Source organism: Paenibacillus wynnii (assembly GCF_030812855.1).
Lineage (GTDB): Bacteria > Bacillota > Bacilli > Paenibacillales > Paenibacillaceae > Paenibacillus_AQ > Paenibacillus_AQ wynnii_A.
This window is the reverse complement of the sequence record NZ_JAUSTK010000012.1, coordinates 1-57,671: the sequence shown is the minus strand read 5'-3', so window position 1 is coordinate 57,671 and position 57,671 is coordinate 1. Positions and strand designations below refer to the sequence as shown.

Here is a 57,671-nt window from a genome sequence, read left to right as displayed (position 1 = left end):
GTAAATTTCCATTGGGAGCGGCCAGTAATTTTTCCATTTCTTGTACGGTCAGCACCATTGGTGATTTCTTGACCGGCTTCATCGTTTCCATCTCCAGCGAAGGATCCTGATGAATGAGTCTTTCTTTTAGTAAATAATGAAAAAAAGTACGGATGGATACCGTGTTACGGTTCACCGTAGCCGCTGCCCGTCCAGCTTGACGGAGTCCGCCGAGATAGAGAGTCACATGGGTTTTCTTAATCTCCTCCGGTGCTTCAATACCCCGTTCCCCAACAAATTCCAGAAACTGCGAAATATCACGCCCGTAAGATTCCAACGTGTTCAAGGACAATCCTTTATCCCTGGACAGATAAAGCATAAAGGGTTCCAAATATGTCTTCATCAATTCACGCTCCTATCTTACGCCGCCGTTCTTAATGACTCAAGTACAGCACCTCAGAGTGGCCTTACTTTGAATTTCATTCGACATGCTTCTATCTTTTTCCTGCTTTTCGGACCTCTTCACTCTCCATACCAGTAATAAAAACGCAAGCGTTCTTGCAGATTCAAATCACTTTCTTTATGGAAATCCTCGTGAAATGCCTTAACGGCGGACCCTTCCGGTATACCGTAATCATTTATAGGATTAATCCAATCTTCAAGCAGGTTCATAACACAATAGAACAGATAGCTTATCGCTACAAACATAATCATAAAGTACAGACGCCGCACAGCTTTGGGAATAGAGATAATCATTTGGTTTCCTCCTAAAAGTTTTGCGAGAGCAAAACCTTTTAAACTGAACCATAGTCACTCACAAATGCTGAACGGTGATAATCGTAACTGCGGTGAATGTTTGGACTTCCGGCCGCTGTTGTATCCAGATTTCTTTGATTTAACCCGCCTTTAGCGGCTGAAATCTAGATACAAAGGCGGTCGCTATCGCTCCTACAGTTCCAAACTTCCCCTTCGTTACTTTTCACCTTATCAACTTTTGTGGTTTTCAATGGGTTCATCTTAAATGACTTCGTAAGCAAAACTGGCTTCGATTCGGGACAACCCGCTCGTACACCTTATGCTTATTAGGAGGTATTTATGTATGTCGCTCTGCCGGAGTAACGGATTAAACTGTTACCAAACTGTAAAAGCTCTCTCCGGCAATCTTACCGGAAAGAGCTTTTAGCATTACATCTTATCTATGATTACTCCGAACGATTCCCGTCCGGATTATTCTTGTCCTTGCAGCGATGGCAAATCCCGTGAAAGTCAAGTCTGTGATCGAGCACAGTGAAATTGTATTCAACCTCCAGTTTTTCTTCCAGAGGGCCTAACCAATCTTCGCGAATCTCGTCCATACTTCCGCATTGCACACAAATTAGATGGTGATGATGATGTTTCGCAGTATCCGTACGCAAGTCATATCTTGCAACACCGTCGCCGAAGTTAATCTTCTCCACAACATGCAATTCACTAAGTAATTCCAAAGTTCGATATACGGTAGCTAGACCGATTTCAGGAGCCTTCTCTTTGACGAGCATGAATACGTCCTCGGCGCTCAGATGATCCTCTTCATTCTCTAGTAGCACTCTTACGGTCGCTTCCCGTTGAGGTGTAAGCTTATATCCATGGGATTGTAGCTGCTGCTTAATTTTATCTATCCGGGCTTCCATTGTCTGCCTCCCCCTAGGAAAAGTACCGCTCCGGGCCTCAAACCACTTCTTTCATTATAGGGGGAGTCGGTTTGAGAAGTCAAACGCTTTTACTATCTCGTCAGGATTCCAACTCCCTAGATTTAATCAACTAAACCTTCATTATTCAGAATACTTCTTACGGTCTCCGTGAACTGACTGTTATCTATTACATCATGAATTATAATACTATCCTCCGCACCCATTTCTAACATAACCGGATAACCGTGTGCACGAGCGTACTCCTTGCATTGATATAATGAGGATTCATCATAGTAAAAATCTACATCGCAATATTCTCTTAATTTTCTAGCTATTAAAAGTGCCTCGCTCGGTTTTGATAGTTTGTTTTTTATGAGTAGAATTTTAGGATTTAGTAGTAGTTGATCTTCTATACATTTAAGCTTATCCATGACTAATACGATACGTTCCAACCCGATGGCTAGACCCACTGCTGGCTCATCTATACCCCCGATTGCTGAAACTAATGTATCGTACCTTCCACCACCTATAATAGCACCAATGCCTAAATCATTTGCTACACCTTCTAAGATAAATCCAGTATAATAATTTGCTCCTCTTGCTAGTGTCAGGTCGACTTTGATTTGCGATAACATATGGGCAGGAAGATAAGACATGATTTCTTCTAATTCAGCAATTCCCTTTTCAGCCAAATGATTTCCACTAAAATAACTTTTAATTATATTTAATTGTACGATTGGATCTGTCGTCTTCTCTGTTTCTAATATTAAATACCCTAAACTATCAATTAATTTTTGCGCGATTGTATCCGTAATCTTATTCTTGAGGAATCTTTGTTTTAAGCCATCTAATCTACCCTTAGTTACCTTGTCTATGTAATCCAATGCCTGTTGAAAAGCTAAATATTCTTCTTCAGTACTCATACCTGACTTTTGTGCCAACCCTTTAATAATTAATCTATGATTCACTCGAAGTGAGGTGTTAGTTATATTTAATTCAGAGAGTATTGAGTGAGCCATAATGGTAATCTCTGCTTCCGCTAATAAGCTATGAGTACCTATAATATCTGCATCACATTGGGTGAATTCCCGGAAATGGCTAGTACCTGGTTCATCATCTCGGAAAGAGGGGCCTATTTGATATCTTTTATAGGGTTTGGGCAGTTCAGGATTCATACATACAACTCTTGCTAAAGGAACGGTTAAATCATAACGGGGAATAAGCTCTCTGCCGAAAGTATCTTTTATATGAAAAAATAGCTTCTCACCTTCTCCATGATGACCCCGAAATGTATCCCAATATTCTAGTATAGGTGTTTGATGCGGATTGAAGCCGAATTTCTCGTAGTTATTCTTGATAACCTTTATGATAAATTCCCTAGCTCGCATATCCGCCCCGAGTATATCCTTAGTACCCGCCGGAATAGAAAGTTCTCTTTCTCTAACATTCAGTTGCACTATTGTATACCTCCTCTAATGAAGATTAACTGCTCTTCTTATAAGAATTCTCATACACATGGATAGTTGCAGAGGGTTTGCTTTGAAAATAGACTAAAAGTGCCAAGCTAATCAAAACAATAAGACCTCCTGTAAGTTGTATGATCATTACATGTTCATTCAGAAATAATATAGAAAAAATAGCGGTAAATACGGGTTCAATCATGCTGACAATAGATACATTCGTTGAACTTAATAACTCTAAAGAGCGAAACAAGGCCATCTCAGCTATTATTGTCGATACGAAAACAATACAGATAATATAAATCCATGCTTTTGGATTGAAATCAAAATGTATATTCTGATTCAACAATCCTGTAATTAGGGTACCGACAGCGGCAAACAGAGTCACAAATGCGCTTGTAACCGCAGCAGAAACATTACTTGCGGCTTTCTTACCCATAATCATAAAACAGGCATATACAATTGCTGCTCCAATAGCTAAGGCTACACCGTATAAATTCATGTCCTTTAAAGAAATCCCCAGCAAGAAAATCATTCCAACAAACGAGAATAATAAGAACACAAGCGTATTGCCCTGGGGACGCTCTTTATTAGCAAAAAAAGAGAACGTACACACAAAAATAGGAAAAGAAAATAAAAATAAAACAGCCATTGGAGCAGAAATGTATCTAATAGATTCAAAATGTAGCATCGATAAAAGAGTGAATAAGACCCCTCCCAAAAAGAACAACAATTGTAGATCCCTTTTTTGTATTTTGAGCTCGGTTTTCTTGAACCTAAAAAATAAGAAAAAAATAACAGAACTAAGTGAAAATCTAAGAAAAAGTAGAGTATTCACCGATAGTCCATTTTGATAAGATTTCACTGCAAATATGGGCATTATGCCAAATCCCAATGCTGATATAACAGCATAAATAACCCCTTTCATAAATTTTCCCATATTATCCCTCATATTCCTATTTTTTTGAACAATATAACATGATATGCCCTAAATGTAAACTTACAGGAGAATAATTTGCAATAAAATAAAAAAAATGCCACCGGAAAGATTACTCCTTCTCGATAACATTCTTAATGGAATAAATGAAAGTTTGATCACCTAAGCGAATCAGGATTTAAAAATCAAATAAGGCGTTACCCAGCGCATCATAGCCGGCGTTACCCAAGTTTCAAAAGAGGATACACCCAAAATCAGTAAGGCCATGGACAGGGACAACATCGTATACATGGCAAAAGGACGGGTAACCGAAGGTCGGCGCTGCCCCAATACCCGACTGCGTATCATAAGCAACGAGAAAGCGATGGCTGCAGCACTGCAAACCAGCAGTGCCGGAATAAGTACTAAATTGTGAGGGGCGACGGAAACAAGGGCAAACAGCATGCCGTGCCAGGAATATTGGGCAACCAAAGTACCGACTGTAAAGCCGATCAGTACTCCTTTTAAAAAGTCTAGAATCAGAATCCCTGGCAACCCAATTACGGAAAGCCCCAGAATCCAAATAAGGCCTATCCATTTCAAATGAAGGGCAGCGATGGCCCAGAACGATCCCGTGTCGGCAGGGAGCACCTGCTGATCTACTGTAACAAAGAAACTACCCAAGTACTCACCTAGGTCCTGCTGCTGATCCAACGTCAATGCGCTGACAATAAGAGCACCGAAAATAACCCCTACCAAGAATAAAACAGCAACAAAAATATACAGCGGTGTTTGTTCCTTAATCATCAGTCGGATATTTCGCATCTTGGGCGTTCTCCTTTACGGTCACATGTTACACCATATGAAGAAACGACCCGATCTATGACTTGTCCTTTTGTTGTTTCCCTTGCTGCACTACTTTGCCGTATGTTCCCCCGCCCCCTACCGACAGTTCAAGAACGCCGGAACGGGCAGCTATGATTTTGGAGGCTAAATCTTGGCCTGCTACAGAAGCGATCTCTTCTTCACGGGCCTTATGAATGATGTTCATTTCATTACCAAAAGCTTGTAAAAGAACATTCATCTTCGCTTTTCCTAGCCCCGGTATGAAATCTAACGGTACTTGATAATGATAAGGTGGGCGATGAGCAGGCACATTAGGTACCTCTCTGTCAGCGATATGGAGAATCCGGTCTAAAACCCCTTGTACCAGCTTAGGACTGCCGCAATAAGGACAACGATCCGAGGTGGCAAAATCCTCATCAATAATGCTGCCGCAGCCGCTGCAATAAGTCCGGTGATATTTCCCCAGTCGGGGATTAAGTCCGAAGTTGGCTGCTACTCTACGTCCAGCTTTACGTTCAAGCGCCAGCTGTAATTCATGGAAGGAGGGTTCCGCCAGCTCCATAACATTATACTCACGGCCAATTTTCCCCAATGAATGTGCATCTGAATTGGTCAGGAAGGTATAACCGTCAAGCTCACTGATATATCCGGCCATTTCCGAATCTGCACTTAACCCTAGCTCAACGGCTGCAATCCGCTTCAGATCAAATAGTTCAGCCATCTGTTCTGCAGCACAGCCATACAAGCCCTTATGCGGTGTAAAGATATGGGCCGGAATCAGAAGGCCTCCTCTTCCAGTGATCTCATCCTGCAATTCACGCGCTGGTGCGTACAAGCGTTGCGAGCTTAAATTTATATTCCGCATATGACGGCTCATCCAGCCGCTGAAATCCTTCATCGTATTCAGGTTCGGCATGAAAGCCAGCACATGGCATTCCTTACGTCCCGGTTCACGAATCTCAATCTCCGCTCCCAGCACAATCGTAGTTCCGCGGTAAGATATACCCCCGCCTTTAGCTTCCGTCATTTCTCCAGAATCCAGACTATCCAAGATATCTTGCTGAACCGGTGGAGAATGGCTGTCTATAATCCCAATGAGTTCGATCCCCTTGCGCTCTGCTGCCTCTTTGGCGATGCCCGCAAAGGTAAGATCTCGACTCCCGCTAATCTTGACCGACTGTCCGTTAGAGGCTTTGCCAATATGAACATGAAGATCACAATAGCAGCTCTTCAGTTCCTGTTCTAATGCCATTGTCCGGTCAACGTATAGAGATGCCAAGCGTATACCGCCATCATTGTTTTGGCGTCAGCGATCCGTCCGTTCTCGATATATTGATAAGCTTCTTCCAGCGTTAGCTCAGAAACCTCTAGAAACTCATCCTCATCCAGCGCCATTTCGCCAGGCTGTGCATTCTCTGTTACGTACAAATGAATAATTTCGTCAGCGAAACCTGGTGAAGTATAGAACGATTTCAGAAGAAACAACTCCCCGCTATGAAAACCAGTCTCTTCTTGAAGCTCTCGTTCGGCTGCATATTGAGGGTCTTCGCCCGGGTCCAGCTTGCCTGCCGGAATTTCAACTTCGGTACGGTTCATAGGTTGGCGATACTGCTCGACCACCAGCATTTTATTGTTGTTCAACGCGAGTACGGCTACAGCTCCAGGATGTTTTACTACCTCACGAGTAGCTGTGTTTCCGTCGGGTAGACGTACAGTATCCACCTGAAGTGTGATGATTTTCCCATTGAAAATAGGCTCTGTAGACAATGTTGTTTCGTCTAACGCAGGGTTGGATTTCATTTCTTGTTTATTCATATCTTTGGTCTCCTTTGGCTCAGTTCTGCATACGGTGTATTATAGCAAACTTAACTGGAAAGAAGGAATCGTCTATGAATGACCTCTTCAGCCGTACAAGCTCTTCCGCATTAATCATGGTAGGCAAACCAAATCAGATTAAAGCGGCGCTAGCCATGTGGATGCAACAATATGGCCGTGACATGCCTTTGGCTTATGTTTTGTCGTTACAAAGTACTCCATCTTCCCAAACAAAATATAAAGAGCTCTCCCCTGAGATCGACACCCCTGGGGATAGCTCTTCTATATGCACTTTATAAATTAACCTTTCACACTTTCTTTAACAATCGCTACAACCATTTCAGCCGCTTTAACAATATCCTGGGCTTTGATTCGTTCTTTGGTTGTATGAATATGCTCGTATCCAATCGCCAGATTCACAGTTGGAATCTTAAGACCATTGAACACGTTGGCATCACTGCCTCCGCCTGAATGAAACAGCCGTGGAGTCAGTCCTAAAGATTTAATGGCCCGATCTGCAAGCTGGACCACAGGGTCATGTTCGTTGAAGCTGAATGCCGGATAGATTACTTCACTGCGGAATTCACATTCTGCGCCATACTCGCGTACGGTTGTCTCTAGGGCCTCACGCATTTGCGCAACCTGTTGATCCACTTTTTCTTGAACAATACTACGCGCTTCGGCATCCAGTTGTACATGATCACAGACGATATTAGTGGGGCCTCCGCCAGCGAATTTGCCGATATTGGCCGTTGTTTCACTATCAATGCGTCCCAGCTTCATAGCCGCAATTGCCTTGCTCGCCACTTGAATCGCACTGATGCCATCCTCAGGATTAACACCTGCATGTGCGGACTTGCCAAAGATCTGCATGGTAACCTTTGCTTGCGTAGGTGCTGCTACAGCGATCGCACCAATCTCACCGTTAGAATCCAGTGCATAACCCATGTCGGCATCCAGATACTTCGGATCCATCGCTCTTGCCCCTAACAATCCCGACTCTTCTCCTGCTGTAATCACGAATTGAATTTGTCCATGCGGAAGCTTATGCTCCTGAATCACCCGGATAGCTTCGAACAAGGCAGCTAATCCTGCTTTATCATCTGCTCCAAGGATCGTACTACCGTCACTGGTAATCCAACCGTCTTCCCCCAGAGTCGGCTTTATCCCCTGTCCAGGAACAACCGTATCCATATGGCAGGTAAACAGAAGTTTCTGTGTATCCCCACCATTCTCCGCAGGCCAAGTGATGAACAAGTTCCCAGCACCGTGGCCCGTTCTTTCCTGGGAATCATCTTCAATGACTTCCAGTCCAAGGGCATTGAATTTCTTCGTCAGAACATCCGCAATTTCTCGTTCATTTCTTGTCTCGCTATCAATACGGACAAGCTCCATAAATTCCTGAATCAATCGGTCTTCTATTATCAATGGACTTCCCTCTCTTTCATGGATACGTTACAATAGTTGTACTGCGTTAACAAATGCTTATGTCCATAACTTAAACTAATTCCAAAGGAGTCACTCATGCAACGTAAAAAATGGTTTCGCATACTCATTTACGTGATGCTGATCGCCATGATCGCTTCTACCCTGCTTATTGTGATCGAGCCGTTCCTTGTAGGTTAAAGCTACAAGCTAATAATAGCAGCCCGGATGATCCAGGCTGCTATTTGTTATGTTAAGAATCCCCGAGTATTTCCTCATAAGCAAATCGACTCAGAAAATATGGGATCAGCTCACGGGCAATCTTTTCGATATCCAGGCTTTTTCCTGTACACTCCTCAAGTGAAGTTACACCAAACTGGGCAATACCGCAGGGAATAATGCCTTGAAAACCTTTTTCAGATATGCCTGCGCTGATATTAAAGGCAAAACCGTGACTGGTAACAAATCCCTTGCGAAATCGGCTTTTGTTAAACTTGATTCCGATCGCACATATCTTTTTATCACCAACCCAAACGCCTGTGTATTCCGGCTTGCGATCACCTTCGATACCGTAGGATGCCAGATAATCTATAATAACCTGTTCAAGGTCACGCAGATATCCGTGCAGATTCACCTTTCCATCTTCCCCAATCCGCAATAGTGGATAGCCCACCAGCTGACCCGGTCCATGATATGTAATATCTCCTCCGCGATCAATTTCAAACAACGCAATACCTTGTTCTTTGAGCTGCTCGCTATTTAGGAGGAGATGCTCGGGATGGTTCTGTGAACCAATCGTATACGTAGGCGGATGCTGCAAAAGGATGAGACTCTCCGGTTCGTCACCCGAATCAATAGCCTGTACAGCTTTTTTTTGGAGCTCCCAGGCCTTGCCGTATTCCATCAAAGGGGTATACGAAATGGCCAGCTTACGTGCGTTCGTGATGCTCATGCCTACACATCCCCTTTTCCCGAGTATCTTACCTTGCTTCCAGATCATTTAGTACAGCTTAGTATCTGGTGTATAACCTTCTACATTTTCCTTAACTCTTTGCAGGAATCGTCCGCTTATAACCCCATCCAGAATTCGGTGATCCAGAGACAGACAGATATTCGCCATGGAACGCACAGCGATCATATCGTTAATAACTACAGGCTTCTTCACAATAGACTCGAAGGTAACAATCGCCGCTTGCGGATAGTTAATGATTGGATAAGAAAGAATGGAACCAAAGGATCCTGTATTATTGACAGTAAATGTTCCGCCCTGCATATCATCTAGACGCAGCTTACCCTCACGAGTCTTAAATGCAAGCTCATCAATCTCACGTGCTAACCCAGCTACATTCTTCTGATCAGCATTCTTAATGACAGGAGTCATTACCGAGTCCTCGGTACCTACTGCAAGGGATATATTAATATCACGTTTGACGATAATTTTATCAACAGCCCAGACAGAGTTCATAATTGGATAGTCTTTAATGGCACTCACAACAGCCTTCATTAAAAAGGCAAGATAAGTAAGATTAATGCCCTCTTTGCGCTTGAACTCATCCTTAAGCTTGTTCCGAAGCATAACAAGATTCGTGACATCCACTTCAATCATAGTCCAAGCATGTGGAATTTCGGTGACACTTTGACGCATCCGTGATGCGATGGTGTTGCGAATCGGCGTTACATCAATTAAATACTCTGAGCTGCTGCCTCGGCCGCCTTCCACCTCAATGGTCGGGATGCGCGGGGACTCACTGAAATGAAGGCCGGAATTCCGCACAGGTTGAATATCCTCTTCTATCTCAGGCAGTGTTGCCCGAACGATCGGCTCCTGCTTAAGCGCTGGTTCCGATTTCTGCATAGGAACGCTCGAAGCGGATCCGCCGGCAGCAAGATAGGCCAGCACATCTTTGCGAGTGATACGACCTCCGTTGCCGGTACCGGATACAGCCTTTAGATCAATTTGATGTTCCGCAGCCAACGTCTGTACAGCGGGTGAATACCGGGAACGCATTGGAGCATCGGCATCTGCAGCTTGACCCGCTGCGCTCACTCCCGAAGCCTGCGGTACAGCTTGGCCGTTGATTGCAGTAGCAGGACTTGATGTAGCTTTTTGTACCGCAGGATCGACTGTATTCGAAGGGGCTGCAGGTACAACGATTTGACAGATCACTTCACCTACATTAACCGTCTGGCCTTCCTCGGCCAAAAGCTCTCCCATAATCCCATCGATTGTGGAAGGAAGCTCTGCATTTACTTTATCTGTAATGACCTCACACAACGGCTCATATTGTTCCACCGGGTCACCCGGTTTTTTCAGCCATTTGCCGATCGTTGCCGATACCAGAGACTCTGCCAGTTGAGGCATGGTCACATCGATCAACTTTTGGTTGTCAGACATAATTTCACTCCTTAAAGGTTTACGAGAATATCCTAGTATTGGGCCAGCCGAAGCATTTCCGCCTTTACCTTATCTTTGCTAAGCATAAAGAACTTCTCCATCGGCGGACTGATCGGCATCGCCGGCACATCAGGACCACAGAGACGGAAGATCGGTGCGTCCAATTCGAACAGGCAATGTTCGGCAATAATCGCTGCTACTTCCCCGCCTATGCCCCCTGTCTTGTTATCCTCATGCACTATAAGGACCTTCCCGGTCTGGCGAGCGGCAGCAATTATAGCTTCACGGTCAAGCGGTTGCAGTGTACGAAGATCAAGAATGTGAGCGGTAATGCCTTCCTCACGCTCCAGCTCTTCTGCAGCCTGCATGGCAAAATGCAGCGGCAGACTGTAGCCGATAACCGTAATGTCGCTTCCTTCACGAAGCAGGTTTGCTTCACCGATAGGTACCGTATATTCTCCTTCGGGCACATCTTCCTTGATTAATTTGTAACATTTCTTGTTCTCGAAGAACAAGACCGGATCAGGATCGCGTACAGCCGATTTCAGGAGACCTTTGGCATCAGCTGCCGAATAAGGAGCTACAATCTTGAGACCCGGCGTACCAAAGAATATGGATTCCGGACATTGGGAGTGATAAAGCCCCCCAAAAATACCTCCGCCAATCGGTGCCCGGATAACAATAGGACAACTCCAGTCGTTATTGGAGCGGTAGCGGATTTTGGCCGCTTCACTGATAATTTGATTGGTTGCCGGGAGCATGAAATCAGAATACTGCATTTCAGCAATAGGCTTCATTCCGTACATGGCAGCACCAATAGCTACGCCGGCAATAGCCGATTCTGCCAAAGGTGTATCCAGTACACGCTCTGCGCCGAACTGATCCTGAAGTCCCTTGGTGGTTGTGAACACACCGCCTTTAACCCCGACATCTTCTCCAAGAATAAATACGGATTCATCCCGTTCCATTTCTTCCTTCATCGCCAACCGAATCGCATCAATATATTCCATAATAGCCATACTTTACGCTCCTCCCTTGGACTCGCTGTACACATGCAGCAGCGTATCTTCCGGTTTCGGGAACGGCGCATTGTCGGCGTATTCAATAGCCTCTTTCAGTTCGAGATTGCACTCGGCAATCATATCGCGTTCCTGTTCATCACTCCAGAGTCCCAAGTTGATCAGGTAGTTGCGGAAGCCTGCCACACCGTCTTTTTTCCAATTCTCATCTATTTCTTCCTGAGTGCGGTAAGCCAAATCATTATCGGAAGTAGAGTGTGGGGACAGACGGTACATCATCGCCTCAATCAGTGTTGGGCCTTCACCGGCCAATGCACGCTCACGTGCTTCTTTTACAACACGGTAGACCTCCAGCGGATCATTTCCATCCACACGTATTCCCGGAAACCCGTAGCCGAGTGCTCGGTCGCTAATCTTGCCGCCAAGCTGACGATGGGCAGGAATAGAGATCGCGTATTGATTATTCTGACACATGATAATCACGGGGAGCTTGTTCACACCGGCGAAATTGCAGGCTTCGTGAAAATCCCCTTGGTTACTGGAACCTTCGCCAAAGGTAACAAAGGAAACAAACTTTTTCTTCTGCATTTTGGCCGCCAGCGCAAACCCTACGGCATGCGGAACTTGCGTAGTCACCGGACTGGATCCGGTCACAATACGCAGTCTCTTGCTACCAAAATGGCCCGGCATTTGCCGTCCGCCGCTGTTAGGGTCCTCTGCTTTGGCAAATACCGACAGCATCAACTCCCGTGTAGTCATACCAACGGATAATACGAACGCATAATCACGGTAATAAGGTAAAAAATAATCATTCTGGCGGTCCAGCGCAAATGCTGCTGCAACCTGCCCAGCCTCCTGGCCAATACCGGAGACATGGAAATTAATTTTGCCAGCCCGCTGAAGCAGCAGACTACGCTCGTCGTATTTACGGGCGAGCAGCATATATCTGTACATGTCTATGACCTGACCGTCGCTAAGTCCAAGCTGTGTGTGTCTGTTAATGGTTTCTACAGTACCTTGTGATTCCATAGAGAGGTACCTCCTTATTCATAAAGCCTCAAGCCTTGTTCCAGCAGAGAAATCCAACGAATGCGGACTTGATCTTAAAACCTGGTACTAAGACTTGGCTTGAGTTTATTATAATCCCTTTACAAGCAAAAAGAAATGCTCTTTAGCTCACATGCCGATAGCTTTTCCATCCACAGCCAGCATCGCCTCACCGATAATCTCGGATAGCGTTGGATGGGCATGAATAGCCTCGCCGACTTCCCAAGGAGTTGCATCCAAGATCTGAGCTAACGCCGCTTCACCGATAAGATCGGTAACATGCGGGCCAATCATCTGTACACCGAGAATATCACCTGTGCTGCGATCTGCTACTACTTTCACAAAACCATCTTTCATACCGTATACAATCGCTTTGCCGATAGCGGAGAAAGGGAACTTGCCTGTTACTACATCATGCCCCAGTGCCTTTGCCTCTTTCTCAGGATAACCCACACTGGCAACCTCCGGTCGAGAATAGACACAGCGAGGGACCAGATGGGTATGATACGGATGAAGTTGTTCGCCCGCCAAATGGTTCACCGCTCTTATCCCCTCATGACTGGCTGCATGCGCCAGTTGAAGGCCTCCTATACAATCGCCGATAGCATAGATATGAGGCTCATTCGTCTGCATATTATCATTCACAGATATAATGCCCTTCTCAAACCGAATGTCTGTATTTTCCAGACCGATATTTTCGATATTAGCTTGTCTTCCTACAGAAACCAACAACTTCTCTGCTGATAGCGTTTGGCTTTGTTCCCCTTTTTGAGCCTCCAGAGTAACTCCATCCTCGGTTACGTTACAGCTGTTAGTATCAACCCTCGTACCTGTCAGCACTTTAACACCGCGCTTTTTCAAAAGTCGAAGAAGCTCTTTAGCCACCTCTGCATCCTCGAACGGGAGCAATTGTTCTTCGGCTTCAACAACGGTAACCTCGACACCAAAATCTGCCAGCATCGACGCCCATTCCACACCGATGACTCCGCCGCCAAGAATAATCATGGAGGAGGGCAGTTCTTCCATCTTCAAAGCTTCTTCACTGCTGAAGATCGCTTTTCCATCCGGTTTAAGTCCGGGAATAACACGCGGACGTGAGCCTGTAGCAATGATTAAATGGCTGGAAACAACGGTCTCCATCTCTCCATCCTCCAGCTCAACAGCTACTGCACCGCTTCGCGGCGAGAAGATGGAAGGACCAATAACACGGCCTTTCCCTTTTACTACTTGAATCTTATTTTTCCGCATCAAGTATTGCACGCCTTGATGAAGCTGCTCAACAACCGCTTCCTTGCGCTGCTGCACTTTCGGGAAAACCAGCTTTACGCCGGAAGTCTCAATTCCATAGCTCTCACTCTCATTAATTTCAGCAAATACCTCTGCACTGCGCAGAAGGGATTTGCTCGGAATGCATCCTCGATGCAGACATGTCCCGCCTAATTTATCCATTTCTATTATGACGACTGACTTCCCCAGCTGTGCGGCACGAATCGCTGCCACATATCCACCTGTTCCTCCGCCTAGTATCGCCACATCACATGAAATTGTCATGATAGGTATCCCTCCAATAATTACACATAAGTTCAACTTAACGTACCCTATTGTACTCTCTTTTTCCCACATTACAAAACCTATAAATGTCATAGCCAAATGGACAATTGAGGGCTTAAGCGTTATCATTAATTGAAATGAAAAGGGCTCAGGAGGGTAGAATTCTTATGAAACTGCTAATTACACGCTTTATTGCCATTCTAATTCTCGTTATTCCCGGCCTGTTTGCCATGAAGGGCTTTATCATGATGAAGGACGATGTTTATAATTATATATCCATGCACGGAGATGATACGGCAACCCCAGTATTTGCCTGGCTTCATTTCGGAGGAGGACTGCTCCTCTTCGCAGCTGGAATGGCTTTTCTTGGCGGTTGGATTCTTACCCGTGACCGCAAGCGCAACTATGTCGGTCCTCGGTTTAAGGAGAAAAAGAAACCTACACAAACTCAGCCGCCTAAGACAACCTCATAAATCCTGACAAACAGCCTCCCTTAAGGGAAGGCTGTTCTTTTTTTATTTTGCGCCGCCTGCTACCAATTCACTATATAACCCGCCCTGACGAAGAAGTTCCGCGTGGGATCCCTGCTGAAGTAAGTGACCCCCTTGAAGAACGAGAATACGGTCAGCCGATCGGATGGTATTTAATCGATGGGCAATCACAAAGCTGGTACGGCCCTTCATAAGCGCTTGCAAACCTTCCTGAATCTTGATCTCCGTAACCGTATCGATACTGCTGGTTGCTTCATCAAGAATCAGCATGGCCGGGTCAGCCAGAATGGCTCGGGCAATCGCTAACAGTTGTTTTTGACCTTGGCTAATGCCGCTTCCGTCTGTCGCCAGCATACGTTCATAACCATCCGGCATCCGCATGATGAAAGAATGGGCATTGGCCAGCTTGGCAGCCTCCTCGACCTCTTCGTCCGTAGCATCCAATCTTCCGTAACGGATGTTATCGCGAATACTACCCTTAAATAAGAAAGTATCCTGCAGTACAAATGCCATATGTCCTCGGAGACTTTCGCGGCGAATAGAGGTAATATCATGTCCATCAATGGTAATCTGCCCCTTATGCGGGTTATAGAAGCGGGATAACAACCCGATTACTGTAGTTTTCCCGGCTCCGGTAGGACCCACCAAAGCAATCATCTCCCCAGGCTTAGCCATAAAACTAATGTCTTGGAGCGTATCTCCTGCTTCGTCATAGGAAAAGGATACTCCGGAGAATTCCACTTCTCCTTCCACGGTCTCCAGTGTTTTGGCCGCCCCCTCATCCTTCGCTTCGGTTTCTTCATCCAGAACCTCGAACACCCGCTCAGCACCGGCAATCGCTGACAGCAGACTGTTCCACTGATTCGCCAAATCATTTAGCGGACGGGTGAACTGACGCGTGTATTCCACAAATACGATAATTACTCCAACCGTAATGGAGCCGTTAATCGCCAAGATTCCCCCTACCCCAGCGACAATCGCAAAGCTTAAATTGTTCAGTCCATTCATCAGCTTCGGAATAAAACCGGAGATCGCCTGCGCCCAGTAGCCTGACAGCATAATCCGTTCGTTCCGTTCACGAAAACCCGTTATCACACGTTCTTCCTGCGAAAAGGCTTTAATAATACGCTGCCCAGATAAAGTTTCTTCAATATAGCCGTTAAGTTCCCCCATATTCTTCTGCCGTTCCTTGAATAGCGGACCCGTCCGCCGGGTAATCCAGCGCATGCCAAAAGCCATCAAAGGGACGACAATAAACGTAAGCAAGGTTAATATAGGGCTAAGCCACAGCATTACGGAAACTGTACCTACAAGCGTCAAAATACTCGAAAAAATCTGGATAGCGGAGCTATTAAACGTAGAGCTTATATTTTCAATGTCATTGGTAAGCCGGCTCATAATCTCACCCTGCTGGCGGCGGTTGAAGAATGAGATAGGCAATTTAATCAAATGGGAGAACAACTCCGTACGCATTCGGTATACGGTCTCCTGAGCGATCTCGATCATCCAGATATTTTGCAGCCAGGAAGTCAGTGAATTGAAGATATATACCAGGGACAGTCCAATTAAAAAGACACCCCACAACTTTCCTCCCGTCCCCTCCAAGAAATCATCCACGGCTACACCGACCAGATAAGGGCCGAGCAATGAGAGCAGTGAACTTAGCACAACCATGAACAGAACAAGAGCCAATTTCACCTTTCGCTTAGCAAGGTAATTCCATATTCTCTTCAGTGTACCCGACCAATCTTTAGCCTTAGATTTCGGTTTGCGTCCCGTTGCAAGCCCTATCTTGCCTTCTGCAAGTGTAATTACCGGTCGAGGGTGACGAAAGGGTTCAAGTAATGCTTTAAACATGCTGAACCTCCTCCCCCAATTGTGATTTGTAGATGGTTCGATACAGTTCAGAGCTTACCATCAGTTCCTTATGATTGCCGCTTCCAATTAATCGTCCCTCATCCAGCAAAAGAATTAAATCCGCCGATGCTGTAGAACTGATCTTCTGGGTAATCAAAAACGTGGTACAGGACATTTCCTTCAGAGCCTCCAACAAAGCACCTTCAGTTACTGCATCCAATGCACTGGTACTGTCATCAAGAATGAGTATGGACGGATTTCTCACAAGAGCCCTGGCTATGGTTAGACGCTGTTTTTGACCGCCCGACAGGTTAACACCCCTCTGTCCAAGCTTTGTCTCGTATCCATCAGGTAATCCTTGTATGGTCTCATGAATTTGTGCCGCTACAGCAGCCTTCTGGATCTGTTCCAGGGTCGCATTCTCATCCCCCCACGCAATGTTCTCCCTTACCGTTCCTGTAAAGAGCAGCACTTCCTGTGGAACATAGCCAATGGCATGGCGCAGCCTTGAAATATCCATTTCGCGGGTATCTATTTCGTCAATTCGTATAGCCCCTGAGTTTTCTTCGTACAAACGTGGAATAAGTCCAACAAGCGAGGATTTCCCAGAGCCGGTGGAACCCATAATAGCAACCCGCTCCCCCGGGGAAACTGTAAAGGAGATATTCTCAAGAACAGAAATATCACTGCCAGGATAGCAAAAGCCAACCTTCACAAATTCAACCCTGCCCTGAATCGGTTTACTGTGAATTAATGATGTCTTCTCAGAACTACTACTTGTGTCAGGTATAGACGTTCCCTCGGCGAATACATCTTCAATACGCTGCAAGGAAGCCCGGGCTCTGGAAAAGGTAACTACGATCCAGGATAGGGCCGACAATGCACCAATGGTGCGCAGAGAGTAGTTGATTACCGCAATCGTTTCACCCAGGGTAGCGTCACCCGTAGAAATCTCCAGTCGGCCAAACCAAAGCACAGCTAATATCCCTGCATTCACGATTAGCAAAATAAAGGGCATCGTTGTTTCTGTTAACCTTAGTGCAGAGATTGTCGTTCTCATCAGGTTTTCGCTAAAGCCAGCAAAACGGCCAATTTCATGACTCATACGCACAAACACACGGATTAACCGTATCCCTGTCAAATTTTCCTGAATGACCCCGTTGACACCATCCAGACGGGCTTGAACATTTCGGAACAATAAGGATGCTCGTTTCATCACCCAATATAGAAATACGGCCAAGACAGGAACCGTCAACGTGAGGATTAATCCAAGCTTTACATGCACAACCAGCGCCATGATCACACTGCCCATAACTACAAGCGGTACACGCGTCATAAAACGCAAACTCATAAATATCGTATCCTGCAATTGGGAAACATCACTGGTGAGCCGTGTAATTAGAGAAGAAGCAGCAAAACGGTTGAATATTTCATAAGTAAAAGATTGCACTCTCTCATACAGCTTGTCCCTTAGATCAAAAGCGAAGCCCTGACTGGTATGCGATGCAAAAAAGGAACTTAAGATCCCGGCGATAAATGCAATTAAAGCGCTTCCTATTAAAACGCCGCCCCACATCCACACCACAGAAGGGTCCCTGCCCTTAATACCTTCATCAATAATTTTGGAGATCAAAAGAGGTTGTGACAGCTCCACAGCCAGTTCAATTAGCATCATAACTAGTGCGGCGACTGCTGCCACACGGTATTTTTTCAAGTAAGCAGAAATCAAGCTCATACCTTACCTCCGACCGGACAACCAACTCTCCGTAATTTGTTATATATTAATACCCAATACCATTACTCTTGCAGCGCATCCCGCAAACGGCTCGACATCATTGAGGACTGCGCAGACTTCACAGCGGCTCTTCGGAGTGCTTTGTTACTACGGGCTACTTCTGTTAAATCAGTCATCATATCCGTAAGTAACGCCTGCACCTCCGGGGATAACTTTTCATCTTCTATTAAAGAATCGATGCGTTTTTTGTATTGACTCACCTTATCTACCACCGTAATTACTCCCTTTCTTACCATTCATTGAGCTTTATTATACCATCTCCAGGAAAGAAGTTTTTAAGTTGCCTCATATAACATGTTTTTGCTGGCTTACGGTGTCAGGAATATGATACTGTAATAAGGTCGCCTTTTGGAGATAGCTATTATTTTGTCATTTGGAAAGGACCGATGGACAGTGGCACAGTTGTTTTTTAGATACGGAGCAATGAACAGCGGCAAATCTATAGAAATTCTAAAGGTAGCCCATAATTATGAGGAACAAGGCAAATCTGTTCTTATTTTCACCTCTTCTCTGGATGACAGAGATGAAATTGGTTATGTCTCTTCCCGAATAGGACTACGCAAACAAGCTAGAGCCATAGACGAAAAGACGGACATATACAGCATTGTCAGCAACCACCAACCAAAACCTCATTGTGTACTGATTGATGAATGCCAATTCTTGAATCGCGACAGCATTCTTCAGTTGGTCCGTATCGTAGATGAGCTAAATATTCCAGTAATGGCCTTCGGACTCAAAAATGATTTTCAGAACAACCTTTTTGAGGGAAGCAAATATATGTTGATTTACGCAGATAAAATCGAAGAAATGAAGACTATATGCTGGTTCTGCGAACGCAAAGCCACTATGGCCCTGCGTGTGGAGAACGGTAAGCCGGTTTACAGCGGTAAGCAAATTCAAATCGGCGGAAATGAAGCCTATTATCCCGTCTGCCGTAAATGCCACAAGAACCCGCCTCTATAATGACAAAAGAAAGCATTCCGCAGCCGAATCAATCGGGGGAATGCTTTTTTTATTTTATAATATTGTGCCTGGTCAAACGTTGTGAACAGCAAGGTTCTTTCTGCCGGTACAAAGAAGCGAAATATACCTTTTAATAAGCGCATATGCTACACCTCCCTATTCAAATACCGCTCATGAATCACGTTCAAATGATGAATCACATGACCAATCAGTACACATATCAATGCTCTCACAGAAATCAATGAGTCATTAGCGGTTCCCGTCCGGATCCCGGCCTCCTGAGGCAGACTTTCCAGCAATACCAGTGTCGATTCACGAACCAATTTATAATGATCAACCATCTGTTTCAGAGTGAACCTGTCAAAGCAACCGGAATCCACATAGTCATTTTCCTCATACCCAGCAAGCGGAGTCTTATCTCCTCGGGCAATTCTTAACAGACGGTAAGAAATAATGCGGTCATTATCTATCAGATGTCCAATGATCTGCTTGATATTCCATTTCTCTGATGCATAGCGGTATTCCCCCTGCACTTCACTTAATTCTCCCAAAAAAGCAAATATCGCTTGTGACTGCTCTCTAAAAATAGTAACCAATTCACCGTTCTCTGGCACTAACGAGATATAATCAGCATAAAAGTCTCCATATTCATTACGATTTGGCCGCTGTTCCATGGTCGAAATCCCCTCCATTTACAAATTTTAAGAAATATTTGGTGAAAAGTGGCATTTCCTGTTGTTGAATTTTATATCATTAGGTATAATATTCGCAAGATTAAGAATAAATTAATCGGTTCATCGGGAGTGTATGCATTGTTGGATTTTTTGCTCTTCATGTTATTTTCCGTGTTGGAAAGTTGTGCTTTATTTTTTCTAGCCTTCAAGATTTTTAAGATTGATCTGTATGAAAAAGAAATTATATTTGCCAGTATGATCATGGGGGGATTCTCTTACGTCCTCCGCAATAATTATAATTCACCCGATGTTGATGTCTTATTACAGTACATACTAGTCTTTTGTTTTTTTTGGCTTTTGTTTAGAATCCAAGTATTCTATGCAACAATAATGACGGCCATGGCTTATCAGGCTTTTTTGTTAATTCAATCCGTTCTTTATTTATTGATGAAAATGTCAGGTATCTATGAACTTCAGTATCCTATATTATCTTTTGGAACATATCTTTTACAGTTCATTTCCTCGATAATAACTTTATATATTGGTTATTATATAGGAAAAAAGAGGAAGGGATTTGATTTTGTCCCAGACAAGCCTGATGGGAGCATTAACATCAGCAGCCGCGACAAAATTATGTTTATTTTAACTTTGCCTTCCCCATTTTTTACATTGTTTATGTTATTTTCTGCCAAGCATTTATTTGAATTTTTCTCATTGATACCTATATTTTATGCAGTTCTATTGTTTGGATATTTATATCTCTCCAATAAAAAGGACCATGATAAACATGATTATTAATCATCTCGCAAATAAAATATCAGTTTCAATTAAACGAGCAAATCCGGAAGAAACCAGTTCCATTGAAATCATGCAATACTCCTTGAATATAATTTTAAATACATTGCTAATATTGTCAGGATCTGCACTTATAGGCTTGCTGCTTGATAACTTAGTGGATACTATGTTATTTTTTGTGAGTCTATCCATATTGCGCATATGTTCTGGAGGTTTTCATCTAAAAACTGCGTCTGCTTGTAATGTGGTTACCATTTTACTGTGTACTCTAACTCCATATTTCCTCAACTTTAGAGGAGGGATAGTTTTAGTAATAAATACTATCAGCTTCATAATTATGTTGCTCTTTGCACCCAATCCAGATAAAAATGCTCAAATTCCTCTCAGATTTTTCCCCCACCTAAAACTAGCTTCAATTCTATTAGTTAGTTTTAATTTTATTATAAATTCGTCTGTCATCGGACTGGCATTTTTTGTCCAGTCTTTAACAGTAATCCCATGGAAAAGGAGGGGGAAATAATGAAGAAATCTGTTGCAAAACACGCTTCTGCTGCTCTTTCAGCATCTGCTCGTTTTTTTGTATCTATTATGAAGTTCGCGTTTCATAGCCCAGAAGCACCAAAAGAATTACAGAAGTAATTGAACAAGGATGGGGAAAACATGCGTGTTCTACATCACGACGGCTCTTCCTGGGATATCCAGGAAGAGGAAATATTGTACTTCTCTAATTATAAAAATACAATATTCGTCCACACGAAAGAAGGCGAATTTGTTCTCCCCACCACTCTTTCTGATATTTTTTGTGCTTATGGGAGTAAAGGATTCGAACGTCTTGATCGAAGTAACGTAGTCAATATCCATAATATTGATGATTATGATTCTGTACGAAAGATTGTTTCTTTTAATAATGGTTCGCAATTTACAACAGTCTCGGAATCAAATGACTTACGTATAAAAAAATACTTAACGGCAAGAAAAAAAAGCCCGGCTAATTAAAAGTCGTGCTTTTTTTTAGGCTCTATCTCGAAATCAGTGCTTGACTTTCCGTTTTCATCACTATGCCTGGAACGATTTCGTTCTAACCTCGCCTGATGTTTCACCGGGTTTGTGGCAACTACGCCATACAGGTAGCCGAATCCGGGTTGCGGACCAGTCCTTCGTCGAATTAGAGAGGAAAATGCCCGCTATTACCGACCGAAATGCCATGAATTTGAGTTTAAGGGGAAATATCCCTATAATCTTACCCATACCGCCCCAAAGAGGTAGCGTCAAGAAGTTTGTGCATGAGAATAGAAGTATCTCCCCAGGTATCCCCGACAAATACGGCAAATCGTCTATCTACATGGGTTTCAATATATATAGTTGCACAACGTACACTTATATTTCTCCCTTAGCACACTTTTGGATGTTTAATTGCACTTTATACACTTATTTTTGGGTATTCCGGGGTTTAACCGGCATATTCGTGTTTTTAGTTGCACAACGTACATCTATCCATACATCCGAGCGCCAAAAGCTAGAAATAAGTGTATAAAATACATCTATTACTCTGACTACCTCCGAGTTTTCGGTAGGATCAAGAAGTTTGTGTATGAGAGTAGATACTAGTTTCTCGGGTGTGGTTTGTAGGTGTGGTTGTAGTTTGGGGCGGAGGAATCCCTCCCCTAACTACAAGGGGAATAGGTTGTTTCTTCCTGCACCGGGTATCGCGCTTCAAACATCTCGTTTAGTTTGTTCTTTACCTCTAAATCACCGAAGCCGCGAATCACCCGTTCGCCAAAACGTTCTATTGGGCGTAACGGATTCCTGTCCTTCTCATCACCTGTCAAGCACTGATTTTAGTGTTGAGCCTTTTTTTATGGAAATTAATCATTGTCCCATGTTATCCATCATTTGTAAAGAAAAATTCAGAAGATGAATGATAGGAGACAGAGCGCCTCATAAATGGTACCATTTGGAAAGGATGTATATTAAAATTACATAATAGCATATGGAGGGAACTAATGAATTATCAATTCCATCCTTCGCCTCGCCCCTCTTCTCTTGAATTGTTAACCGACGAGCAACTATTGAACATTTTTGAATTGGCGGTGCAGGCTAAGGCTTCCCCAGATTTTATTCAGATTATTGAAAGTGTTTTGGCAGGAAGAAATATCCCATTTCTTAAAGAACAACTCGAAGATCTCAACAAAGAAGTGAAAGAATAGAATTGTGTTAGACTACAGCTTGTTACAACCTATAGCGTAATTTATTAGTCCTCTATGGAATTTGGTGCGGACTGTTCAATTGTATATAATATCCATACACTCCAGGGGGCAGATCATTGATCTGTCTTTTTTAATTTGAATTTAGGGAGAAAAGTCTCAAATTTGCGCAACTTGGGCACAGTCCGCTGTAGCGGTCATTGTAGACAAAGGCATAATCGCCGGCCGTACGACGGAACCTTCGCTCCCAAGGCCACAGCTACCCGTGCAGAGGCGGTTAAAGTCATCTCTCTCCTGCTCACGGCCTCTATAAAGTGAACCTAAGAACTCATTAATCGCATACAATTATTTAAAAAGGAAGAGCAGCTCGCTGCTCTTCCTTTTTTCTCGTAATCTGACCTATGTATTATCCGTGTATTATATTGCTTCTGCATTACGATCAGGATGAATGTTCTGTAACTTTCCTTCATTCTGTGTTGCAGCATTTCCAAATCCAAAACGAATTTTCTTACGTAAAGGTTCCTCGTAGTACTTAAAAATGATCGAGCTCAACACAAGGGCAATTATAAAAGATAAGGTGTGACTCAGCCATAAGCTAAAATGCATATAATCTACATAACTCAACGCTAGTGCATGAATCATATAAAAGGAAAAACTAATCTCACCTAGATATACTAAGTATTTATTAGACAATATTCTTGAAAAGACACCCTTCTGGAAAGCAAATGTATATATTAACAGCCCCCATGCAGGCACAAAAAACAAACCTCTCATATTGGGAAGTTCCAGCACCCCAGACAGCATAATAAATGTAGAAATTAGTATCAGGCATCCTAACTCCTTAAGATTAGACGACAGTTCCTTTCCCGGTTTACTCTGATCAGACCTTTTAATAAATATCAGTCCTAAAACAACTCCCACCATAAATTCAAAAGCTCTTGTTGCTGGAAATATATTTAGAGCCCAGACAAATATTTTATTTTCTTGCGTCAGAATCAAGTTTAAGATGAATAAACCCGCCCACACTAAGGTCAGTAGAGACAGGATTACTTTTGTATTTTTAAATATATTAAATCTTTTTAACCCATAAAGAAGAAATGGAAAAATCAAATAAAAAAAGGCCTCCACCGATAATGTCCAAGAGACGCTGTTAAAATTAAAGTACACGCTGGAAATCGGTATGTAGCTCTGAACTAGAAATAAGTTAATACCCGACATAATAGCCAATTTGATCGCATACAGCCCTTCAGGATCAAAATAAATTAACACTAACGGTGTTGCTAATAAAAAGGTCAATAGATGAACCGGATAAATTTTTGCAAATCTAGCTAAATAGAAACGTCGTATATTTTCTTTATTCAAAACATTTAATTTTGTTTGGTAGGTGTAAGCGAGTATAAATCCAGAAAGAACAAAAAAGAATTGAACACCAGCAGAACCCAATCCATAAACCACGAATATTCCTCCAGTATGAAAGAGAAATACCAATAAAGCAGCTAAAAATCTAAATGAAGTTAGTGGTCTTAACAATTTTCACCCTCCTTGGTTCTTTATTGAGAACAGTATACAATATAATCCAATGGCACGATGTGGATAAATTCACAGGCATGATCGATTTTATTAGTCTATACAAAAAAAGCCTAGAGGATTCTCATAGGCTCATCAAAATGTTTAATTATTGGTACTTTTAATTTTAAAGTTATGTACTCTCATCCATTTATTTAGAACAAACTCATCGATCATGCCCGTCGCTGGCCTAACACGAAATTTATGTTCAGAGCCTTTCTCAAATCCCAACGCATCGTAGATTAGATCATCATGCATTTGTTTAACAAAATAAACCTTCTTTAATCCCAATCTATCCAATAATTCAAGCTTAACATTCTCTATAAATTGATCTGAATAAACCCTAGCCATGCCTACAGCACCGTCCCACTTAGTTATGTCAATACATGTTCAACAACAAACAAAACAATATTACCAAGTATAACATGACTCCATAATTAAGATACGTCTACAGCGAATGGTTTGTTTTGAGCAACTTCTTTTTTCTTTCTGTATTTAATTAATTTACGCATCGGTTCTTCATAGAATTTGAATGCTAATGAGCTAAGAACTAATGTAATTATCAGTGAAACAATGTAACTGGGTACAGGACCTGTAGTAACGTTCCTCATATACAACAAGACTAAGAGATGGATCATATAAAATGAAAAACTAATTTGACCTAAATACACAAAATACTTGTGGGAAATTATCTTTGAAATGACTCCTTTATTATAAGCAAAAACAAAAATAATCAGGGTCCAAATTGGAGTGAAATAAAGTCCCTTCAAATTAGGAAGCGGCAAGGATTTGGATATAAATAATAAGACAGCCAATACAGCCAAGCATCCTATTTCCAAAATGTTAGCTACTTTAAACGTGAAAATTGAATTTTTCTTTGATAATTTAAGAAACAGTAAACCTAATACTATTCCTATAATAAATTCAAATGATCTCATTGCTGGAAATATGTTAAGCAGCCATACAAAGAGTGTATTTTCCTTTTCTTGTGGAAGTAATAATTGCAGAGAAAATAATAATATCCAACTAAAAATTAGTATTGCCGATGTTTTTTTCATATTTTTTATAATTTTATTTCCAAACAGATACAAAATAAATGGGAAGATGGCGTAAAAGAAAACCTCTGCGGATAATGTCCACGATACATTATTAAAACTAAAATACACATCAGAAATTGGAACATAACTTTGCAGCAGTAACAAATCCATCCCTGCGATAAATATATATAAACCATCTGGGTTCAAGTTCATTAATACCCATGGTATAGCTAACAAAAATGTAAGAAAGTGCATAGGATAAATCTTTGCAAACCTTGCTTTATAAAAATGTTTAACATCTGACTTGTTGAGCCGGTCAAACTTTCCGTAGTATGTATAAGTAAGTATGAATCCTGATAATATGAAGAAGAATTGTACACCTGCTGAGCCAAGTCCATAAGGACCATAAATTCCACCGCTATGAAAAAGAAAAACCGCTAATGCTGCAAAAAATCTGAAAGAAGTTAAAGTATTTATCATTAAAATCCTCCTCTATCGTTCTCTATTAAGAACTATACAATATGGAAGATCAAATTCCTATACATTTTTTACGAAAAAGGATATATATTGGATTATGAGGAAACCGATATATATCCTTTAAATATAACGATCATTAGAATAGACCCATTGTTCACTTGTATCATTTTGAGGAGTCTAACATGATTTATCGCATCAAAAAAGCCACTCCAACGTATGAAGTGACTTGAAATGGCTTACTATGGTAGTATGCGAGGAACAAACGGGCTCATGTCAACACTTATTGCTGCTTCATCTACCAAGCGTTGTGTTGCAACTTGTATATCAAGAAGTTGTGTCTCGATTTTAAGCACATCTGGGAAAATAAGAAAAATGCCTTTTCTATGTAATCCCAAGACTTTTTTTCCTTTTGAATTTAGTTCCTTTTTTAATTTTTCATTGATTGTCACAGGGGCTTTAGTAACAGAGTCTATGTATTCATTAAAAATGTAGTTTTGTGTTACTGGAAACATATTTTGAATTAGAAATGCTTTTTTATTGCCCATAACAAAACCAAATACAATAGTATCAACTACTTTACCAGCTAGGATTTTTTTATTATAAATACCTTGAAACTTTTTAACCTGAGAAGATATAGGAATGAACCAATTAATTCCCGTTTTAACATCAACAAAGGAATAGAAGCAGGGTCTATTATGCTCAACTCCAGCTATTGTCTCTTTATTTGACATCAACTTATTATCAGGAAAGTCTATAAAATACTTATCATGGACAAAATAAAAGTTCCCATCAACTATTGTTTCCATATGTATAGCTGCCACCTTCATAATTAAAGCCCTATCCCGTTAAAGATAGAGCTTTAATAAACATTTGAGCACCGACCTTTTATGGTTCGCATATCGGTTAGCGAGAACATTTGAGCACCGACCTTTTATGGTTCGCATATCGGTTAGCGAGAACATTTGACTATTTGACTATTTGACTATTTGACTACCTTGTCTTGCAAATAAAATGTACCATGAAAACCCATTTAACACAAGTGAATAATTGAAAAAATTTAAAAGTTAAGCCTTGACTTACCCCCAAAAAAAGGGTGTAAAAAACCCTTAACTCCGATTTTTTCATGAATTAATACTTATTTGGCTACGTTTTTCTAATAATTAACAAAAGAATCAGCATTACAATTAAATGCTGACCGTTTCGGTAATTATTTGTAATTTATTTTCATACTCCTGTTTTAATCATTTAAGATTTTCTTCTGCGTTTGCTCAAATTTTATCAATTACTGAATCTAATTTGGCGCTTGCTTAATTTAGTCGATCTCTTATTGTCTTCTCCTTTTTCCAATTCAAAGTCCGTCATAATAAAAATACCGCTTTTTCTTGGATTTTTTCAAACCCAATAAATAGCGGTATTAGTTGGTATGTTATATAGAAGTTTATCGGCTTGGCAACGCTAATTTTAGATATTTACCGCCATAATTGTTCTGGCTGTAAACACCTTCCAAAACCCCACACCCCTTACACTTCAATCCTCCTTACCCTTTCAAGACACCTTATGCTCAATCCGCAGCTTGTCGGCTACCATGGCAATAAATTCCGAGTTAGTTGGCTTGGATTTGGAGATATTAATGGTGTAGCCGAACAGGTGGGAGATGCTGTCGATGTTGCCGCGAGTCCAGGCCACTTCAATGGCGTGGCGAATTGCACGTTCTACACGCGAAGGAGTGGTTTTAAATTTCTCGGCGATCGCTGGGTACAACGTTTTGGTTATTGCTCCAAGAATTTCGATATTGTTGTAAACTATGGTAATGGCTTCACGCAGATATTGATATCCTTTGATATGCGCCGGAACGCCGATCTCATGGATTATAGACGTAATGTTAGCGTCGAGGTTCTTTCCTTTGGAGAGAGGTACGACGTTTGATCTTGAAGAGGAAAAGTTATTCATATTGGAGGAAGAACTAAGACTTCCTTGGGTGCCGACCAGCTGTCTTACGCGGTTAGCCAATACCTCCATATCGAACGGCTTAAGGATATAATAAGATGCTCCAAGTTGTACAGCTCTTTGGGTGATGTTCTCCTGCCCGAAGGCGGTCAGCATGATGATCTTAGGCGCTGGATTCAAATCCATATCACGCAGTCGTTCTAGAACGCCAAGTCCATCCAGATGAGGCATGATGATATCGAGGATCAGGACATCGGGTACTTTACGGGCTGTGCTCAGCATGTGAAGAACTTCTTCTCCGTTATATGCAATACCCGTCACGGTCATATCTTCCTGTTCCGTAATATATTCGGCAAGCAAATTCGTAAACTCCCTGTTATCATCGGCCAACAACACTTCAATATTCTGCACTGGCTTAATCCTCCTTATAATCTCTGCGATAACGAAAATAATATTAACATTATTTTACTCTCCCTTAGGGATTCGACATGCAAATCTAATTTCCTTCTGTCGAATATTATTTTTCTTTATTTTTTTTCAAGGTTGATTTATAATTAAATATTTTTTTCATTATTCGATTCCGTTCGTTCTCCTTCGACAAAAAAATCTTAAGGCTAAACCGCCTTAAGATGTGGGGAAATTATATTTTGCTGCAGAACTCCTGAATCATTAAGCATCCATTCGATAAAACAGCCATAACCTGATTTCGGATCATTCACAAAGACATGAGTGACAGCCCCGATTAGCTTGCCATTTTGTACAATTGGACTTCCACTCATCCCCTGAACAATGCCACCTGTTTTATCAATAAGACGAGTATCTGTAATGCGCAATACCATTCCTTTTGTTGCAGGCTCAGGCTGACGGGCAACATGAATGATCTCTACATTAAACCGTTCCACCTGTTGACCGTCTACAACCGTTAGAATTTGGGCCGGACCCTCTTTCACTTCGCTGCCCATGGCAACAGGGATAGGCTCCTGATAAAGACTGTGGTCAGGATTCCGGGTCATTTTACCAAAGATTCCAAACTGTGTATTACTTTCTACATTCCCGAGAACCTGGCTTTCTTTTAGAAAAGTGGCCCTTTTCTCACCTGGATCTCCATCCTGGCTTTTGGATATAGAGGTTACACTGGACTGAATAATATGTCCACTGCCAACAACAATCGGAGTGCCGGTATTCATATCTGTAATCACATGCCCAAGAGCGCCATAGACGTTTTGGTTCGGATCATAAAAGGTAAGAGTTCCCACCCCTGCTGCTGAATCCCGTATATACAACCCTAGCCGCCATACCTTATCATTGCGGTCATATGCAGGCTTCAGTTTGGCGACCCGCTCCTTGCCTCCACGTTTATAAGTAATGGAGAGAAAAGCATCCGTTTTGCCCGCATGTTCCACAATTTTCGCCACCCTTGAGACCTCGTCCAGCTTCACTCCATCAATGGAGATCATTAAATCCCCAGGCTGTAATCCACAAACTTCACCCGGGGAGGTCTTGGTCTGCTGGGACACTTCTACAAGATGGTGTCCAACAATAAGCACACCTGCTGACTTGACTTTTACGCCAATGGTCTGGCCTCCCGGTATAACTTTGATCTTCCGGTCTATGTCACCCCGAAGACCCTTTTGATTCACTTCTCCAGCAACTTCCTTTGCCGCATTATGGTTCATATTCAGCGGCGAGGCAGAGCTTCGGACCGTTCCCGTTACGCCTGATAAACTAAGAAAGAAGGCAAGTAAAAGGCCGGGCATTAACTTCCTGAGGTTCGGCTTCAATGGCTGTCACGCTCCCTTTAGCTTCTTTCGCTTGACGAAAAAGGTGGTCGCCAATTGCGTACCTATAAGATAACCTTGCCCCCAGGCTTTTATTACTGTCAATCATTGTCCCGACTAGCTTGCAGCACCCTTGCTGGCCTCCGCTAAATTGAGCATTTCCTGTGCATGGTGCAACGTTTTTTCGGTAATTTCAACGCCTCCAAGCATTCGGGCCAGCTCCACTACCCGGCCGTGGGTGGACAAGGATTCCACCTCAGTCATGGTTCTTCCGTCTTCAACCTTCTTACGTATCAAATACTGATGATCAGCCATACAGGCCACCTGAGGTAAATGAGTAATGGAAAACACCTGGCAGGTTGAAGACAGCTTGTACAGCTTATCTGCGATGGACTGGGCAGCACGTCCGCTGACACCCGTATCCACTTCATCAAAGATCAGGACCGGTATCGCATCATGTCTGGCGAAAATACTCTTCATTGCCAACATCATCCGTGACAGCTCTCCGCCTGAGGCAATTTTGCTCAAAGGTCTTAAAGGTTCGCCCGGATTAGGGGAGATCATAAACTCAGCACTGTCAATGCCTTGCCGTGTTAGACGAATTCGTCGATTCTGATATTCAATGCCTCTAGGGTCCTCCAGTGTTTCCAAATTGACCTTAAGGGAAGTTCGCTCCATCTGCAGATCTTTAAGCTCACTCTCCACTTGTCCCGCCAAATCAAGGGCACACTGGCGCCGAGCCTCACTGAGCTTATTCGCTGCTTCCATTAGAACACCGAGCAGTCCGTCACGCTTCGCCGTTAATTTTTCCAGATATTCATCTTTGTTCTCTAATAAATCCGTTTCCCGATGAATTTGATCATAATATTCCAAAATTTGCTCAATGCTATCTCCGTATTTTCGGCGCAGTCCCGAAATTAGATCCAGACGATTCTCAATCTCCTCTAGTCGTTCCGGATTGAATTCTATTTCATCACGGTAATCACGAAGCTGAAAAGCGGCATCCTCCAGCTGATAATAGGAAGACTGCAGTTGCTCCAATATAGGCTTCAATCCCTTTTCATCATATCGGACTGCATCCTCAAGCTTGGATATCACATTTCCTATAGATTCAATTCCTTGCTTATCGTAGAGAAGTTCGTAAGACCCTGATACGGAATCCATCATTTTCTCGCTGTGAGATAGTTTGACCCTTTCTTCCGAAAGTAATGCATCTTCTCCCGTTTTTAATGAGGCCGCAGATATTTCCTCTAATTGAAAACGATATAAGTCAAGCATCTGATAGCCCTTTTGGCTAGATTCCTGCAGCTCACGCAACTCTTTTTCCACTTTAGCGAATTCAGAATACTTCTCCTGATAGGCTGCTTTAAGGGGTCCGATCAACGCTTCCCCAAAGGTATCCAGCAGACTTAAATGCCGCTCCGCCTTTAAAAGGTTCTGATGCTCATGCTGACCGTGAATATTGACAAGCTGTTCACCAATTTCACGGAGCATACTTAAATTTACCATTTGGCCATTTACACGAGAGGTACTTTTCCCCTGTGCTGTTAGCTCGCGGCGAATAATTAAATGCTCTTCCTTCTGCGCACGAATACCAAGGCGTTCCAGCGTCTCCCATACAGGATGACTCTCAGGGAGACTGAAAAGCGCTTCCATCTCAGCCTTCTCACAGCCATAACGAATAGAATCAGCAGAGCCGCGGCCGCCGGCAATAAGTCCAAGAGCATCAATGACGATGGACTTACCCGCACCCGTCTCCCCTGTAAGAACGTGAAATCCAGGATAAAATAAAACATCTACTGCTTCGACTACAGCAAGATTACGGATTGATAACGTCTCTAACACGAATAAGGCACCTCCGAAAAGATGATAATCAGCATATATGAAATTAGGATATGTAGCCCATAATTTGCGCAATAACATTCTTGCTGTCTTCCGGCTGACGGCAAATGATCAGAATCGTATCGTCACCGGAGATTGTACCCATGATTTGCGGCCAAGCAATATTATCAATAAGCGCAGCAACCGAATTTGCAGTTCCCGGCAGACATTTCATAACTACCAGATTGGCTGAAAAATCGATTTGCACGAAATTGTCCACCAATACCCGCTTCAATTTCTGTGTTGGGTTATAACGTTGATCAGTCGGAAGTGAATATTTATATCTTCCGTCGTCCATAGGGACTTTTATTAGTAGCAGTTCTTTGATATCCCGAGACACCGTTGCCTGCGTCACCTGAAAACCGGAATTTCGCAATTCTTCAACCAGCTCGTCCTGAGTTTCTATATCGTGGTGAGTTATGATCTCACGTATTTTGATGTGCCTTTGTCCCTTCATTAGTTGCCTCCCGTATTTAAATATTGCTTAGTCTGATTCACCATCGTCTTTACCGAGCTTAATCACACTAACTTTAGTTGAAGAAAGGTTCACGAATAATACTCCACCACATTCCGGATAAAGCAAAAGATAGGGAAGCAAAAAATCCCTAATACCGCTTCCTGTCCATTCCAATTGCTTCCGAGGTCTCTCAAGCATAACTAGATATAAGGTTCCATCATTTGCAGAAGCGACGTAATCAATATATAACCGACTGTATAGTATCGAACCGTCAGCGGTAAAGGACAGCGGAATTCGGAGCTTACCGCCGACAACTTCATAGCCAGCTGCCTCAAGCATGTCCAAAGCGGGGTGAGGTATAATTTCTTTATTGATAGGAATAGTGTCCTTCATGAAAGAACGAGGAGAACTCTGCAGCCATATATAAACCCGGTACAAAACCCAAATCGACAACGCTACACCAATCAGCACCATTACTGCCCTGTCCGAGTTACCCGACATAACAATCACCTCGGTGATTTATTCGCGCTAATCCCTTCAATTCCTTCTTCCTTTAGCAAAAGAAACTCATCGACCCGATGAGTTTCCATGAACAGAATTGACTTTGAAAGTAGTTGAGGCTTCTTTTACAACAGCCTCAGAGAGCGCAGAAATCTCTTGAAGGGCCGTTTCTGTCAGCGGTGCCACCAACTGTTGATCTCCGCTTTGATTCGGATCTTCCAACGTCTCGAGTCTCCAGTGGACGAGAAATTCAATGTTACCCTCTCCGCCGGTTATAGGTGAGAAAGTTAACCCTTTAAGCTGGTATCCTAGCTCAGCAGCCATAGTTAATACGTTCATCAAGACTTCCTTATGAACCGCTGAATCACGTATCACTCCGGATTTACCGACCTTTTCACGGCCCGCTTCGAACTGAGGTTTAATTAAGGCTGCGATATCAGCAGGTCGTTGCAGCAAAGCCTTCAGCGGAGGCAAAATAATCTTAAGGGAAATAAATGATACATCAATACTAGCGAAGTCCGGAGCCGGACCGTCGATATCAGGAGGGGTCATGTAACGGAAGTTGGTGCGTTCCATCACACGTACACGCTCATGATTGCGTAGTGACCAGTCCAGTTGATTGTAGCCAACATCAATAGCATAAACGTAATTCGCGCCATTTTGGAGTGCACAATCCGTAAAACCGCCGGTCGATGCTCCGATATCCAGCATATTCCGTCCTTGCAGATCTATCCCGAAATGCCGAAGCGCTTTCTCTAGCTTCAGTCCTCCACGGCTAACATAAGGGTGCACAGAGCCCTTTACCTTCAAGGTCGAGCTCCGCAACACTTTCATTCCGGCCTTCTCGATCCGCTCTTCATTCGCCAATACAAGTCCAGCCATAATCGCTGCTTTGGCCTTTTCCCGACTTTCATAAAATCCCTGCTCTACAAGCAGGACATCAATCCGTTCCTTAGGGTGTTCCATGGTCATCTCCTGAATGTTGAACTTTTAAACAAAACGGTTCCTTCTATAGACTTACGAGGAAGTTGTCGTTTTGCCGTAGGGGAAGGCACTTAATGCCTTCATAGACTTAATACGTCCGCACAACACTTCAACGCTCAGTCCTGTCAGCTGCCGCTGCTCTTTAATGGAACCATGCTCAACAAAAATGTCCGGCACACCCATAATATGAACATGAGTTTCATACACCTCATGCTCAGCAAAAAATTCCAGAACAGCGCTTCCCAGACTTCCCGCTTGACTAGCCTCTTCGATAACGATCATATGGGTACCGGCATGTGCCAGATCCAGCAGCATGGTGTCGTCGAGGGGTTTCAGGAAGCGGGCATTCACCACACCAACCTGAATTCCTTCACGCTTTAGGAGCTCCGCAGCTTCCTCAGCCAATTGAACCATTGGACCGCAAGCTAATACTACTACCTCATCTCCTGAACGAAGCCGCTCCCAGGAGCCGATAGGAATACTATGCATTTCTTTATCCAGAGTTACACCTGTTCCATTGATACGGGGGTAACGGTAAGCAATCGGTCCGTCATTATAATCAATTGCGGTCTTCATCATATGGCGCAGTTCATTCTCATCTTTTGGCATCATCATAACCATGTTCGGAATATGCCGCATGAAAGCTATATCATACACACCCTGATGCGTCTCTCCATCAGCGCCTACAAAGCCAGCACGATCAATAGCGAACATTACGTTAGCATTATGACGGCAAATATCATGTACGATCTGATCATAGGCGCGTTGCATGAAGGTGGAGTAAACCGCGAATACAGGCTTCATCCCTTCCATTGCCAGCGCAGCGCAAAGTGTCGCCGCATGCTGTTCCGCAATACCTACATCTATCATCCGGTCTGGGAATTCCTTGGCGAACGGAAATAAGCCCGAACCGCCAGGCATAGCAGGTGTAACCGCGACAAGTCGTTTGTCTTCTCGTCCAAGCTCGATAAGGGTCTGACCAAAAACATCCGTATACATTGGATTGCCTACCGCTTTTAGTACTTGACCCGATTCAATCTTGTAAGGTGTAATTCCATGCCATTTATAGGAATCCGCTTCCGCAGGTTGATAGCCCTTACCTTTTGTCGTGAGCACATGCACAAGAACAGGACCCGCTACATTATCCGCCTGATGGAAAGTATCGATCATCTTCTCCAGATCATGACCATCCACCGGACCTAGGTATGTAAAGCCAAGCTCTTCAAAAAGCACACCTGGTACCATCATATATTTAAGACTGTCCTTCATTCGTTCAGCGGTTTTGGCTAAACGACCCCCGATTGCCGGGATTTTTTTGAGCAGTCCCTCAACTTCATCTTTAGCACGCAAATAGTGGCGGTCTGAACGAATTTTACTCAAATAATTGTGCATCGCTCCTACGTTAGGCGCAATGGACATCTCATTATCGTTCAAAATAACCATCAGTTTACGCTTCTCATGCCCGATATGGTTTAAGGCTTCAAAGGCCATACCGCCTGTAAGTGCACCGTCACCAATGACGGCAATAACCTTATTGTCCTCACCCTTCAAATCCCTGGCAACTGCCATACCCATGGCAGCAGAAAGTGAAGTACTGCTGTGTCCTGCTTCCCAGACATCATGCTTGCTCTCCGAACGTTTAACAAACCCGCATAACCCGTCCTGCTTACGCAGGGAGTCAAAACGGTCCATCCGGCCAGTCAATATTTTGTGAACGTACGCCTGATGGCCTACGTCATATATCATTTTGTCCCGTGGACTCTCATAACAGTAATGCAGGGCCAGCGTGAGCTCCACTACTCCTAGGTTAGATGCCAGATGGCCTCCGGTCACAGATAGCTTCTCGATCAAAAACCGGCGGATCTCATCCGCAAGAGTAGTCAGTTCTTCGACCGACAGTGATTTCAGTTGCTCAGGATCTTTTATTTGTGGAAGCAGCACGTGTTTTCCCCGCTTTCCTTGATGTTGTAAAATATAGGTCTCATTATAGCACAAACGAAACGGCTGTCGAAATGCAGCCGCTTCTGAAATTTTCTATTATTCTCTGTCGCAGGGGTCAATGGTCCCGTTTCATCAAGTATCCGGCAATTTCCAGCAATCGGGTACTGTCTGTAAACCCTCCCTCCAATACAGCTAACTTGGCTGTTTCCGTTAGACGTTCAACCTCTTGTTGTGAAGCCTCAAGGCCGATGAAATAGGGATAAGTAACCTTTTCTTGTTTAAGATCGCTACCCGTCTTTTTGCCAAGTTTGCCTTCATCCCCGATCAGGTCAAGAATGTCATCCTGAACTTGAAACGCAAGACCAATATGAGTACCGAAGCTCCGTAAGGCCTCAAGCTGCTGTTCAGTGGCTCCACCAATTCTTCCACCTGCTAGTAAGGAAAAGACGATAAGATCTCCCGTTTTGTGCAAATGAATATATTGCAGCTGTTCAAGCTCGGTAAGACCCTGCTCACCTTCCATATCGGCAATCTGTCCTCCGACCATCCCCCGAGGACCCGCCATCTCTGCTAAGTCCTCTACAATAGAAAGCACACACTCAGCAGGCACACTATAACTGCGAGAAGCTTGTACAATACTGTAAAAGGCATGCGTCAATAATGCGTCCCCGGCAAGGATTGCCGTGGCTTCTCCGAATACTTTATGGTTTGTTAACTTACCCCTGCGGTAGTCATCATTATCCATAGCAGGCAGGTCATCATGAATCAGTGAGTAGGTATGAACCATCTCAATGGCTGTTGCGACAGGCAAGGCTGCCTCTCGCCGCCCTCCAAGTGCTTCACAAGCCGCAATGACAAGCAAGGGGCGAAGGCGCTTTCCTCCAGCCATAAGCGAATACTTCATGGCTTCCCTCAAATTCTGTGGCACTTCCCAATGTTCCGGGAACAGCCTCTCTATTTCGGTGGTGACAAGCTCAATTACCGCTGCAATATAATCCTCAAGTGGCTCTCGAAAGGATTCTTTGGATCCACTTTGAAGTTCATGATTATAGCGATTCATCATTGTCCCCTTCCAGCCGGGCACCGAACGGCTTTTTGCGCAGTTCTCCGTCCTCTAAGGCAATCAATTCAATTTTATGCTCTACTTCCGTAAGCTTGCTGCCGCATAGCTGCGACAGCTTCATGCCCTGCTGAAAAAGATCTATGGCTTTCTCCAGGGGAACGTCGCCGTGCTCAAGCTCACGCACGATTTCTTCCAGCCGGTCCATTGCTCCCTCAAAATCCAGTTCCGGTTTCTTCGTCATCGCCTTTGGCCTCCTCCTTCATCCCCCGAACTTGGCAGTCAAGTTGTCCATCGTTCAACTTGATCACTACAAGATCACCAATTTGTACCTCAGTCATTGATTTAATGAGATGCTGTTCACCTTCGTCATAGACAAGGCTGTAACCTCTCGACATTACTTTGAGTGGACTAAGCGCATCCAAGTGACGCATTTCCGCCACATAACGGGATCGCTTCTCTTGCAACCGTGCCTGCATGGCGCTCACCAGCTCGCGACGCAGACTTTCAGTGCGCCTCCGGGCAGCGATGACCCCCTCACGCGGCGTAAACCTCTGCAGGCTATGCTGCAAAACGGTTTGACGCTCTCGTGCGCGGCTAACTCGCGTTGCCAAGGCGACGGCAAGACGCCGCTGAAGCATGTCCAGCCGCTGTGTATGCTGAAGCAGGTATCGGCGCGGGTTCACCAGCACCGGGGAACGCTGTAGAGAAGAGAGCCTCTCCCGGTCACGCTGAGCGCGCCGGAGCAAGCTCTGGCGCAGGCGTCGCTGCGTCTGCACCAGTTGAGCCGCCAGCTCGCCTGCATGTGGTACAGCCAACTCTGCGGCGGCTGTTGGTGTTGCAGCCCGGAGGTCGGCAACAAAGTCGGCGATCGTGAAGTCAGTCTCATGGCCTACGGCCGAGATCACTGGGATCTCCGACGCAGCAATCGCCCGGGCGACTCCCTCTTCGTTGAACGCCCACAGCTCCTCTAACGACCCACCGCCACGGCCGACAATAAGTACATCGGCTTCCCCCATGGCATTCAATTCTTGAATCGCCTTAACTACGGAAGGACCGGCACCTTTTCCCTGTACCAGCACGGGATATAATACAACTGATGCTTGCGGAAAACGCCGCTTAAGCGTAATCATGATATCTCGTACCGCCGCACCTGTTGGAGAAGTGATTACCCCGATACAGCGCGGAAATCGCGGCAAGGGACGCTTACGATCCGCTGAGAACAACCCCTCAAGTTCGAGCTTGCTCTTCAATTGCTCATAAGCGAGATATAGACTACCTATGCCGTCAGGTTGCATATGTGTCGCATAGAATTGGTATTGCCCATCCCGTTCATATACAGTCACATTCCCTCGGGCAATTACCCTTGCGCCTTCCTTAGGAACAAAAGGCAATCTCTGGTTATGAGATGAGAACATAATAGCTTTGATACGGCTGCTCTCATCCTTTAACGTAAAGTACATATGTCCACTGCCATGATGGGTGAAATTCGAAATTTCTCCGCGAATCCATACGTCAGATAGTAAGGAATCCGAATCCAGTTTCATTCGGATATAGCGGTTAAGTTCTTTTATCGAATAGACCTGACGTTCGGCTGCCATAAGCGTACCCTATTCCAGACCACGGCGGCGTTTTGCCGCAATCAGTGTATTGCTCATAAGCATAGTTATAGTCATAGGGCCCACTCCACCTGGAACAGGTGTAATATAACCGGCTACTTCTTTAGCACTTTCATACTCAACATCACCTGCAAGCTTACCGTTATCCAGTCGGTTCATCCCTACATCGATGACGACAGCTCCCGGCTTTACATAGGATGCATCGATAAAGTTAGCCCGGCCAATGGCTACTACCAGAATGTCCGCCTGAAGGCATAACTCAGCCATATTTGCTGTACGGGAATGGCACATGGTTACGGTAGCATTTTCTCGCTGAAGCAATAAGGAGACTGGCTTACCTACGATGTTGCTGCGGCCAATGACCACTGCGTGTTTGCCTGCTAAACCTGTTCCAGTCCGTTTGATCAATTCTATAACTCCTGCTGGAGTACATGGGAGCAGACTGTCATCACCAATCACAAGATTTCCTACATTGACAGGATGAAATCCATCCACGTCCTTCTCCACTGCAATCGCATTGATAACTGCTTTCTCATCAATATGCTTCGGTAGTGGGAGCTGCACAAGAATTCCGTCAATCTCATTTCGGCTGTTCAAATCATCTATCATAGCCAGCAGTTCTTCCTGCGAAGTGGAAGCAGACAGTCTGTGAACTTCGGAATAGAACCCTAAGCTGACACAAGACTTCTCCTTATTCCGCACATATACTTGTGAAGCCGGATCTTCCCCTACCAATACTACAGCAAGACCTGGTTGTGCACCTCGTTCTGAGAGTAGTGCAACCTCCCGGGCAATGTCGATACGAATTTCATCCGATACTTGTTTACCACTGATGATTGCTGCTGTCATGACAGACTTCTCCCCTTTTGTGTATAAGTGAATTAAGAATTGCTTTCTTTAATCGTATCAAGCTCCTGAATCATTTTCCCCAATACACCATTAACGAATTTACCCGAATCATCGGTGCCAAAATGTTTAGCCAAATCAATGGCTTCGTTGACAGCTACCTTCGCCGGCACATCATTGGCAAAGATCATTTCAAAGGTGGCCAAACGCAGAATCTGCCGATCAACTCGGGACAGACGGCTCATTTGCCAGCCCTTCAAATAATGCTCAAGAATATCATCAATGGCAACCTTATGCTCCCAGATTCCATCAACATGTTCAACTACATAATGCTTCAGTTGAATCTCATCCGTAATCACTACATCCGATTCATTATCATCTGAAGCTTCTTGGAGCAATATCTCTACTGCTTCAGCACTTTCCACTTCGTTCATTTCCATCTGATACAGGCTTTGCACAATAATTTCTCTAGCTATACGTCTTTTCATGTATTTCCTCCTACAATTTATAGATCCATTATTTCAACCAATTAGTCTAATATGCTTAGCTTGTCCTACAGTGATGTTTTCCACTAAGAGTCTTAATTAAAAAAACCGCGTTGTCCTTCTTCTTGGGCAAACAAAATATAAGCAACAAATCCTGCCCCGGAAGAAAGATATCGCGGTTCACTTGAAGGGACGCCAACGGCCAGACAGCCACTGAACAAATTCCTGCCACTGAAACAGCGGAGCTTGCGCATGGTCTTTTCTTTTGCCGAGCGTATACCCTATGAACACAACCAGTGCAAAGAACAACATATCCCAAAAACCACTTATTAAATAAATCAACCCGAGAAAGATACCGAAGGTCACTCCGGCAATTCTACCCCCGTGACTTCCCCATACTTCTTTCCAAGACATAAGGGAAACTCACCTCTATTCCACTCGACTTTTGAAGCTTGGAGATTGAGTAAGATTAGCAATATACACAGATACATCAGCTACAGGAATCCCTGTTGTCTCCTGCACAAAATCATGCACATTACGCTGAACTTCGGTTGTAAGCAGCGGCAGGGAATGCTCCCCATCCACTACAGCACGAATCATAATCTCAAGGCCGGCCTGGGAGACACGAATACGCGATTTCAGGTCTCGAATTCCCTTGACTTTACCGGCAGCCTTCAAACTGAGATTCTCAATTGTTTCCATGGAAATTTGGATATCTCCATATTCCGTTCGCTGATCCACAGAAGGCATGGAAGCCCGGTCACGGCGAAGAGAGATGTAAAAGAATCGAATGCTGAGCAAGAAGAGAACAACAGCTGCAGTTATCGCAGCAATATACATAGTTGGTCCATCCTTGATCTTCAGATTCTCAGGAATGACGCCGCTTAAAAGGAGGATGGCAATTACAGATAATATTCCGATACTTAAGCTGTATATAAACAGCAGAAGTCTGTCCAAAATTTTCGCCAAGAGTCTCTGGGCCTCCTTAAATTAGAGTAAACCCTCGACTTTTCTGTCGGGGGTTTATTTTGAAGAGTGGGGACCTGTTATTTCACACGTAGATATGCGTCAGTCTCTTCAATTTTGTCAGCGTTTCTGAACTGAACGTCATGAATATGGACGTTCACTTCCACAACGGTCAAGCCTGTCATGGTCTCGATAGAACGCTTAACGTTACGTTGAATCTCCGCAGCTACCTCGGGAAGACGGTTGCCGTATTCAATAATAACAGATACATCCACAGCAGCCTCACGTTGGCCAACCTCAACCTTTACACCCTTAGAAAGGTTCTTACGTCCGAGAAGCTCAACAATTCCTCCAGCGAAGCCTCCGCTCATTCCGGCAACGCCTTTAACTTCTACAGTCGCAAGACCTGCAATAATCTCAATCACTTCTGGTGCGATTTGGATCTCACCGATTTCCGTCCGTTCGTATTCTGTCGGCAATGTACTCATCTTAGACTCCACACCCTTCAACAAAAAGTTGTTCATGATTTCAAGCAGTGAAAGCACGTCTCTTATTAAACATACTATATCATTTGGAGAACTTTATGACAAACAATGTGAAATCGGCTTAAACTTCATATTCCTCAAGGAATTTAATGTCAAAGTTTCCGTCCAAAAATACAGGATGTTCCAATAATTTCTGATGGAATGGAATCGTTGTATGTATTCCCTCCACGGCGAATTCACCTAAAGCTCTTTTCATCTTCGCAATGGCTTCCTGACGTGTTGGAGCCCAGACAATCAGCTTCGCAATCATTGAATCGTAGAACGGAGAGATTGTATAGCCGGGATAAGCAGCGCTGTCAACTCGGACACCAAGACCGCCCGGTGGCAGATAAAAGCCTATTTTGCCCGGTGAAGGCATAAAATTACGGTCAGGGTCTTCCGCATTAATACGGCATTCCATAGACCAGCCATTAATCACAATATCCTCTTGAGTGAAAGAAAGCGGATTACCCTCTGCTACAGAGATCATTTCCTTAATCAAATCTACACCGGTTACCATTTCGGTTACCGGATGCTCCACTTGAATACGGGTATTCATCTCCATGAAATAAAACTGTCCATCGGACCCCAGCAAAAACTCCAAGGTGCCTGCACCAGAATAGTTCACTGCTAAAGCTGCACGTACGGCTGCTTTACCCATGGCTTCCCGGATTTCAGATGTCAAAACGGAGCAAGGTGCTTCTTCAACAAGCTTCTGGCGGCGGCGTTGTACAGAGCAATCACGTTCGCCCAAATGCACAACATTACCATGGTTGTCGGCAATAATCTGAATCTCTACGTGCTTCATTCCCGTAAGGAATTTCTCCAGATATACGCCAGCGTTGCCGAAGGCTTTCTGCGCTTCCTGCTGAGCGGCAGTAATTTGTTTCACCAAGGATTCTTCATCCTCGGCAATACGGATACCCTTACCTCCGCCGCCCGCTGTAGCCTTGACGATAATAGGATAACCGATATCCCGGCCCAGCATTATAGCTTCTTCCACATCCTCAACAATTCCGTCAGAGCCTGGAATAATCGGAACACCAGCCAATTTCATTGTTTCCTTAGCTACGGCTTTATCTCCCATACGGGTAATGGCTTCCGGTGAAGGACCAATAAAGATAATATTACAGGATTCGCAGATCTCTGCGAAATCGGCATTCTCAGCCAAAAAACCATAGCCGGGATGAATAGCATCACATTCCGTCAAGGTGGCTACACTCATAATATTTGTAAAGTTCAGATAACTGTCCTTGGACGAAGTCGGACCGATACAGTAAGCTTCATCTGCCAGCCGGACATGCAGGGAGTCCCGGTCAGGCTCTGAATAAACCGCCACAGTGGATATACCAAGTTCACGGCATGCCCTGATAATGCGGACCGCTATTTCGCCGCGGTTGGCGATCAGCACTTTTTGAATGTTCATGCGTTTCCTCCCAAAAGTTATGCATACTTCTCGTTCCCTATAAATGTTATTCTGGTTTCACCAAAAACAGCGGTTGTCCGTATTCTACCAGTTGGCCATTCTCAGCCAGCACGGAAACGATCTCACCCTTAATCTCAGCTTCCAGCTCATTCATAAGCTTCATCGCTTCAATAATACAAACCGTTGATTTCTCACTCACACGATCTCCAACACTTACGAAGGAAGGCAACTCAGGAGATGCAGCACTGTAAAACGTACCTACCATTGGAGATAAGATCTTATGTAATGGGCCCTCTGCAGGCAAAGATGATGGTTGCGGTGTAGCAGGAACCTCACTCACAGGATGTGCTGCTTGCTGCGGATTCAGCGGTTGGTGGGCAGGCGTAAAGGGATAGGCATAAGGAGTCACCTGAACTGCTGCACCTTCAGCTTCAGTGCGATCCGGTTTACGAATAGCCAGCTTCATACCTTCGCTTTCAATCTCCAACTCGTGCACGGAGGATGTTTGGTCCAGCAATTTAATCAATTCCTTAATCTCGCTTAACTTGAACATACTTTAGTTCACTCCTTCAGCTGTCTCGCGAAGCCACTCTTCTTAGCAAAAAGAAGAACCCGCTTCGCCGTCCACAGTGGGACGGTATCCGTTTCTCATAAAAATATAAGTAAAGTATATAGAAAGGCAAGACTTTCTTATATTCCAAGATAACTTTATGTATTATATCACAATCGCTAGAAATGGAAAGAGCCCGGGATAACCCGAGCCCTTTCGTCATATTTCTCTTATTTACTCTGCTGATATTACTCAGATACGTATTGCACACTGATCTTGTCCTGAGTTACGCTAAGTTCTTTCATTACTAGATCGATTATGCCTACGGCCTGTTTCACGTCCAGCTTGTCGCTAAGCACGACAACTTTGTAGGTATTCCCCTTCTCTTCTTTAACAATAGCTTCACCAAATTTAAGTTGCAGCTTCTCTTCGATGCCCGTAATTTTGGATTCTTTTTCCTCTAAGCTGCGAAGTTGTTCTTGTGCCATTGCGTTATCCGCAGGTGTTTTATCCATATCATTAACTAATGCAAGCAAATCATTGTAATCCTTCAGGTTTTTTTGCTCACGCTCATATAGGTAGTTGGTGAACATGCTGCTGGCAGAGACGCTTTGGGAAGCTACTTCATCCAGGATAGCGGCATCATCTTTAACTACTGGTTGGTCGGCTGAGGCAGAAGTGTCTTTCTCTTTTACCGCTGTATCCTTTACGGGATCTTTGGTAGTCTCAGAGGTTGCAGCAGCCTGTTCTGAAGCCAGAGGGTCCTTAACAGCTGTGTCTGTTGCTAATCCATCCTTAGAACTATTAGTGTCTGCATCTGTAGCAACAGCTCCAGTATCGGCAGCAGTACCCGGATCAACGACGACATCACCGTCTTTTACCACTTCGTTAATTACTACTCCTTCATCCCCTACCGATGGTAGTGTAGAACCTGCCGCATCCTTCACATTCCCCTCAACCTGAATACTTCCTGCAGTCTCAGTAGGTGCGGATACACCTGAATCCTCAGTAAATAAATAATACGCCGATAGAACTACCATTAAGCTAAGCATGGATACCAACCAAATTGTTTGTCTTTTACCGTTCATTGCTACTCCTCCTTTGTTTTCCTTGCGCTAAACCATCCCGGGAAAATCTTGACCTTCCTTTACTCCTGCTTACGTGGTACTACGGATATACGGTAAACTGGAACATTCAAGCCTTTCTCCACCGCTTGTTCAATCAGACCGCGGACCACTTTATTCTCGGCACCTTTAGCTACTACAAGCACTCCTCGTACCTGAGGTTTGATCCTCTTGGTAATAATAGGTGTCTCATCACCGGATTGAGTATAAGTAACGATTTCACCATCTCTTGTGTACTGCGTTGTATGACGTTTTCCCCCATTGGCATCTGTTTCTTCACTAAGCTGTTGGGAATCATTCATATGCTTCTGAACAACAATTTCCTCCGTAGAATCCACTGTTACCATGATGTCTACTGTGCCTACACCAACGATTTTCTCCAGGATTTCCTTCGTCCGATTCTCCATCGCAAGTTCGATGCTGTCGAAGGAATTGGAAGCTGGAATATCTCCCTGCTGCAACGCCGTTTGTGTGGTTCCACTGATCGGAGGTTCCCGGCCCGTATTCTCATTGTCCAGTTTCTTTACATTTACGAAAGAATTAAACAGCATTATTGCTGCTCCGAGCAGACCCAGAATAATCAGCCAACGAAACGTTTGGCTTCTCTTTGGACTTCCAGATCCGCCTCCGGCCCACTGCTCCAGCTTTTTCAGCCATTTCCCCACTTTTCATCCCTCCTCTACAGCTTTGGTATGTACTTCGAATGCTATATTTTTATAGTTTAGCTGCGTCACCCTTGCTGCTCCGAACCTTGATTACTTCTGCTTCCAAACCCCACCTTGTTTCAAGGAGCTTCAGAATGGCTTTTGCTTGTGCTTGATCCGTCTCACTAACGTAATCATCGGACTCGATTGCAGCACCCTTTGCAGTGACCTCTTCCGTTGTAGCTATGTTAATTTCAATCTTTTTTACAGGGGAAATGACGATAGGTTCAGAGTCGTCACTTCGATCAGCTGTTGCTTGAGGCTCAGGGAGTTGAACAGTAACTGAAGTAATAGCAGGTTGGGCTTCAGTACCTGGGCTTTCCGGTTTTTTCATAGCCAGTGCAACAGTAACCTGAACTCCGTTGCCCCCTGTTTCCCTTATAATTTGATCTTTCATCTGTCCGGCAATTTCGTTTGCAGCGATTTCGAGAGTATGCTTCTGTTGTCCCTGCGCCAGCTTTTGTCCATCTGCCAGAATCTGCTGCAATGTTCCCGCTCCTTGTCCCCCGCTTGAGAGAAGACCGCCCTGTGAGCTCTGCTGATCCATAGCAAGACTCAATTCTGAGATGGCATCCCCTTTGAGCAGCGAAACAATCGGACTGAGCATGGTGAGTAAAACGAGAAGACTAAGGACGAGTCTGGCGTAACGTTCCATAGATTTGCTCGGTAGAAGCATTTCCACGAAGGAAGCCAGCAGTACGACAAGAATAATTTCTTTTAACCATCCGCCTAACCAGGTCATGAACCCCCTCCTTAAGCTCACCTCATCATGACGGTGACATTGCCGGCAGTCAGCATAATCGTGACGGCCAGAAAGAACATCAGTGAGACCGCAGCCAAGGCCGCGAACACGTAAATCATGCTTTTACCAATCGTCTGCAGGCAGGACACAATCGGTGTCTCACCCAAAGGCTGCATCACAGCCGCTGCAACATTATATATAAGGGCCAGAACCAATATCTTGATCGCCGGAAAAGCACACAGGAACAAAATAATGATGACGCCCGATAATCCGATGGCGTTCTTTACTAGCAGCGACGCGGAGATAACCGTATCCGTTGCATCCGCGAACATTTTGCCGACAACCGGAACAAAATTTCCTGTTATATACTTAGCAGCTCTGATGGTCACCCCATCAGTAACGGAGCTTGTAATCCCCCTCACAGAGATAACTCCTAGAAAAACAGTCAGCAATACGCCGAGTAAACCTACCCCTATGTTCCGCAGTAAATTGGCCAGATGAGTCAACTTGTATTTATCCGACATCGAGCTTACCAGATGCAATACTGCCGAGAAGAATAGAAGCGGAAAGACAAGGGTATGAATCAAAGTGCCAACCGTATGAATCATAAAGACAATGAGCGGATGAGTGACTGAGACGGTCACAATATTGCCCATGGAAGCCAACAGTGCGAAGAGCAATGGGATCATTGCCATCATAAAGTCAATCATTCGATCAATAGCATCTTTCGCATAACCTATGGCAATGTTGAAGCTGTTTACGGCGATCACCAATACCACCATGTAACAAAGTGCGTAAGCAACCTTGCTGACAGTCTGTCGTTCAAAGGCCGTCTGAAGGGTCTCCAAAATCATGCTAAGCACACTGATCATGACAATGGTGACAAGCAGCTTGCCGTTATACATAACTTCATGCCACATGTAAGAGCCGAGACCGGAAAGTACACTTCTTAGACTCAAACCGTCATCACCCGGCACCAGCATGTCCATAAGTGAAGGAGTAGCTCCATCCGGAAAAAAACCGCCGTAATCCTTCATCAGTTGATCCCAGTATTTTTCCACTCCATCTTTTGGCAAATCCTCTATTTGCCCCCTTACCCACCCGTCAACAGGTGAACTTGAGGTGTTATCAGCAGGAGAAGAGGAGCCGTAGGCCGTACCTAGGAACCAAGGGAACAGCGAGCAGCAGAGCAGCAGAATCAGCACCAGCACTATTTTTGGGGGTCGGAAAAGTTGACGTACAAGCATGATTTCTCCTCCCGGTTCACGATGGGGGTACTGCTTCGCTTACGCAGGCAGCAGCTTCATTACTGTTTCGATGATAATACTGATAATGGGCACGGCCAGAACCATAATGAGTACCTTTCCGGCCAACTCTATCTTGGAGGCGATTGAATCCTGACCCGCATCCCTTACTACCTGTGCACCGAATTCGGCAATATAGGAAATCCCTATAATTTTAAATACCGTCTTCAGATAAATCATTTCCATTCCCGAGGACTCTGCTACCCGCTCCAGTGTGTTCAGGATCATCCCGATCTTGCCGATCAGGAACAGGAAGATCAGAATGCCTGTAGCCGTTGCGAGCAAAAAAGCGAACAATGGTTTTTGTTCCTTCAGAACGAGGATTAGAATGGTCGACAGTAGCCCGATTCCAACGACTTGAATGATTTCCATAGTGCACCTACTGAAAAAGGAAAATTGTTTTTATTTCCTGAAGCAGTCCATCCAGCATGCGAATCACCATAAACAACACGACGACGAAACCTATTAGGGTGACCCAGTGGGCGATATCTTCTTTCCCCATCTGCTTCAATACCGTATGAATCATGGCGATAATGATGCCGATGCCTGCAACTTGGAAAATCGTATTGACTTCAATATTCATTCCTGGCACCTCGCTAAAAGATCAAAATGACAATCAATACTCCAAGCAGCAGCCCCAGGCTTTTGCTCATTTTTTCATATTTGCCCTGCTCATCTCTGGCCGCCAGCTCCTCCTGATTCAGTTGCTGCAAAGCCAGCGTGATATGAGTGGTCTGGTTAGACCTGTCACTTGTCCCGAGCGTACAGCTCAGCTGCCGGATAATCTCCTTCTCCGAAGCGTTCATGGCTGTGTTCTTCCAATGCATCTCCATAGCTTTATCGATGGCATCCTGAGCACTTCTATTATTAGGGGGACTCATTTCATCAGCAGCCGTAACAAAAAAGTGTTGAAGCGGCCCCTTTGTTTGAGCTCCTATTCTCCGAAGAGCTTCCGGCAATGGCGTAAAGCCGTACATAATTTCAGTTTCCAGGCGCTGTAGTGCTGCTATTAAGCTGCGTATTTGCCGAGGCCTGTCTGCATATAGCCGAGCACGCTGAAGACCTGCCAGCGTGCCCGCCAGTACGATCATTACGGCTCCAAACAGCTTAAGCATAGGCATCACCACCCCGTCTCTCTTCCGGTGAACCTGTCAGCCTTCGATTCTGGTTATCCAGAATTCGAAAGGACATTCCTGTCTCCGAACGATGTAAGATCACATATCTTTCAAACATCTTGTGTTCAAGCAATCCTCCCAGAGCGGGTCTGCGGGTCAGCTCGGACACTTCCTTGCCATGAGCCGTAGCCAACACTGAAATTCCGGCGTGAAGGGCTTCAGTTACTGCCTCAGCGTCCTCCGGACGACCTATTTCATCGGCTATCAGTACATCGGGAGATAAAGAACGAATCATCATCATCATCCCTTCTGCCTTGGGACAGCCATCCAAAATATCTGTCCGCGGGCCCACGTCAAAACTGGGAATCCCTCGCCTGCTGCCTGCAATCTCAGAGCGTTCATCTACTATGCCAACCTTAAGTCCTGGACGGCTTCCTTCGCGGCTTCCCTGTCTTCCTGTGGAAATCTGCCGCGCCAAGTCACGGAGAAGGGTTGTTTTACCATGCTGAGGCGGTGAAAGGATTAGTGTATGAAGAACCCTCTGCCGGCTTTTATCGAATAAATACGGCAGGATAGCGTCGGCTGCACCCGGTACCGCACGGGCAATCCGCACGTTGAAGCCAGTTATGTCGCGTAGATGCTCAACACCGCCGCCGCTGAGTACAGTCCGCCCGGCAAGTCCAATTCTGTGACCTCCGGGAATGGTAATGAAGCCTTTACGCAATTCTTCCTCCATCGTGTAGAGTGAATGATTACTGATAAGATCCAGAAGACGGTGACTGTCCTCGCGATCCGGCTTATAAGCTTCCTCAGGGTTCAGTGTCAGCGTGCCATTCCCGGTGAGAAAATGGTATTTCCCGGAATAATTGATTTCCAGGGGCCTTCCTTCCCGAACCCGGATTTCCTCGACCGTCATTAGCTTAGGGAGAGGTAAACGTTCAAGCAACGCTCGTACTTTTTCAGGAAACAACAGAAGCCATTCGTTAACCATACAAGGTACCCCCAAGTTGTCCTCTACTTAATCGCTTTATTCCATATTTATGCTTGTACGTGTCTTTTATGCACTATCATCTATCATTTTTTCAGAATGCCTATTAAGAGACACGTTACTCCGCAGGCTACCCAGCCCATCTTGCCCCAAGACAACTGCTGTGCCATTCCCGTCAACCCTATAGCTGTAGTTGTTATCAGAATGGTCGGCCCTACCAATGCCAGCGTCGAATTGATAACCAATGCCTTGTCCACTTGATTTAAACGAAGCATAAAAAGTGCAGCAGTGATTTCCAAACTCCCTGACAGCAGACGAAGGATAGCCATCCAACTCACGTACTTGTCCAAGTACACTCAACTCCTTTGGATATTTGTAACAATCTCTTTACCTATGCCCGACTCTTTCTTTTTCCGGCTATTATCCATGGATATGCAGGACTGTCCCACTTTAGACAGGGAGAAATGGCTAACCCAAAAACAATAGGAGTGTGAAAGAAATCATAGTTATCACTCTCATAAATAAATATCATCGGTATGATAAAATTATTTTTACAGAAAACTATTCAGTACACGACTTTAAGACACAAGAAAAAGAGGGGTTCTAGGTTATGCATATTCGAAATTACGGGGTTCCCTTTCCTACGGGGACTGTAATGAGGCGAGTTCGGGAAGTAGTTATTATTATTTTATCTGCCTTGCTGGTAGCTATTGGTTTGCGTTTGTTCCTCATTCCTCATCAATTATTAAGCGGTGGGGTAGCGGGGACAGCCTCTGTTATCGGTTATTTAACAAATCCTAAGTACATTTCATTGTTTTATCTCGGTATCAATCTGCCGATTCTTATATGGGGTTTTGTTGTGGTAGGCAAAAAGTACATATGTCTTAGTATGCTGTCGGTTGTTTCTACTACATGGTTCTTAACGATTATCCCACTTGGAAATGTGACAAAGGACCCCATTCTGGCCAGTATCTTCGGCGGGGTGATCATTGCAGGCGGGATAGGATTCTCTCTCCGTGCCGGGGGTTCTTCTGGGGGATTTGATATTCTGGGCTCCATTATTACACGCAAACGTGACATCCCTATGGGAAGTGTATTGTTCGTAATGGATGGTCTAGTCATTCTTAGCCTAGGCTTCTTCAAAAGTTGGGATTCCGCCTTGTACGCGATGCTGTGTATCTTTGTAAAAAGCAGGGTTGTAGATATGATCCACATTCGGCATGTGAAATTAACTTGCTTTATTGTTACAAAAGAGCGTGACCGCATGCTTAACCGACTGAAGCTATTGCCACATGGGGTAACTGTTGTAAATGCAGAGGGCGGGTACAGTCACGAGGGGAATACGATGCTTATGACAGTCACCACAAGATACGAGCTGGCTGATTTAAGAAAAACGATCCTTGAGACAGATCCGAAATCCTTCGTCAATATACTCGAAACCGTTGAAATCGTGGGCAGGTTTAGAAGGCAGGGGTAGGACTGGAGGGATTGAAGAATTCCTTTGAGTAGGATCAACGTGGGCGTCCTCATCAAGTACTTACGTCAATCCACTCAAATAACAAGGGCTGCCCCAAGAAACCGGACAGCCCTGTCTTTTATTTATTTTTTCCACCGTTTAACTATTTTCTAACGTCGATCCTGGGGCCCGCCGACAAAAGCCTGCTCTACAGTATCAAGGTTGTAGGCGGTATGTAGCGCCTGAATGATACTTTGCAAATTACCGGCTTCAATTACACAGGATACTTTAATTTCTGAAGTACTAACCATTTTGATGCTTACACCCTCTTTAGAGAGTACTTCGAACATTTGAGCTGCAACACCTGGATGGCTAACCATTCCTGCACCAACAATAGATACCTTGATCAGGTTATCTTCTGAGGTGACTTCGCGGAAAGGCAGCTCTGCATGGAGCTGTTGAATAACTGCCTTCGCCCGCTCCAGATCACTGAGTCCTACGGTAAAGGAGAAATCGGCTTTGTCATTTAGAACTCCGCTTTGCACGATAATATCCACGTCAATCTCTTCTTGGGCCAGCTTGCCAAAGACCTGCGCCAGAACACCCGGAACATCAGGCACTCCCAAAATACTGATTCGGGCCACATTTTTGTCATATGCGATACCGCTTACGATTACCCCTTGCTCCATGCTTGCTTCCTCCTTCACAACAGTACCTTCATTATGGTTAAAGCTTGATCTGACGACCAGCTTCACTTGGTGGCGTTTGGCATACTCAACCGCACGGGGATGCAGTACAGCAGCGCCCAAATTAGCGAGTTCAAGCATTTCATCATAGGAAATTTCCTTCAGCTTGCGTGCAGTCTTCACAATACGCGGATCAGTAGAGTATATACCGTCAACGTCCGTATAAATTTCACACACATCCGCTTTGATCGCCGCAGCCAATGCGACAGCCGTTGTATCGGAGCCTCCGCGTCCCAATGTAGTGATCTCGCCATCCAAAGTCATTCCCTGAAAACCAGCGACAATAACGATTTGTTCCCGTTCGAGAGATTCAAGCACACGCTGTGGGACAATCTCGTTAATGCGGGCCCGTCCGTGAGTTTCATCCGTGCGGAAACCTGCCTGCCAGCCCGTATAAGATACGGCATTCCGGCCAATTCCATGAAGAGCAATAGACAAGAGGGCAACAGATATTTGTTCTCCAGTTGTCAGCAGCATATCCATTTCGCGGGCGGGCGGTTGCCCGTTAAGCTGAATGGCCTGGTCGATCAATTCATCCGTAGTATCCCCCATTGCGGATACAATCACAACGCAACGATGCCCTTCGTCCTGCTTCTCTGCGATGCGTTTGGCGACGCGCTTCATTCGTTCTGTGTCGCCGACGGAGCTGCCTCCGAATTTCATGACATAAAGTGACAAAGTCCTTCTCACTCCTAACCTAGGTCTGTGTAGTATGTTTCTATCGGTTTCCCGCTTTAAACCAGTATAATACGAAAATACAGCTTGGGATATTGATTTTATGAAAGTTTTTGTTACAAATACAGGATGTTCAGTTGATCTCAATGCCAAAAGCCTCCTCCGCGAGCAGCGGGGAGGCCAATAAATGCAGCATTTAGTTCTACGCGCGGGAGATATATTTACCTTCGCGTGTATCAATCAGCAGAACATCATCCTCATTAATGAACAGTGGAACCTGCACATTGAGACCTGTTTCAACTTTTGCAAATTTAGTTGCGCCTTGTGCTGTGTTCCCTTTGATACCAGGCTCAGTTTCTACAACCTTGAGTTCAACACTGGTAGGTAAGTTAACCCCAAGAATTTCACCTTGGTAGCTAACGATTTTTACGTCCATGTTCTCTTTCAAGAAGTTCAATTCCCACTCTAACTGATTAGCATCCAGTGTAAATTGATCATAAGTCTCGTTGTCCATGAATACATGCTCTTGGGCACTTGCATACAAATATTGAACCGCACGGTTCTCAATAATTGCCCGTCCGATAGTTTCGCCTGCGCGGAACGTACGCTCCACAGTATTACCGTTACGCAGGTTTTTAAGCTTGGAGCGAACGAATGCTGCGCCTTTACCTGGTTTTACATGCTGAAAATCTAGAACGGTAAATATATCTCCGTCCACCTCTACGGTTAATCCTGTCTTGAAATCGTTAACTGAAATCACTACAAACGCCTCCTGATAAAAAATAAATTTGTGCCTTTATGAGTAAATATAAACGATGCGGGGGAATTGTTACAGTACTGTATAGTCCTTGGATGAATGGGTGAGTAACGAGATGCCGCTCTCAGTAACCACTACATCATCTTCTATTCGTACGCCGCCAATTCCAGGTAAATAAATACCCGGCTCCACGGTCACAACCATACCAGGCTGCAATATATCATCGCTCAGCTTGGAGAGACGCGGCCATTCATGAACCTCCATACCTAATCCATGCCCCGTGCTATGTCCGAATTGGTCCCCGTAACCGTAACGGGTAATAATATCACGCGCCAACGCGTCACATTCCCTTCCGGTCATCCCGGGCTTGATATGCGCCAGTGCATGCAGTTGAGCTTCCAGCACAATATCATAAATCTCCTTTAGCTTTGGATTCGGAGTACCTAGCGCCACCGTCCGGGTAAGATCTGAGCAATACCCGTCAAGTAATGCACCGAAGTCGAAAGTCACGAATTCATTGCCGAGAATCACACGGCTGCTTGCCACTCCATGCGGCATAGCTGAGCGTTCACCGGATGCCACAATCGTGTCAAAGGAAGAAGAGGTCGCTCCATGCGTACGCATGTAAAACTCCATCTCAAGATCCACATCACGCTCGGTCATGCCCGGCTTCAATACGTTCAGAATATGACGAAAGGTGTCGTCCGCCAAATCAGCAGCCCGTCCCATAACAGCTAGTTCCTCTGCATCCTTAATCATACGCAGATCCTCTACTGCCTTGGAGACTGGCACCATTTCAGCAGGCTTCAGAGCTTCTGCATAGGCAGTATAAGCGCTGAAAGTAACATCATCCTGCTCGAATCCCACGCGGACTTTTCCGCCTGAAGGCAAAAGCTCCCGCACCGTATCAATGAATTTTGGTCCATGCTCTACAATTGTGAGTCCCGCCGCTTGTTCTGCAGCTTGAGTCCTATACCTGAAGTCCGTTAATAGATAACATTCCTCAGCCGTAATCAGCACATAACCGGACGAACCGGTAAACCCGCTTAAATATCGGCGGTTAATACCGCTGGTTATTAACATCGCATCCAATCCGCGAGCCTGCAAAACCTTACGCAGCTTGGAGACACGATTGTTTCCCATATTCATTCTCCTCTCGAAATAGCCACATTGTATTTTAACATAGGGCTATGCCATTGAGAAGTAATTTCGCGCGTCAGGCTACACTTATCCTTTCCTCACGCGTTCTTTCATCGGTATACTCAATGGCTATCGTATAGCCAATAAATAAGCCCCATAGCAAAAATATGCAAAATTCAGTAATTACTGTATTCCACGGCAGCTTAAAAGGTCCTTGCTGCAGAAACATCCATGACCCCGCCAGAAATAGAGCAGACCACCATAACACTCCATAAACCATGCCCGGCCAAGGTCCCTTCAGCTTACGCAGAATCAATACATACAGTAGAGATGCTATCACCGAAAAAAAGATAAACACTAAATAACCAATCAAATGCCCTTCCGCCTTGACTAGAAAATCATGTTTAAAAAAAGGCTCCACTAAAAAACCGGGAACCACCTTTGTAAAATGCATAGCGTACATTAACCATCGAGTCGCCCCCCAGATCAATCCGGCAAAAAAGCCTAACTCCATAGCAAACAGCCAAGGATTTGTATGCTCCGACCTTTGTTGGTGTGATTTGCTCATTTTAAGCCCGCCCCGCTTTCTTCATATGTTAGGAACATTTCTACAGTTTTCTCTTTATAGCCTAGTATGCACAGTAAAAGCCGATCCAACTAGTAATGTCGTGGAAAATTAGTTACAATGGTTTATATACAAAACCATAATAAATAAATTACGAGAAGGTGAATTGGTTGTCCCAAAAATCTCCAAGTTACGGCGGGCAAGCTGTCATAGAAGGTGTCATGTTCGGCGGCAAGCATATTAACGTAACAGCCGTACGGCGGAAGAATCAGGAAATCACATTTTTGGAGGTGCCGAAGAGCGATAAGAGCTGGGTTATTAAACTGCGCAGAATCCCGCTGCTTCGCGGCCTTGTCAGTATTATAGATTCCAGCGCTAAAGGCTCCAAACATCTGAACTATTCAGCGGAAGCTTTTGCGGAGGACGAGGTGGAGCCTGAGGACCTGGCGAAACAGAAGAAAAAGGATAAGGATGAAGGCTGGAGCCTTGGAATGATGCTTGGTGTTGCAGTCATGGGTATATTATCCTTTATCTTTGGTAAACTTATCTTTACTCTTGTCCCGGTCCTTGTCGAGAATTTTTTATTCAAAGATGCTTTCGATAATTATGTTCTTCACAATCTGGTGGAAGGTGCAATTAAGCTGATTTTATTGCTTGTTTACCTTTGGGCGATTACTCTAACTCCGGTTGTCAAACGGTTGTTCCAGTATCATGGTGCAGAACACAAGGTCATCAGCGCTTTTGAAGCGGGAGAAGAACTAACGGTTCGAAATGTACAAAAGTACAGTCGCCTGCATTATCGGTGCGGCAGCAGCTTTATGATGTTGACCATAATATTAGGAGTCATCATTTATTCCCTTGTCCCATGGGATAATTTGTGGGAGCGGGTAATGCAGCGGGTTATTTTGCTGCCGCTGGTGATCGGAGTATCCTTTGAGGTACTGAAGGGTACCAATGCAGTGAAGAATGTTCCAGGTTTGAAGTACCTTGGTTATCCAGGACTGTGGCTTCAGCTTTTGACCACCAAAGAGCCAAAGGATGATCAAGTAGAAGTATCCATCGCCTCCTTTAACCGCATGCGGGAATTGGATTCAGCCATTGAAGCAAGAGGTTATGCAGAAGTAAATGTACCTGGAGGCATTTTGGACCCTGCGAAAGGATGAGTGGCCTATGATCAGGCATGCTTTGATTTTTTGGAGTGCAGTGCTGCTCGCGGTAATCGGGCTTGTGGATGGATTCGTGAGGTACGGTTTCAGCTCACTGACACGTTTAATCATTCCCCTTGTATTATGTGCGGTTCTTTACCTGCTCTATAAATATCCGCCACGTCGGTTTGCGAAAAACAGCAGTAGATCAAAAACCAAGGTTAAGGCCTCTCCAAAAACGATGGCGAAGGTAGCCGGTCTTCGTAAGTCACAGGCTTCGGGCGGCAAGCGTAAAAACTATCCGTTTCAAGTCATTGAAGGAAGTAAAGGCAAAAACGATGATCAGCTTCCCAAATATCATTAGTCAACTTTAAAAGGCATCTATCGTTCACTTATGAACAGTAGATGCCTTTTTTGATTTTGGCTATGTTAAATTTTAGTGTTGTTATTTGTGTTTGCCAGCGTTATCGTCAAGTAGCCGTGGACGAGAAAATAATGTCCTAGACTACCGCTGTTTTATTGAGCTAACGTTTCCCGTTAGTTCAATACTTGAATTGAATCCGAATAATTATTAATATTGATGAATCAACAGCAATATACCGGATTACACATGTTTTACTGTTTCGGTTCACGAAAAAACGGCGGTACATCACGATAACGCGCCGCCGTATCTTTACTGTATACTATGCTCTAAGGTAGTAGAAGTTCTGTCCGCATCATTCTACTATTCAAATTTTAACTGGAGCGAATCACAAATTGGCATATAGCCTATCTTTTGATAGATGCTATTAGATGTGGGATTTGCTAAGTCCGTATATAATACGCACTTAGTAAATCCTTTATCCAATGCAAGTTGGCTTATTTGCGCCACAATTGAAGTAGCGTAACCCTTCCTGCGCTCATATGGAGGGGTATATACAAATGCCACGCCAATAGCCGTCTGCATTACCCTTGTATATCCTGCCATAGAAACGGGTATCCCGTTGTCCTCTAAAATATAGATTTTTTTCGATGCTATTCGGTAGAGGTAAGGGTCTGCATCTTGCGGGATGGACATTTCTGTTTTGCCATAACTCCCCGCTGCATAAAATGCTTCAGCCCAGTATGGGAAAAAGTGAATATCCTTTTCATCTAGCAATCGAACGATGCCAACCTCTTGAATGTCTGGGTTTACTGCCGTAAGTTCATATATACGTTGGCTCATGGTTGTTTTAAAAGTTATTCCCTTGCGCAAGGTATATTCTTTGGCAAAATACTCTGCCAAGGTTTTTTCGGTTGTCACACCTGGAATTTCACGGTCTTTCAGCCCATCTATCAGACAGTTTATAGCTTCTGGGTTAATTATGTTGTCTGTTGCATAAAGCGTAATATTGTGTGGCGGTGTCATTATGGCGGTAAGTTGTATGCCCTTAGCATCCGAAATAGTTGCCATAAGCCAATTTACAGGGTCACGCCAGTCTGTTTTGTCTCTTCCTTCATGCCCAATTATGATATTGCCAAGAGGAATCAAATTTTGTGCTTCATGACGCATCAGCACATCATAGGTATCAATGTAAAACTCATGCACATCCGTATACAACTTGAATTGCATTACAATATCACCCTTTCATCTGCTCAACGTTTTTCCGGATTTTTCGAACTAATCGTTCTTTCTTACGGTTTGCTGATTTATCAAAAGTACTCCTGATCTTTAACCCTGCCTGTTGAACTGCACTAATCCCTACCCAAAGCTTCAGCATGATCAAATTCAAGTTGCCGTAATGTCAAACGTTCTGTAACCATCAATTTACTCATTCGATAACCCTCCAATTTAATATTTAATTTATGAAGACGCAAAAAAACCCCATCCCATTTGGGACGGAGTTGCTCCGCGTTACCACCCTGATTGACGTTTATAATAAACGCCCACTTAGCCATCGTCCAACAACGATGCTTCTTTGTAACGGTAGAATCCCGGGCCCATCTACTATAATTCGGGGGCCAGCTCTGAGGTGATTTTTTGATTCGGATATCCGCTGCCTCGCACCAACCGGCAGTTCCCTGAACGGCGTTTCCGTATCTACTTGTCCTCTTCATCGTATTTGGTAATTATTAATTAAGTTCAATATAAGATATTTGCAATATTCTGTCAATAACTCAAACAACAACAGCTCACATTATTAAACAATCCTCCCTCTATGGGGAATCACTTTTCTCTTGAATGCTCGTTATATCTTTAGTTTCTAATTTTATTCGTTCAGTGCAGACAACTTTATGTTGGAAT

General features: G+C 44.3%; 63 protein-coding genes and 1 other annotated feature (1 of these 64 running past the window's edge). Of the genes, 11 read left to right on the top strand and 52 right to left on the bottom strand.

What is annotated here, in order from left to right; genetic code table 11:
• The 8 genes from xerD to J2T20_RS13645 form a co-directional block, all read right to left on the bottom strand.
• On the bottom strand, positions 1-382 hold the 5' end (the start) of the coding sequence (gene xerD, locus J2T20_RS13680; RefSeq protein ID WP_307589180.1) for a site-specific tyrosine recombinase XerD. The gene continues 512 nt to the left of window position 1, outside the view; 382 of the gene's 894 nt are visible here — the first part of the coding sequence; its start codon is at positions 380-382; the stop codon falls past the left edge of the window.
• A 119-nt stretch (positions 383-501) separates the two neighbouring features.
• Positions 502-735, bottom strand: coding sequence for a DUF4227 family protein (locus tag J2T20_RS13675; RefSeq protein ID WP_307589178.1), 234 nt, complete (start codon positions 733-735; stop codon positions 502-504).
• Positions 736-1,181: 446 nt separating this feature from the next.
• Positions 1,182-1,649, bottom strand: a complete 468-nt coding sequence (gene fur / locus J2T20_RS13670) for a ferric iron uptake transcriptional regulator (RefSeq protein ID WP_036657442.1) — start codon at positions 1,647-1,649, stop codon at positions 1,182-1,184.
• A gap of 122 nt (positions 1,650-1,771) precedes the next feature.
• Positions 1,772-3,106 carry a histidine--tRNA ligase gene (locus J2T20_RS13665; protein WP_307589175.1) on the bottom strand — a complete coding sequence of 445 codons (1,335 nt, stop codon included), beginning with the start codon at positions 3,104-3,106 and terminating at the stop codon, positions 1,772-1,774.
• Between the two features lie 25 nt (positions 3,107-3,131).
• Positions 3,132-4,049 (bottom strand): DMT family transporter, encoded by a 918-nt coding sequence (locus tag J2T20_RS13660; RefSeq protein ID WP_307589172.1) that lies wholly within the window; start codon positions 4,047-4,049, stop codon positions 3,132-3,134.
• Positions 4,050-4,217: 168 nt separating this feature from the next.
• Positions 4,218-4,850, bottom strand: coding sequence for a stage II sporulation protein M (spoIIM, locus tag J2T20_RS13655; RefSeq protein WP_307589170.1), 633 nt, complete (start codon positions 4,848-4,850; stop codon positions 4,218-4,220).
• Positions 4,851-4,905: 55 nt separating this feature from the next.
• Positions 4,906-6,123 carry an endonuclease Q family protein gene (locus tag J2T20_RS13650; RefSeq protein ID WP_307589291.1) on the bottom strand — a complete coding sequence of 406 codons (1,218 nt, stop codon included), beginning with the start codon at positions 6,121-6,123 and terminating at the stop codon, positions 4,906-4,908.
• On the bottom strand, positions 6,114-6,686 hold the full coding sequence (locus J2T20_RS13645; RefSeq protein ID WP_307589168.1) for an NUDIX hydrolase: 573 nt from the start codon (positions 6,684-6,686) through the stop codon (positions 6,114-6,116). The genes J2T20_RS13650 and J2T20_RS13645 overlap by 10 nt, the downstream gene beginning before the upstream one ends.
• Positions 6,687-6,760: 74 nt before the next feature.
• Here J2T20_RS13645 and J2T20_RS13640 point away from each other — a divergent pair, with 74 nt between their 5' ends.
• Positions 6,761-6,985 carry a hypothetical protein gene (locus tag J2T20_RS13640; protein WP_307589166.1) on the top strand — a complete coding sequence of 75 codons (225 nt, stop codon included), beginning with the start codon at positions 6,761-6,763 and terminating at the stop codon, positions 6,983-6,985.
• A gap of 1 nt (position 6,986) precedes the next feature.
• On the opposite strand, the gene J2T20_RS13635 is transcribed toward J2T20_RS13640, so the two are convergent.
• Positions 6,987-8,114 carry a tripeptidase T gene (locus tag J2T20_RS13635; RefSeq protein WP_307589164.1) on the bottom strand — a complete coding sequence of 376 codons (1,128 nt, stop codon included), beginning with the start codon at positions 8,112-8,114 and terminating at the stop codon, positions 6,987-6,989.
• Positions 8,115-8,210: 96 nt separating this feature from the next.
• Between J2T20_RS13635 and prli42 the strand changes: the two genes are divergently transcribed.
• A complete protein-coding gene (gene prli42 / locus J2T20_RS13630) occupies positions 8,211-8,312 on the top strand; it encodes a stressosome-associated protein Prli42 (RefSeq protein ID WP_157261254.1) in 102 nt (33 codons plus the stop codon).
• Positions 8,313-8,364: 52 nt separating this feature from the next.
• Here prli42 and lipB read toward each other — a convergent pair whose 3' ends face one another.
• The 5 genes from lipB to lpdA form a co-directional block, all read right to left on the bottom strand.
• Positions 8,365-9,063, bottom strand: a complete 699-nt coding sequence (lipB, locus tag J2T20_RS13625) for a lipoyl(octanoyl) transferase LipB (RefSeq protein WP_307589162.1) — start codon at positions 9,061-9,063, stop codon at positions 8,365-8,367.
• 48 nt (positions 9,064-9,111) lie between these two features.
• The gene (locus J2T20_RS13620; RefSeq protein ID WP_307589160.1) at positions 9,112-10,506 is read right to left on the bottom strand and encodes a dihydrolipoamide acetyltransferase family protein; all 1,395 of its coding nucleotides are present in this window, start codon (positions 10,504-10,506) and stop codon (positions 9,112-9,114) included.
• 32 nt (positions 10,507-10,538) lie between these two features.
• On the bottom strand, positions 10,539-11,525 hold the full coding sequence (locus J2T20_RS13615; protein WP_307589158.1) for an alpha-ketoacid dehydrogenase subunit beta: 987 nt from the start codon (positions 11,523-11,525) through the stop codon (positions 10,539-10,541).
• 3 nt (positions 11,526-11,528) lie between these two features.
• Positions 11,529-12,554 (bottom strand): thiamine pyrophosphate-dependent dehydrogenase E1 component subunit alpha, encoded by a 1,026-nt coding sequence (locus tag J2T20_RS13610; protein ID WP_307589156.1) that lies wholly within the window; start codon positions 12,552-12,554, stop codon positions 11,529-11,531.
• Positions 12,555-12,701: 147 nt separating this feature from the next.
• The gene (lpdA, locus tag J2T20_RS13605) at positions 12,702-14,123 is read right to left on the bottom strand and encodes a dihydrolipoyl dehydrogenase (protein ID WP_307589154.1); all 1,422 of its coding nucleotides are present in this window, start codon (positions 14,121-14,123) and stop codon (positions 12,702-12,704) included.
• A 167-nt stretch (positions 14,124-14,290) separates the two neighbouring features.
• On the opposite strand from lpdA, the gene J2T20_RS13600 reads away from it, so the two are divergent.
• Entirely contained in the window at positions 14,291-14,596 is a 306-nt protein-coding gene (locus J2T20_RS13600) for a DUF2627 domain-containing protein (RefSeq protein WP_307589152.1), read from the top strand.
• Between the two features lie 42 nt (positions 14,597-14,638).
• Here J2T20_RS13600 and J2T20_RS13595 read toward each other — a convergent pair whose 3' ends face one another.
• From J2T20_RS13595 to J2T20_RS13585, 3 genes are all read right to left on the bottom strand, one after another.
• The gene (locus J2T20_RS13595) at positions 14,639-16,471 is read right to left on the bottom strand and encodes an ABC transporter ATP-binding protein (RefSeq protein WP_307589150.1); all 1,833 of its coding nucleotides are present in this window, start codon (positions 16,469-16,471) and stop codon (positions 14,639-14,641) included.
• Positions 16,464-18,206 (bottom strand): ABC transporter ATP-binding protein, encoded by a 1,743-nt coding sequence (locus J2T20_RS13590; protein ID WP_307589148.1) that lies wholly within the window; start codon positions 18,204-18,206, stop codon positions 16,464-16,466. The genes J2T20_RS13595 and J2T20_RS13590 overlap by 8 nt, the downstream gene beginning before the upstream one ends.
• A gap of 62 nt (positions 18,207-18,268) precedes the next feature.
• Entirely contained in the window at positions 18,269-18,466 is a 198-nt protein-coding gene (locus J2T20_RS13585; protein WP_307589146.1) for a hypothetical protein, read from the bottom strand.
• 193 nt (positions 18,467-18,659) lie between these two features.
• On the opposite strand from J2T20_RS13585, the gene J2T20_RS13580 reads away from it, so the two are divergent.
• Complete coding sequence (locus tag J2T20_RS13580) at positions 18,660-19,229, top strand: thymidine kinase (RefSeq protein WP_307589289.1); 570 nt, start codon at positions 18,660-18,662, stop codon at positions 19,227-19,229.
• Between the two features lie 146 nt (positions 19,230-19,375).
• Here the strand turns inward: J2T20_RS13580 and J2T20_RS13575 are convergent, their stop codons facing one another.
• Positions 19,376-19,903 (bottom strand): DinB family protein, encoded by a 528-nt coding sequence (locus J2T20_RS13575; RefSeq protein WP_307589145.1) that lies wholly within the window; start codon positions 19,901-19,903, stop codon positions 19,376-19,378.
• Between the two features lie 138 nt (positions 19,904-20,041).
• Here J2T20_RS13575 and J2T20_RS13570 point away from each other — a divergent pair, with 138 nt between their 5' ends.
• The 4 genes from J2T20_RS13570 (at position 20,042) to sda (ending at position 22,905) form a co-directional block, all read left to right on the top strand.
• Positions 20,042-20,701, top strand: a complete 660-nt coding sequence (locus J2T20_RS13570) for a hypothetical protein (protein ID WP_307589143.1) — start codon at positions 20,042-20,044, stop codon at positions 20,699-20,701.
• The gene (locus J2T20_RS25775; RefSeq protein ID WP_373457797.1) at positions 20,634-21,218 is read left to right on the top strand and encodes an accessory gene regulator ArgB-like protein; all 585 of its coding nucleotides are present in this window, start codon (positions 20,634-20,636) and stop codon (positions 21,216-21,218) included. The genes J2T20_RS13570 and J2T20_RS25775 overlap by 68 nt, the downstream gene beginning before the upstream one ends.
• Positions 21,219-21,358: 140 nt before the next feature.
• Positions 21,359-21,694: a LytTR family DNA-binding domain-containing protein gene (locus J2T20_RS13565; RefSeq protein ID WP_307589141.1), complete on the top strand. Its 336-nt coding sequence runs from the start codon at positions 21,359-21,361 to the stop codon at positions 21,692-21,694.
• A gap of 1,007 nt (positions 21,695-22,701) precedes the next feature.
• A complete protein-coding gene (sda, locus tag J2T20_RS13560; RefSeq protein WP_307589139.1) occupies positions 22,702-22,905 on the top strand; it encodes a sporulation histidine kinase inhibitor Sda in 204 nt (67 codons plus the stop codon).
• A 414-nt stretch (positions 22,906-23,319) separates the two neighbouring features.
• On the opposite strand, the gene J2T20_RS13555 is transcribed toward sda, so the two are convergent.
• The 29 genes from J2T20_RS13555 to J2T20_RS13415 form a co-directional block, all read right to left on the bottom strand.
• Entirely contained in the window at positions 23,320-24,432 is a 1,113-nt protein-coding gene (locus J2T20_RS13555; RefSeq protein ID WP_307589136.1) for an acyltransferase family protein, read from the bottom strand.
• A gap of 473 nt (positions 24,433-24,905) precedes the next feature.
• Positions 24,906-25,985 (bottom strand): acyltransferase family protein, encoded by a 1,080-nt coding sequence (locus J2T20_RS13550; RefSeq protein ID WP_307589134.1) that lies wholly within the window; start codon positions 25,983-25,985, stop codon positions 24,906-24,908.
• Between the two features lie 236 nt (positions 25,986-26,221).
• Positions 26,222-26,788, bottom strand: coding sequence for a type III toxin-antitoxin system CptIN family toxin (gene cptIN / locus J2T20_RS13545; RefSeq protein ID WP_307589133.1), 567 nt, complete (start codon positions 26,786-26,788; stop codon positions 26,222-26,224).
• Between the two features lie 739 nt (positions 26,789-27,527).
• On the bottom strand, positions 27,528-28,340 hold the full coding sequence (gene spo0A / locus J2T20_RS13540) for a sporulation transcription factor Spo0A (protein ID WP_307589131.1): 813 nt from the start codon (positions 28,338-28,340) through the stop codon (positions 27,528-27,530).
• 203 nt (positions 28,341-28,543) lie between these two features.
• A complete protein-coding gene (spoIVB, locus tag J2T20_RS13535; RefSeq protein ID WP_307589130.1) occupies positions 28,544-29,710 on the bottom strand; it encodes a SpoIVB peptidase in 1,167 nt (388 codons plus the stop codon).
• A 114-nt stretch (positions 29,711-29,824) separates the two neighbouring features.
• Entirely contained in the window at positions 29,825-31,552 is a 1,728-nt protein-coding gene (recN, locus tag J2T20_RS13530) for a DNA repair protein RecN (RefSeq protein WP_307589128.1), read from the bottom strand.
• A gap of 43 nt (positions 31,553-31,595) precedes the next feature.
• Positions 31,596-32,045, bottom strand: a complete 450-nt coding sequence (ahrC, locus tag J2T20_RS13525; protein WP_036657524.1) for a transcriptional regulator AhrC/ArgR — start codon at positions 32,043-32,045, stop codon at positions 31,596-31,598.
• 27 nt (positions 32,046-32,072) lie between these two features.
• Complete coding sequence (locus J2T20_RS13520) at positions 32,073-32,546, bottom strand: hypothetical protein (protein WP_307589125.1); 474 nt, start codon at positions 32,544-32,546, stop codon at positions 32,073-32,075.
• Positions 32,547-32,612: 66 nt separating this feature from the next.
• Complete coding sequence (locus J2T20_RS13515) at positions 32,613-33,512, bottom strand: TlyA family RNA methyltransferase (RefSeq protein WP_307589123.1); 900 nt, start codon at positions 33,510-33,512, stop codon at positions 32,613-32,615.
• 51 nt (positions 33,513-33,563) lie between these two features.
• Entirely contained in the window at positions 33,564-35,471 is a 1,908-nt protein-coding gene (gene dxs, locus J2T20_RS13510; protein WP_307589121.1) for a 1-deoxy-D-xylulose-5-phosphate synthase, read from the bottom strand.
• Between the two features lie 115 nt (positions 35,472-35,586).
• The gene (locus J2T20_RS13505) at positions 35,587-36,534 is read right to left on the bottom strand and encodes a polyprenyl synthetase family protein (protein WP_373457796.1); all 948 of its coding nucleotides are present in this window, start codon (positions 36,532-36,534) and stop codon (positions 35,587-35,589) included.
• Positions 36,518-36,775, bottom strand: a complete 258-nt coding sequence (gene xseB, locus J2T20_RS13500) for an exodeoxyribonuclease VII small subunit (protein WP_307589120.1) — start codon at positions 36,773-36,775, stop codon at positions 36,518-36,520. The genes J2T20_RS13505 and xseB overlap by 17 nt, the downstream gene beginning before the upstream one ends.
• Positions 36,747-38,132, bottom strand: coding sequence for an exodeoxyribonuclease VII large subunit (gene xseA / locus J2T20_RS13495; RefSeq protein ID WP_307589118.1), 1,386 nt, complete (start codon positions 38,130-38,132; stop codon positions 36,747-36,749). The genes xseB and xseA overlap by 29 nt, the downstream gene beginning before the upstream one ends.
• 9 nt (positions 38,133-38,141) lie before the next feature.
• The gene (gene folD, locus J2T20_RS13490) at positions 38,142-38,999 is read right to left on the bottom strand and encodes a bifunctional methylenetetrahydrofolate dehydrogenase/methenyltetrahydrofolate cyclohydrolase FolD (protein WP_307589115.1); all 858 of its coding nucleotides are present in this window, start codon (positions 38,997-38,999) and stop codon (positions 38,142-38,144) included.
• 32 nt (positions 39,000-39,031) lie between these two features.
• On the bottom strand, positions 39,032-39,484 hold the full coding sequence (gene nusB / locus J2T20_RS13485; protein WP_307589113.1) for a transcription antitermination factor NusB: 453 nt from the start codon (positions 39,482-39,484) through the stop codon (positions 39,032-39,034).
• A gap of 177 nt (positions 39,485-39,661) precedes the next feature.
• A complete protein-coding gene (locus tag J2T20_RS13480) occupies positions 39,662-39,895 on the bottom strand; it encodes a DUF2273 domain-containing protein (protein WP_307589111.1) in 234 nt (77 codons plus the stop codon).
• A gap of 15 nt (positions 39,896-39,910) precedes the next feature.
• Entirely contained in the window at positions 39,911-40,450 is a 540-nt protein-coding gene (gene amaP, locus J2T20_RS13475; RefSeq protein WP_307589109.1) for an alkaline shock response membrane anchor protein AmaP, read from the bottom strand.
• 77 nt (positions 40,451-40,527) lie between these two features.
• A complete protein-coding gene (locus J2T20_RS13470) occupies positions 40,528-40,935 on the bottom strand; it encodes an Asp23/Gls24 family envelope stress response protein (protein WP_036659166.1) in 408 nt (135 codons plus the stop codon).
• A gap of 118 nt (positions 40,936-41,053) precedes the next feature.
• Positions 41,054-42,397 (bottom strand): acetyl-CoA carboxylase biotin carboxylase subunit, encoded by a 1,344-nt coding sequence (gene accC / locus J2T20_RS13465; RefSeq protein ID WP_307589106.1) that lies wholly within the window; start codon positions 42,395-42,397, stop codon positions 41,054-41,056.
• A gap of 46 nt (positions 42,398-42,443) precedes the next feature.
• Positions 42,444-42,950 (bottom strand): acetyl-CoA carboxylase biotin carboxyl carrier protein, encoded by a 507-nt coding sequence (gene accB, locus J2T20_RS13460; protein ID WP_307589104.1) that lies wholly within the window; start codon positions 42,948-42,950, stop codon positions 42,444-42,446.
• Between the two features lie 245 nt (positions 42,951-43,195).
• On the bottom strand, positions 43,196-44,035 hold the full coding sequence (locus J2T20_RS13455) for a SpoIIIAH-like family protein (RefSeq protein WP_307589102.1): 840 nt from the start codon (positions 44,033-44,035) through the stop codon (positions 43,196-43,198).
• A 59-nt stretch (positions 44,036-44,094) separates the two neighbouring features.
• Positions 44,095-44,736 carry a stage III sporulation protein AG gene (gene spoIIIAG / locus J2T20_RS13450; RefSeq protein WP_307589100.1) on the bottom strand — a complete coding sequence of 214 codons (642 nt, stop codon included), beginning with the start codon at positions 44,734-44,736 and terminating at the stop codon, positions 44,095-44,097.
• Between the two features lie 49 nt (positions 44,737-44,785).
• The gene (gene spoIIIAF / locus J2T20_RS13445) at positions 44,786-45,517 is read right to left on the bottom strand and encodes a stage III sporulation protein AF (protein WP_307589098.1); all 732 of its coding nucleotides are present in this window, start codon (positions 45,515-45,517) and stop codon (positions 44,786-44,788) included.
• 17 nt (positions 45,518-45,534) lie between these two features.
• Positions 45,535-46,764 (bottom strand): stage III sporulation protein AE, encoded by a 1,230-nt coding sequence (gene spoIIIAE, locus J2T20_RS13440; protein WP_307589096.1) that lies wholly within the window; start codon positions 46,762-46,764, stop codon positions 45,535-45,537.
• A gap of 39 nt (positions 46,765-46,803) precedes the next feature.
• Positions 46,804-47,193 (bottom strand): stage III sporulation protein AD, encoded by a 390-nt coding sequence (gene spoIIIAD, locus J2T20_RS13435; RefSeq protein WP_307589094.1) that lies wholly within the window; start codon positions 47,191-47,193, stop codon positions 46,804-46,806.
• Positions 47,194-47,200: 7 nt separating this feature from the next.
• Complete coding sequence (spoIIIAC, locus tag J2T20_RS13430; RefSeq protein ID WP_036657575.1) at positions 47,201-47,404, bottom strand: stage III sporulation protein AC; 204 nt, start codon at positions 47,402-47,404, stop codon at positions 47,201-47,203.
• Positions 47,405-47,417: 13 nt separating this feature from the next.
• Positions 47,418-47,936 (bottom strand): stage III sporulation protein SpoIIIAB, encoded by a 519-nt coding sequence (gene spoIIIAB / locus J2T20_RS13425; protein WP_307589092.1) that lies wholly within the window; start codon positions 47,934-47,936, stop codon positions 47,418-47,420.
• Positions 47,929-48,927 carry a stage III sporulation protein AA gene (gene spoIIIAA, locus J2T20_RS13420; RefSeq protein WP_307589091.1) on the bottom strand — a complete coding sequence of 333 codons (999 nt, stop codon included), beginning with the start codon at positions 48,925-48,927 and terminating at the stop codon, positions 47,929-47,931. The genes spoIIIAB and spoIIIAA overlap by 8 nt, the downstream gene beginning before the upstream one ends.
• An 83-nt stretch (positions 48,928-49,010) precedes the next feature.
• Entirely contained in the window at positions 49,011-49,274 is a 264-nt protein-coding gene (locus tag J2T20_RS13415; RefSeq protein ID WP_373457795.1) for a YqhV family protein, read from the bottom strand.
• Between the two features lie 260 nt (positions 49,275-49,534).
• On the opposite strand from J2T20_RS13415, the gene J2T20_RS13410 reads away from it, so the two are divergent.
• Positions 49,535-50,401 carry a YitT family protein gene (locus J2T20_RS13410; protein ID WP_307589090.1) on the top strand — a complete coding sequence of 289 codons (867 nt, stop codon included), beginning with the start codon at positions 49,535-49,537 and terminating at the stop codon, positions 50,399-50,401.
• Between the two features lie 149 nt (positions 50,402-50,550).
• Here the strand turns inward: J2T20_RS13410 and J2T20_RS13405 are convergent, their stop codons facing one another.
• The 4 genes from J2T20_RS13405 to J2T20_RS13390 form a co-directional block, all read right to left on the bottom strand.
• Positions 50,551-51,804: an aspartate kinase gene (locus tag J2T20_RS13405; RefSeq protein ID WP_307589088.1), complete on the bottom strand. Its 1,254-nt coding sequence runs from the start codon at positions 51,802-51,804 to the stop codon at positions 50,551-50,553.
• A 199-nt stretch (positions 51,805-52,003) separates the two neighbouring features.
• Positions 52,004-52,561 (bottom strand): elongation factor P, encoded by a 558-nt coding sequence (gene efp, locus J2T20_RS13400; protein ID WP_307589086.1) that lies wholly within the window; start codon positions 52,559-52,561, stop codon positions 52,004-52,006.
• 69 nt (positions 52,562-52,630) lie between these two features.
• Entirely contained in the window at positions 52,631-53,701 is a 1,071-nt protein-coding gene (locus J2T20_RS13395) for a M24 family metallopeptidase (RefSeq protein WP_307589084.1), read from the bottom strand.
• 73 nt (positions 53,702-53,774) lie between these two features.
• Positions 53,775-54,266, bottom strand: coding sequence for a YqhR family membrane protein (locus J2T20_RS13390; RefSeq protein ID WP_307589082.1), 492 nt, complete (start codon positions 54,264-54,266; stop codon positions 53,775-53,777).
• Between the two features lie 218 nt (positions 54,267-54,484).
• On the opposite strand from J2T20_RS13390, the gene J2T20_RS13385 reads away from it, so the two are divergent.
• Both J2T20_RS13385 and J2T20_RS13380 read left to right on the top strand, forming a co-directional pair.
• Positions 54,485-55,426: a DUF1385 domain-containing protein gene (locus J2T20_RS13385; RefSeq protein ID WP_373457799.1), complete on the top strand. Its 942-nt coding sequence runs from the start codon at positions 54,485-54,487 to the stop codon at positions 55,424-55,426.
• 7 nt (positions 55,427-55,433) lie between these two features.
• Complete coding sequence (locus J2T20_RS13380; protein ID WP_307589078.1) at positions 55,434-55,772, top strand: hypothetical protein; 339 nt, start codon at positions 55,434-55,436, stop codon at positions 55,770-55,772.
• Between the two features lie 360 nt (positions 55,773-56,132).
• Here J2T20_RS13380 and J2T20_RS13375 read toward each other — a convergent pair whose 3' ends face one another.
• Positions 56,133-56,999 (bottom strand): GNAT family N-acetyltransferase, encoded by an 867-nt coding sequence (locus J2T20_RS13375; protein WP_307589076.1) that lies wholly within the window; start codon positions 56,997-56,999, stop codon positions 56,133-56,135.
• Positions 57,000-57,258: 259 nt separating this feature from the next.
• Positions 57,259-57,493, bottom strand: a binding site (T-box leader).
• Between the last annotated feature and the right edge of the window lie 178 nt (positions 57,494-57,671).

Excerpts from the sequence above, each read along its gene's own strand:
- J2T20_RS13675 (WP_307589178.1), bottom strand. The coding sequence starts at position 735 with ATGATTATCTCTATTCCCAAAGCTGTGCGGCGTCTGTACTTTATGATT.
- fur (WP_036657442.1), bottom strand. The coding sequence starts at position 1,649 with ATGGAAGCCCGGATAGATAAAATTAAGCAGCAGCTACAATCCCATGGA.
- J2T20_RS13660 (WP_307589172.1), bottom strand. The coding sequence starts at position 4,049 with ATGGGAAAATTTATGAAAGGGGTTATTTATGCTGTTATATCAGCATTG.
- spoIIM (WP_307589170.1), bottom strand. The coding sequence starts at position 4,850 with ATGCGAAATATCCGACTGATGATTAAGGAACAAACACCGCTGTATATT.
- J2T20_RS13650 (WP_307589291.1), bottom strand. The coding sequence starts at position 6,123 with ATGGCATTAGAACAGGAACTGAAGAGCTGCTATTGTGATCTTCATGTT.
- J2T20_RS13645 (WP_307589168.1), bottom strand. The coding sequence starts at position 6,686 with ATGAATAAACAAGAAATGAAATCCAACCCTGCGTTAGACGAAACAACA.
- J2T20_RS13640 (WP_307589166.1), top strand. The coding sequence starts at position 6,761 with ATGAATGACCTCTTCAGCCGTACAAGCTCTTCCGCATTAATCATGGTA.
- prli42 (WP_157261254.1), top strand. The coding sequence starts at position 8,211 with ATGCAACGTAAAAAATGGTTTCGCATACTCATTTACGTGATGCTGATC.
- lipB (WP_307589162.1), bottom strand. The coding sequence starts at position 9,063 with ATGAGCATCACGAACGCACGTAAGCTGGCCATTTCGTATACCCCTTTG.
- J2T20_RS13620 (WP_307589160.1), bottom strand. The coding sequence starts at position 10,506 with ATGTCTGACAACCAAAAGTTGATCGATGTGACCATGCCTCAACTGGCA.
- J2T20_RS13615 (WP_307589158.1), bottom strand. The coding sequence starts at position 11,525 with ATGGCTATTATGGAATATATTGATGCGATTCGGTTGGCGATGAAGGAA.
- J2T20_RS13610 (WP_307589156.1), bottom strand. The coding sequence starts at position 12,554 with ATGGAATCACAAGGTACTGTAGAAACCATTAACAGACACACACAGCTT.
- lpdA (WP_307589154.1), bottom strand. The coding sequence starts at position 14,123 with ATGACAATTTCATGTGATGTGGCGATACTAGGCGGAGGAACAGGTGGA.
- J2T20_RS13600 (WP_307589152.1), top strand. The coding sequence starts at position 14,291 with ATGAAACTGCTAATTACACGCTTTATTGCCATTCTAATTCTCGTTATT.
- J2T20_RS13595 (WP_307589150.1), bottom strand. The coding sequence starts at position 16,471 with ATGTTTAAAGCATTACTTGAACCCTTTCGTCACCCTCGACCGGTAATT.
- J2T20_RS13590 (WP_307589148.1), bottom strand. The coding sequence starts at position 18,206 with ATGAGCTTGATTTCTGCTTACTTGAAAAAATACCGTGTGGCAGCAGTC.
- J2T20_RS13575 (WP_307589145.1), bottom strand. The coding sequence starts at position 19,903 with ATGGAACAGCGGCCAAATCGTAATGAATATGGAGACTTTTATGCTGAT.
- J2T20_RS25775 (WP_373457797.1), top strand. The coding sequence starts at position 20,634 with ATGCAGTTCTATTGTTTGGATATTTATATCTCTCCAATAAAAAGGACC.
- J2T20_RS13565 (WP_307589141.1), top strand. The coding sequence starts at position 21,359 with ATGCGTGTTCTACATCACGACGGCTCTTCCTGGGATATCCAGGAAGAG.
- sda (WP_307589139.1), top strand. The coding sequence starts at position 22,702 with ATGAATTATCAATTCCATCCTTCGCCTCGCCCCTCTTCTCTTGAATTG.
- J2T20_RS13550 (WP_307589134.1), bottom strand. The coding sequence starts at position 25,985 with ATGATAAATACTTTAACTTCTTTCAGATTTTTTGCAGCATTAGCGGTT.
- cptIN (WP_307589133.1), bottom strand. The coding sequence starts at position 26,788 with ATGGAAACAATAGTTGATGGGAACTTTTATTTTGTCCATGATAAGTAT.
- ahrC (WP_036657524.1), bottom strand. The coding sequence starts at position 32,045 with ATGAAGGGACAAAGGCACATCAAAATACGTGAGATCATAACTCACCAC.
- J2T20_RS13520 (WP_307589125.1), bottom strand. The coding sequence starts at position 32,546 with ATGTCGGGTAACTCGGACAGGGCAGTAATGGTGCTGATTGGTGTAGCG.
- J2T20_RS13515 (WP_307589123.1), bottom strand. The coding sequence starts at position 33,512 with ATGGAACACCCTAAGGAACGGATTGATGTCCTGCTTGTAGAGCAGGGA.
- J2T20_RS13505 (WP_373457796.1), bottom strand. The coding sequence starts at position 36,534 with ATGATGAATCGCTATAATCATGAACTTCAAAGTGGATCCAAAGAATCC.
- xseB (WP_307589120.1), bottom strand. The coding sequence starts at position 36,775 with ATGACGAAGAAACCGGAACTGGATTTTGAGGGAGCAATGGACCGGCTG.
- xseA (WP_307589118.1), bottom strand. The coding sequence starts at position 38,132 with ATGGCAGCCGAACGTCAGGTCTATTCGATAAAAGAACTTAACCGCTAT.
- folD (WP_307589115.1), bottom strand. The coding sequence starts at position 38,999 with ATGACAGCAGCAATCATCAGTGGTAAACAAGTATCGGATGAAATTCGT.
- nusB (WP_307589113.1), bottom strand. The coding sequence starts at position 39,484 with ATGAAAAGACGTATAGCTAGAGAAATTATTGTGCAAAGCCTGTATCAG.
- J2T20_RS13480 (WP_307589111.1), bottom strand. The coding sequence starts at position 39,895 with ATGTCTTGGAAAGAAGTATGGGGAAGTCACGGGGGTAGAATTGCCGGA.
- J2T20_RS13470 (WP_036659166.1), bottom strand. The coding sequence starts at position 40,935 with ATGAGTACATTGCCGACAGAATACGAACGGACGGAAATCGGTGAGATC.
- accC (WP_307589106.1), bottom strand. The coding sequence starts at position 42,397 with ATGAACATTCAAAAAGTGCTGATCGCCAACCGCGGCGAAATAGCGGTC.
- accB (WP_307589104.1), bottom strand. The coding sequence starts at position 42,950 with ATGTTCAAGTTAAGCGAGATTAAGGAATTGATTAAATTGCTGGACCAA.
- J2T20_RS13455 (WP_307589102.1), bottom strand. The coding sequence starts at position 44,035 with ATGAACGGTAAAAGACAAACAATTTGGTTGGTATCCATGCTTAGCTTA.
- spoIIIAF (WP_307589098.1), bottom strand. The coding sequence starts at position 45,517 with ATGACCTGGTTAGGCGGATGGTTAAAAGAAATTATTCTTGTCGTACTG.
- spoIIIAE (WP_307589096.1), bottom strand. The coding sequence starts at position 46,764 with ATGCTTGTACGTCAACTTTTCCGACCCCCAAAAATAGTGCTGGTGCTG.
- spoIIIAD (WP_307589094.1), bottom strand. The coding sequence starts at position 47,193 with ATGGAAATCATTCAAGTCGTTGGAATCGGGCTACTGTCGACCATTCTA.
- spoIIIAC (WP_036657575.1), bottom strand. The coding sequence starts at position 47,404 with ATGAATATTGAAGTCAATACGATTTTCCAAGTTGCAGGCATCGGCATC.
- spoIIIAB (WP_307589092.1), bottom strand. The coding sequence starts at position 47,936 with ATGCTTAAGCTGTTTGGAGCCGTAATGATCGTACTGGCGGGCACGCTG.
- spoIIIAA (WP_307589091.1), bottom strand. The coding sequence starts at position 48,927 with ATGGTTAACGAATGGCTTCTGTTGTTTCCTGAAAAAGTACGAGCGTTG.
- J2T20_RS13410 (WP_307589090.1), top strand. The coding sequence starts at position 49,535 with ATGCATATTCGAAATTACGGGGTTCCCTTTCCTACGGGGACTGTAATG.
- J2T20_RS13395 (WP_307589084.1), bottom strand. The coding sequence starts at position 53,701 with ATGGGAAACAATCGTGTCTCCAAGCTGCGTAAGGTTTTGCAGGCTCGC.
- J2T20_RS13390 (WP_307589082.1), bottom strand. The coding sequence starts at position 54,266 with ATGAGCAAATCACACCAACAAAGGTCGGAGCATACAAATCCTTGGCTG.
- J2T20_RS13385 (WP_373457799.1), top strand. The coding sequence starts at position 54,485 with ATGTTCGGCGGCAAGCATATTAACGTAACAGCCGTACGGCGGAAGAAT.
- J2T20_RS13380 (WP_307589078.1), top strand. The coding sequence starts at position 55,434 with ATGATCAGGCATGCTTTGATTTTTTGGAGTGCAGTGCTGCTCGCGGTA.
- J2T20_RS13375 (WP_307589076.1), bottom strand. The coding sequence starts at position 56,999 with ATGCAATTCAAGTTGTATACGGATGTGCATGAGTTTTACATTGATACC.